The sequence below is a fragment of the Paenibacillus timonensis genome, from assembly GCF_022427145.1.
GTDB lineage: Bacteria > Bacillota > Bacilli > Paenibacillales > Paenibacillaceae > Fontibacillus > Fontibacillus timonensis.
In genome coordinates this window covers 1-57,671 of record NZ_JAKSXN010000008.1, presented here as the reverse complement: position 1 = coordinate 57,671, position 57,671 = coordinate 1, and the positions used below count along the sequence as shown (strand labels likewise).

General features: G+C 56.6%; 41 protein-coding genes, 1 pseudogene and 1 riboswitch (1 of these 43 running past the window's edge). Of the genes and pseudogenes, 6 read left to right on the top strand and 36 right to left on the bottom strand.

The window, feature by feature from the left end; translation table 11 throughout:
* From MJ257_RS04695 to MJ257_RS04655, 9 genes are all read right to left on the bottom strand, one after another.
* Nucleotides 1–2,690, bottom strand: partial view of a carbohydrate-binding protein gene (locus MJ257_RS04695; RefSeq protein ID WP_240268146.1) — the 5' portion only. It extends 1 nt beyond the left edge of the window; 2,690 of the gene's 2,691 nt are visible here — the first part of the coding sequence; it begins with the start codon at nt 2,688–2,690; its stop codon straddles the left edge of the window (only 2 of its three bases are visible, at nt 1–2).
* A 96-nt stretch (nt 2,691–2,786) separates the two neighbouring features.
* The gene (locus MJ257_RS04690) at nt 2,787–4,055 is read right to left on the bottom strand and encodes a glycoside hydrolase family 125 protein (protein ID WP_240268145.1); all 1,269 of its coding nucleotides are present in this window, start codon (nt 4,053–4,055) and stop codon (nt 2,787–2,789) included.
* Nucleotides 4,056–4,076: 21 nt separating this feature from the next.
* Complete coding sequence (locus MJ257_RS04685) at nt 4,077–5,174, bottom strand: glycoside hydrolase family 76 protein (protein WP_240268144.1); 1,098 nt, start codon at nt 5,172–5,174, stop codon at nt 4,077–4,079.
* On the bottom strand, nt 5,174–6,259 hold the full coding sequence (locus MJ257_RS04680) for a glycoside hydrolase family 76 protein (RefSeq protein WP_240268143.1): 1,086 nt from the start codon (nt 6,257–6,259) through the stop codon (nt 5,174–5,176). Before MJ257_RS04680 ends, MJ257_RS04685 begins: the two co-directional genes overlap by 1 nt.
* 19 nt (nt 6,260–6,278) lie before the next feature.
* The gene (locus MJ257_RS04675; protein ID WP_110945133.1) at nt 6,279–7,205 is read right to left on the bottom strand and encodes a carbohydrate ABC transporter permease; all 927 of its coding nucleotides are present in this window, start codon (nt 7,203–7,205) and stop codon (nt 6,279–6,281) included.
* Nucleotides 7,202–8,089, bottom strand: a complete 888-nt coding sequence (locus tag MJ257_RS04670; protein WP_240268142.1) for a carbohydrate ABC transporter permease — start codon at nt 8,087–8,089, stop codon at nt 7,202–7,204. Before MJ257_RS04670 ends, MJ257_RS04675 begins: the two co-directional genes overlap by 4 nt.
* 28 nt (nt 8,090–8,117) lie before the next feature.
* Nucleotides 8,118–9,425, bottom strand: a complete 1,308-nt coding sequence (locus tag MJ257_RS04665; RefSeq protein WP_240268141.1) for an ABC transporter substrate-binding protein — start codon at nt 9,423–9,425, stop codon at nt 8,118–8,120.
* Nucleotides 9,426–9,935: 510 nt separating this feature from the next.
* Nucleotides 9,936–11,120 (bottom strand): GntR family transcriptional regulator, encoded by a 1,185-nt coding sequence (locus tag MJ257_RS04660; protein WP_240268140.1) that lies wholly within the window; start codon nt 11,118–11,120, stop codon nt 9,936–9,938.
* A 116-nt stretch (nt 11,121–11,236) separates the two neighbouring features.
* Complete coding sequence (locus MJ257_RS04655; RefSeq protein ID WP_240268139.1) at nt 11,237–12,118, bottom strand: ROK family protein; 882 nt, start codon at nt 12,116–12,118, stop codon at nt 11,237–11,239.
* Between the two features lie 96 nt (nt 12,119–12,214).
* Between MJ257_RS04655 and MJ257_RS04650 the strand changes: the two genes are divergently transcribed.
* On the top strand, nt 12,215–13,069 hold the full coding sequence (locus MJ257_RS04650) for a M15 family metallopeptidase (RefSeq protein ID WP_240268138.1): 855 nt from the start codon (nt 12,215–12,217) through the stop codon (nt 13,067–13,069).
* Nucleotides 13,070–13,085: 16 nt separating this feature from the next.
* Here MJ257_RS04650 and MJ257_RS04645 read toward each other — a convergent pair whose 3' ends face one another.
* From MJ257_RS04645 to MJ257_RS04605, 9 genes are all read right to left on the bottom strand, one after another.
* Nucleotides 13,086–14,042: a 3'-5' exoribonuclease YhaM family protein gene (locus MJ257_RS04645; protein WP_240268137.1), complete on the bottom strand. Its 957-nt coding sequence runs from the start codon at nt 14,040–14,042 to the stop codon at nt 13,086–13,088.
* 150 nt (nt 14,043–14,192) lie between these two features.
* Nucleotides 14,193–15,248 (bottom strand): protein-glutamate methylesterase/protein-glutamine glutaminase, encoded by a 1,056-nt coding sequence (locus MJ257_RS04640; protein WP_240268136.1) that lies wholly within the window; start codon nt 15,246–15,248, stop codon nt 14,193–14,195.
* 25 nt (nt 15,249–15,273) lie between these two features.
* Nucleotides 15,274–16,089 carry a CheR family methyltransferase gene (locus MJ257_RS04635; RefSeq protein WP_240268135.1) on the bottom strand — a complete coding sequence of 272 codons (816 nt, stop codon included), beginning with the start codon at nt 16,087–16,089 and terminating at the stop codon, nt 15,274–15,276.
* Between the two features lie 3 nt (nt 16,090–16,092).
* Entirely contained in the window at nt 16,093–17,907 is a 1,815-nt protein-coding gene (locus tag MJ257_RS04630; protein WP_240268134.1) for a methyl-accepting chemotaxis protein, read from the bottom strand.
* A 19-nt stretch (nt 17,908–17,926) separates the two neighbouring features.
* Nucleotides 17,927–18,421 (bottom strand): chemotaxis protein CheW, encoded by a 495-nt coding sequence (locus tag MJ257_RS04625; RefSeq protein WP_240268133.1) that lies wholly within the window; start codon nt 18,419–18,421, stop codon nt 17,927–17,929.
* Nucleotides 18,422–18,445: 24 nt separating this feature from the next.
* Entirely contained in the window at nt 18,446–20,293 is a 1,848-nt protein-coding gene (locus MJ257_RS04620) for a chemotaxis protein CheA (RefSeq protein WP_240268132.1), read from the bottom strand.
* Between the two features lie 3 nt (nt 20,294–20,296).
* Nucleotides 20,297–20,563, bottom strand: a complete 267-nt coding sequence (locus tag MJ257_RS04615; RefSeq protein WP_240268131.1) for an Hpt domain-containing protein — start codon at nt 20,561–20,563, stop codon at nt 20,297–20,299.
* Nucleotides 20,564–20,705: 142 nt separating this feature from the next.
* Nucleotides 20,706–20,790: riboswitch (cyclic di-GMP riboswitch) on the bottom strand.
* Between the two features lie 158 nt (nt 20,791–20,948).
* Nucleotides 20,949–23,177, bottom strand: coding sequence for an FMN-binding protein (locus MJ257_RS04610; RefSeq protein WP_240268130.1), 2,229 nt, complete (start codon nt 23,175–23,177; stop codon nt 20,949–20,951).
* A gap of 356 nt (nt 23,178–23,533) precedes the next feature.
* Nucleotides 23,534–27,844, bottom strand: a complete 4,311-nt coding sequence (locus MJ257_RS04605) for a WIAG-tail domain (protein ID WP_240268129.1) — start codon at nt 27,842–27,844, stop codon at nt 23,534–23,536.
* 300 nt (nt 27,845–28,144) lie between these two features.
* On the opposite strand from MJ257_RS04605, the gene MJ257_RS04600 reads away from it, so the two are divergent.
* A complete protein-coding gene (locus MJ257_RS04600; RefSeq protein ID WP_240268128.1) occupies nt 28,145–29,374 on the top strand; it encodes an MFS transporter in 1,230 nt (409 codons plus the stop codon).
* Between the two features lie 42 nt (nt 29,375–29,416).
* On the opposite strand, the gene MJ257_RS04595 is transcribed toward MJ257_RS04600, so the two are convergent.
* Nucleotides 29,417–31,384 (bottom strand): glycoside hydrolase family 127 protein, encoded by a 1,968-nt coding sequence (locus tag MJ257_RS04595; protein ID WP_443689911.1) that lies wholly within the window; start codon nt 31,382–31,384, stop codon nt 29,417–29,419.
* A gap of 141 nt (nt 31,385–31,525) precedes the next feature.
* Between MJ257_RS04595 and MJ257_RS04590 the strand changes: the two genes are divergently transcribed.
* Nucleotides 31,526–32,407, top strand: coding sequence for an AraC family transcriptional regulator (locus tag MJ257_RS04590; RefSeq protein WP_240268126.1), 882 nt, complete (start codon nt 31,526–31,528; stop codon nt 32,405–32,407).
* A 317-nt stretch (nt 32,408–32,724) separates the two neighbouring features.
* Here MJ257_RS04590 and MJ257_RS04585 read toward each other — a convergent pair whose 3' ends face one another.
* From MJ257_RS04585 to MJ257_RS04570, 4 genes are all read right to left on the bottom strand, one after another.
* Nucleotides 32,725–33,648 carry a DUF8580 domain-containing lipoprotein gene (locus tag MJ257_RS04585; protein ID WP_240268125.1) on the bottom strand — a complete coding sequence of 308 codons (924 nt, stop codon included), beginning with the start codon at nt 33,646–33,648 and terminating at the stop codon, nt 32,725–32,727.
* Between the two features lie 159 nt (nt 33,649–33,807).
* Nucleotides 33,808–34,248 carry a disulfide oxidoreductase gene (locus tag MJ257_RS04580; RefSeq protein ID WP_240268124.1) on the bottom strand — a complete coding sequence of 147 codons (441 nt, stop codon included), beginning with the start codon at nt 34,246–34,248 and terminating at the stop codon, nt 33,808–33,810.
* 857 nt (nt 34,249–35,105) lie between these two features.
* The gene (locus MJ257_RS04575) at nt 35,106–35,819 is read right to left on the bottom strand and encodes a DsbA family protein (RefSeq protein WP_240268123.1); all 714 of its coding nucleotides are present in this window, start codon (nt 35,817–35,819) and stop codon (nt 35,106–35,108) included.
* Nucleotides 35,820–36,013: 194 nt separating this feature from the next.
* Nucleotides 36,014–36,652, bottom strand: coding sequence for a 50S ribosomal protein L25 (locus tag MJ257_RS04570; RefSeq protein WP_240268122.1), 639 nt, complete (start codon nt 36,650–36,652; stop codon nt 36,014–36,016).
* Nucleotides 36,653–36,886: 234 nt separating this feature from the next.
* Between MJ257_RS04570 and ppk1 the strand changes: the two genes are divergently transcribed.
* Nucleotides 36,887–38,998 (top strand): polyphosphate kinase 1, encoded by a 2,112-nt coding sequence (gene ppk1 / locus MJ257_RS04565; RefSeq protein ID WP_240268121.1) that lies wholly within the window; start codon nt 36,887–36,889, stop codon nt 38,996–38,998.
* Here the strand turns inward: ppk1 and MJ257_RS04560 are convergent.
* The 11 genes from MJ257_RS04560 to MJ257_RS04510 form a co-directional block, all read right to left on the bottom strand.
* On the bottom strand, nt 38,958–40,496 hold the full coding sequence (locus MJ257_RS04560) for a Ppx/GppA phosphatase family protein (RefSeq protein ID WP_240268120.1): 1,539 nt from the start codon (nt 40,494–40,496) through the stop codon (nt 38,958–38,960). The genes ppk1 and MJ257_RS04560 overlap by 41 nt on opposite strands.
* A 179-nt stretch (nt 40,497–40,675) precedes the next feature.
* Nucleotides 40,676–42,388, bottom strand: a complete 1,713-nt coding sequence (gene ptsP, locus MJ257_RS04555; RefSeq protein WP_240268119.1) for a phosphoenolpyruvate--protein phosphotransferase — start codon at nt 42,386–42,388, stop codon at nt 40,676–40,678.
* Nucleotides 42,381–42,656 carry an HPr family phosphocarrier protein gene (locus tag MJ257_RS04550; RefSeq protein WP_068784674.1) on the bottom strand — a complete coding sequence of 92 codons (276 nt, stop codon included), beginning with the start codon at nt 42,654–42,656 and terminating at the stop codon, nt 42,381–42,383. Before MJ257_RS04550 ends, ptsP begins: the two co-directional genes overlap by 8 nt.
* A 132-nt stretch (nt 42,657–42,788) precedes the next feature.
* The gene (gene ptsG / locus MJ257_RS04545) at nt 42,789–44,849 is read right to left on the bottom strand and encodes a glucose-specific PTS transporter subunit IIBC (RefSeq protein WP_240268118.1); all 2,061 of its coding nucleotides are present in this window, start codon (nt 44,847–44,849) and stop codon (nt 42,789–42,791) included.
* Nucleotides 44,850–45,082: 233 nt separating this feature from the next.
* Nucleotides 45,083–45,928, bottom strand: a complete 846-nt coding sequence (glcT, locus tag MJ257_RS04540) for a glucose PTS transporter transcription antiterminator GlcT (RefSeq protein WP_240268117.1) — start codon at nt 45,926–45,928, stop codon at nt 45,083–45,085.
* A 195-nt stretch (nt 45,929–46,123) separates the two neighbouring features.
* On the bottom strand, nt 46,124–47,704 hold the full coding sequence (gene floT, locus MJ257_RS04535; protein ID WP_275693686.1) for a flotillin lipid rafts scaffold protein FloT: 1,581 nt from the start codon (nt 47,702–47,704) through the stop codon (nt 46,124–46,126).
* 30 nt (nt 47,705–47,734) lie between these two features.
* Nucleotides 47,735–48,265, bottom strand: coding sequence for an NfeD family membrane protein (locus MJ257_RS04530; RefSeq protein ID WP_240268116.1), 531 nt, complete (start codon nt 48,263–48,265; stop codon nt 47,735–47,737).
* Between the two features lie 144 nt (nt 48,266–48,409).
* On the bottom strand, nt 48,410–49,573 hold the full coding sequence (locus MJ257_RS04525; protein WP_240268115.1) for an iron-containing alcohol dehydrogenase: 1,164 nt from the start codon (nt 49,571–49,573) through the stop codon (nt 48,410–48,412).
* 179 nt (nt 49,574–49,752) lie between these two features.
* On the bottom strand, nt 49,753–51,330 hold the full coding sequence (locus tag MJ257_RS04520) for a UDP-glucose--hexose-1-phosphate uridylyltransferase (protein WP_240268114.1): 1,578 nt from the start codon (nt 51,328–51,330) through the stop codon (nt 49,753–49,755).
* 14 nt (nt 51,331–51,344) lie between these two features.
* Nucleotides 51,345–52,331 carry a UDP-glucose 4-epimerase GalE gene (galE, locus tag MJ257_RS04515; protein ID WP_240268113.1) on the bottom strand — a complete coding sequence of 329 codons (987 nt, stop codon included), beginning with the start codon at nt 52,329–52,331 and terminating at the stop codon, nt 51,345–51,347.
* Nucleotides 52,332–52,333: 2 nt separating this feature from the next.
* Nucleotides 52,334–53,512: a galactokinase gene (locus MJ257_RS04510; protein ID WP_240268112.1), complete on the bottom strand. Its 1,179-nt coding sequence runs from the start codon at nt 53,510–53,512 to the stop codon at nt 52,334–52,336.
* A 176-nt stretch (nt 53,513–53,688) separates the two neighbouring features.
* On the opposite strand from MJ257_RS04510, the gene MJ257_RS04505 reads away from it, so the two are divergent.
* Nucleotides 53,689–54,561 carry an AraC family transcriptional regulator gene (locus MJ257_RS04505; protein WP_240268111.1) on the top strand — a complete coding sequence of 291 codons (873 nt, stop codon included), beginning with the start codon at nt 53,689–53,691 and terminating at the stop codon, nt 54,559–54,561.
* A 235-nt stretch (nt 54,562–54,796) separates the two neighbouring features.
* On the opposite strand, the gene MJ257_RS04500 is transcribed toward MJ257_RS04505, so the two are convergent.
* Both MJ257_RS04500 and MJ257_RS04495 read right to left on the bottom strand, forming a co-directional pair.
* Nucleotides 54,797–55,543, bottom strand: coding sequence for an NAD-dependent protein deacylase (locus MJ257_RS04500; RefSeq protein ID WP_240268110.1), 747 nt, complete (start codon nt 55,541–55,543; stop codon nt 54,797–54,799).
* A gap of 13 nt (nt 55,544–55,556) precedes the next feature.
* Nucleotides 55,557–56,335: pseudogene (locus MJ257_RS04495) on the bottom strand (HAD family hydrolase).
* Nucleotides 56,336–56,569: 234 nt separating this feature from the next.
* On the opposite strand from MJ257_RS04495, the gene MJ257_RS04490 reads away from it, so the two are divergent.
* Nucleotides 56,570–57,622, top strand: a complete 1,053-nt coding sequence (locus tag MJ257_RS04490; RefSeq protein WP_240268109.1) for an acyltransferase family protein — start codon at nt 56,570–56,572, stop codon at nt 57,620–57,622.
* Nucleotides 57,623–57,671 lie beyond the last annotated feature (49 nt).

The following is a 57,671-nucleotide window of genomic DNA, read 5'->3' as shown; positions in this document are numbered from 1 at the left end:
TACTTGAAAAGGAGGTCTCCCAGGGAAACGGAGTACCCCTTGGAGACGTTGCCGGAAGCGTCAACGGCTTTGAACTGCACCGTGTATCCTTTCGGATTATTCACGTCCGGCAGCACCGTGGTTTGAACGCCGCGCGCCACCTCCATCGTATGGCCGATCTGCTTTTTGTTCCTAAGCAGCATGATTTGCACCTTCGTCCCGTCCATATCGTACGGACCGTCCCAATATAACCGGATTTGTCCGCTTTCCCTGACCGCGCGCACATGCTCAACCTCCCCCGGAGGCGTATGATCGCGGGGCGGCTCAGGAATCACGGGCGGCGCCGTGAATACGGCCGGATCGCCAAACGTGAACTTATCCAGGTTAAACAGCCAATCCGAACCTTTGAAGAGCAGGAATACGATATGTTTGCCGCGGACCGGATGGGTGACTTCCGCCGAGAACACCTTGAACTCCTGCCAGCCGCCGGTCCCGGTGACCTTCGTCTCCGCAATCAAGGGGCCGCTCGGACTGTCCAACCGCACCTCGATCGTCCCGCCGGCGGTATCGCTGGCCGCATTGACGTGGAATTGCGCCGTTCCGCCGCCATCGCCAAAGTCAACGAAGTTATACATCGCAAAAGGCCGGTTAGGTCCGTACATCCCGGCGAGATACGTTTGCCCCCCGCCTTGCTCCGTGCCGAAACCCGAACCGCTCGTATAGCTTTCGGCCTCCAACTTGCCATAAGCATCCTGTGCCTTGCCTTTGACGGTCGTAAAGCTGAACCAGTCCAGATTACACGGGAAATCACTGCCGTCCGCGCCGTGGAACACCAGGTAGACGTCATGGATGCCGGCCGCCGCCGTGTCGTCGATCGTGGACATCACGTCGATCCACGTCGCCCAGTCGCCTATAGCGGGAATCTCAAGGGTGCCGACGGTTGGCCCGTTCAGGCTGTCCAGCTTCACCTCGATTGTTCCGCCGCGGTTCCCGCTCGCGACATGCGCCGTGATCCCGGCCGCGCCGCTGCCGAAGTCGATACCCTCATACCGAACGTACGCGCCATTCGCGATCCCCTCCAGGAAGCCGTGCTCGCCGTTTCGGCTTACCCCTGAGCTGGCGTCGAATTCGCCGGCCTTCCGTTTGGCATAGGCATCGGTTCTCGTCGGATCGGTCTCCGTAAACCGGAACCAGTTCAAGTTAAACAAGTAGTCGTCATTCGCTTTGACAAACGTGAAGTAGACATCGTGTTTGCCGGTGACAGTCACCGGGTTGCCTTGGTCATCTTTGAGCACAGCAACAGCATCGATGAACTGATTCCAGCCGCCCGTGCCTTCGACCCTGACCGTGCCGATCTTCGGTCCGTCTTCGGCGTCCAGTCGGATTTCGATCGTTCCGCCGGACGTTCCGCTGGCTGCCCGGGCGATGAAGCCGGTAGCTTCCGTCGTCCCGAAATCGACGTTTTTGTAAACGGCGGTGTGTCCATGCTTTATTCCGCCCAACTGCAAGGTGCCTTCCGCACTGCCCTCCAGAACGAAACCTTGGCCGATGTTGTATTTTTCCGCTTCAATTCGTTGATAGGCCGGCTTCACCGGATAAACCGGGACCGTGGGCTTCGGCTGCACGACCGTCAGTGCCTGAACGGCGCTGGAGGCGGCCCAAGATTCATAAGTGCCGGATAACAGCCGCCCGATCCAGTTGCCGTCGACGATCCCCTCTTCGTTCCGATGGCTCCAAGCCATGGCCGCGTTAAAAGCCAGCCAATCGTCGAACTTCCGCTCAAACTCCCGGTCAGCCCGGGATTTGCTGCCGTCCACCGCTTGCTGCAGATGAGCCAAATTGCGCAACAGAATCGTTTTGCCGCCTTTCAGGTCCCCGTTCGGGCCTTCATAACCCAGCAGCCCATTGGCTTCCGTTTGATGCGTCATCGTAAATTGGGCGGCCTTGATGGCATCCTCCAGATACACCTTGTCGCCGGTGACCCGATGCAGCATGGTGGCGGCACCGATAAACGTCCCCTGATTGTAATGCGTGGCATCCGGTACGGGTCCGCGATCCGGTTCGATCCGGTCGAACACCTTCCCGTTTCCGTCCGTCAGCATCGTTTTGCCCCAACGATAAATGCGGGTTGCCGCCTCCAGATAATGCGTGTCTTCCGTGATCTCGTACAGGAACACCGCCGCTTCGGCTGCCGGGAAGTTAATGCAGGCGTTCTTCGTGACATGCTCGCTGTTCAACCACCACAGACCGCCGTTCGCGAACGCGTCATCCCACTGGGTATCGTACACAAAATCAAAGTAATATTTCGCCTTGTCCAGGTAGCGGGCTTCCCCGGTGATTTGATAAGCTCTTGCGCTGGCCATCGCCCACCACATGATGTCATCGTTAAACGGATTGTTCGTCCAGTCTTCCCCATATTTGAGGACGGCGCCGTCGAATATTTCGTCGATCTGGGCGCGAAGCTGCGCCTTCAGTTCCGGGTCCGACGTGCGAAGATAGGCGTCCATGACCATTTCCCATAGTTCGGCTTCCACCCAGAAGCCCTGGTAGTTGGAGCCGCGATTGGAATCGGCCCAATAGTACTTGGCTTGCGGATCCCAGAACTTGGCGTTAAAGGCGCGGATCGCAGCGTCCGCATCGGCGGGACCGAAACTGGCCGCTTGGGCTTCCGGGGCCTTCGCTCCGGTTAACAGCGATATCGAGAGTGCCATCGTTAACGTTAAGGCAAGAAATTTCGACAACGTTCTTTTCCCCTGATTCCGGTTCACGGCAAAACCTCCATTTGCGGATTCATTCCGTATTGAAAGCTAGCGCATGGCAATTTCCAGACCGCATAAGCTGAGCACGAATTCGACGAACATGGCGTTGGACCAAGAGAACCATTCCCGCGAGTATTCCGAAGGATGATCCTTGTGGAAACCTTCATGCACCAAATTCGTTCCGGCATCGGTTCGTTCGAACATGCCCAGGATGTCCAGCTTTTCCGTTTCATCGAGCGCAGTGATCCCCTGGATAGACAAGGCGATGTGCCAGATGTAGTCCGGGGGAGTATGCGGGCTGCCGATCCCTTTGGCATAAGTTCCTTCATAGTAGTAAGGATTGCGGCGGCTAAGGATCATCCGGCGCGTGTTCAGATAAATCGGATCGTCCTTGCTGCAGTAATCGAGATACGGTAGCGACAACAGACTAGGCACATTGGCGTCATCCATCAGATTCACCCCGCCCAGCCCGTCAACCTCGTAGGCGTACACCTTTCCAAACTCCGCGTCCTCGATGACGGCGTACCGTTCAATCCCCTGCCGAATGTCCTCCCGCAGCGCGCACACCTCATCGGCGAAATCGTCGTCCCCGTAAAACCGCTCATTGATCTCCAGCAAGTAGCCCAGCACAACGATCGCAAACAGGTTCGACGGGACGAGATAGCCGTATTTGCAGGCGTCGTCGCTCGGGCGGAAGCCCGACCAGGTCATGCCCGTGTACGCCACCGGTCCGGGGAGTTGATCCGTTTCCCCGCTGTTTTCCCGCACGAACGTATATTTCGAGCGTTCCTCGTGCCGCTGCTCGGTCCGCCAGGTATGCAGGATCAATTCGGCCGCTTGCTTGAATTCCGGCGTGAAGTGGCGGGTTTCCCCGGTATTTTTCCAATAAAGGTAGGCCAGCTGCAAGGGATAACATAACGAGTCCACCTCGTATTTGCGCTCCCAGATCCAGCCGGACATTTCCGTCAAATCCGATTGATGGCCGCGAAAATTCTCGAATTCGTTAAACGCGTTGGCGTACGGATCCCGCAGGATCGATTGACATTGCGTCATCAGCACGCCTTCGATAATCTCGCGCAAGCCGGCATCCTTCGCCGCCGGAATGAGATACGGCCGGAGCTGGTTGACGGAATCGCGCAGCCACATGGCGGGGATGTCTCCGGTCAGCATGAACACCGTTCCGTCCTCATGGCGGTGAATGGTCGTTTCCAGCGTATTTTCGTAACACCGCTTGAACATCTCCACGATTTTCGGGCGATGCTTCATCTTCGTTTCGACCAAACGGATGATATCGGTTTGGGTCAGTTGCTTCGTCATGGTCATTCTCCTCCGTGTCGTCTAGTGGTCGTTGGGGTTGTTCGACGGCTCCGTTTCCTGGGCGGTTATTTCGCTTTGCGCCTCCAGCTTTGCCGCCGCTTCCAGCAGCATCAAGCCGCTCAGCTGAACGCTGAGCTGGACCGGCAGGACGGGCGGCTCCTTCCAGGAAGGGCCGCACAAAAGGGGGCTCTCGAGCAACCCGTCGGATCGGAGCGTCTGCGCATTGGCGAGTATGAGCTCCCGAACGCGCGGACACGCCGGGTCGATCTCCAGAAGACGGACGAGGTAACGAATGAGGATCCCTTTAAACAACCCGGTATCGTCGATGCCTTCCCCGGGAAGCAGCCCGGTGCCGGGCTCAGCCAGCTCCTCGAAACAGGCGGCGGCGGTCCGTCTGGCATCCTCCAAATACGCCGATTCGCCGGTGATGCGGTACAGTTCGACGCCCGCGCCGATAAAGACGCCTTGGCAATAAGTGAACTTCCAGTCCTTGTCGATCGTTCCGTCCCCGGTGCGGTTCATGCCGTCCCAGACAAAGCCGGTTTCGGGGTCGACGAGATGCGTTTGGTTCCAATCGTAAATTCGTTTGGCCCAAGCAAGATCGTCAGGCCGTCCGGACAAGCCGTAGAGCCGGGCAGCAAGAATCGCAGCGGGCGCGTTGGCCGGGGTATTTTTGTAATCGAGCTGATCCTTCTTCCACGCCATCCCGCCGCCGCAATGCTCATTCCAAGCCGTTTGGATGTCCGCCCACAGCTCCAGCACCTTCTCCTCGTACCAAGGCTCGCCGGTCGCCCGGTAAGCCCGCAGCAGCGCCAGCGCCGTCCACTCCATGTCGTCGTAATAGTTATGAGTAAACGTCCCGCCGTTGTAACGTTCCAGGCTGCGGCAAAACCGCCGCATCCGATCCGGCAGCGCCGGATCGCGGGTCCGCTCGTAGGCGTCCACCAGCACGTCGAGGACGTGGGCTTGCCACCAGTAGTAGAAATTTTCGCCCGTCCGGCCCGCCGCGCGCGGATACCACTGGTCCAGGATGCCGGTCTGCTCATTGCCATAGCAGTCGAAAAGACCGCGGTGCATGCGTTCCGCCAGAGGGGCCCAGCCCAGTTCGCGGGTGTCCATCACGTCGTCTCCCCTTCGGGCGCGGCATCCGGCGTTAACCCCGAGGCCGCCTCCATCAGCATGACGCCGCTCAGCTGCGAACTGAGCGACACGGTCGCCTCCGGTGCCGGGCCTCGGCTCCAATCCGTACCGAACCGCGGTTGTTGCGGAGCGGCCAGCCGGCTCCAGGCGCGTTCCGCCTGAAAGCCGACGTACTCGGCGACTTCGCGATGGTCCGGTACCGCTTGGGCCAGCTGCACCAAGTAGCGGATCAGGATGCCTTTGAACAGCCCGGCATCCCCGTCTCCCTCCTCCGGCAGCAGGCCGGTTTCGCTGGAGGTGAATTCCTGGACGACCACGCGGAACGTGCGAAGTGCCGCCTCCAAGAAGGCCTTTTCTCCGTTTACCCGATACATCTCCACCGAAGCTCCAATGAAGACGCCTTGGCAGTAGGTGAACCGCCAATCTTTGTCGATCGACCCGTCCCCGGTCCGATTCATACCGTCCCACACCAGGCCGGTAGCCGGATCGACCAAGTTCGCCGCCTGCCATTCGTAAATCCGCTGCGCCCAAGCCCAATCGTCCGGATGGCCAAACGCTTGGTACAACCTGGCCGCCAGGATGACGGCGGGGGCGTTGGCCGGGGTGTTTTTATAGTCCAGCTGCGATTTCTGCCAAGCGATCCCGCCGCCCACCTGCTCGTTCCATCCGGTTTGGATGTCCTGCCACAGCAGGAGGGTCGCCTCCTTGTAGCGCGGTTCGCCGGTAGCCTGATACGCGCGCAGCCAGGCGAGCGCCATCCATTCCATATCGTCGTACAGCTCATTGGGCCAGGCGCCGCCGTTGCGCCGAAGGAGGCCGTCGTACAGCTCCTCCAGCCGCCGGGCATAGAGCCGGTCCCCCGTGCGCCGCAGTCCGTCAACCAGCACGTCAACCGCATGCGCCATCCACCAGTAATGAAAAATCTCGTTGCACGCCCCGTTTTCGCAAGGCATTTGAATATTGTACATCTGGATCTCTTCGTTCCAGAACCCTTCATCCAGCGCGGTCTGGGCCAGATCGGCCCGCTGCCGCCGCACGTCGGTATCCCTCGTGGTGGTCTTCATGTGATCTCTCCCATCTGTCCTATCCCTTGATTCCGCTAAAAGCAATGCCCTGGATAAAATACCGCTGCAGGAGCAGGAACAGCACCAGAATCGGCAGGATCGCCACCAGCGCTCCCGCCATCATCGGCCCATAGTCCGTCTGATAGTTGTACGAAAAAGCCTGCAGCCCCATCTGGATCGTCGCCTTGGCCGGATCGTTCAGCACGATCATCGGCCACAGGAAGCCGTTCCAGCCCGCCTGGAACGTGAAGATCCCGAGCGTGGCCAGCGCCGGCTTGGTCAGCGGCAGATAAATGCGCCAGAAGATTTTGAACTCGCCGCAGCCTTCGATCCGTGCCATTTCCATCATGTCTTTCGGCAGCGTCAGGAAGAACTGGCGCATGAAGAACACCGCAAACGTGCCGGAAGCCCCCGGCAAAATGATGCCCCAAAACGAGTTCATCAGTCCGTTCCCGCCGCTGCCGAACAGGTCGTTTCCGCCGACCAGCGGAATATGGCGCAGCACGTACACGCTTGGGATCATGGTGACGATCCCCGGCACCATCATGGAAACGAGCAGGATCCGGAAGAACGGCTGATTCATCCGGAAGTTCAGCTTGGCGAACGCATAACCGCTCAGCGAGCCGAAGAACAGGTTGAACAACACCCCGACCGCCGCCAGCAAAAAGGAGTTCCAGAAATAAAGGCCGAAAGGCACGGTCGTAAACGCATTGTAGTAGTGCTCGAAAGTCAGGTTCGTCGTGAACCATTTAATCGGCATGGAGAACATCTCTTCATCCGGTTTAAAGGAAGTAAGCACGCTCCAGTAAAAAGGCAAAAACATGATTACGGCGATGATGGCGCCGACCGTATAAAACAGCGCATTGGCTAATCTCTTCTGCATCGGTACGCCGAGTTGCACATGACGGGTGCCGACGCTCGTTCTCGTCGTCTCTTGATTGGTCATACGATCGGCTCCTCCGCTTTGGTGATTTTCATGCTAACCAGCGAAAATACGAGAATCGCCATCGCCAGCACGAACGCCTGCGCCGAAGCATACCCCATCTGCAGCTGATTAAAGCCTTGCTGGTAGATCAGGTATACCGGGGTTTTGGTGACGTTGGCCGGCCCGCCCTGCGTTAGGACGAACGCCTGGTCAAACAGCTGCAAGGCACCGATGATCGACAGGACGCTGACGAGGAACGTCGTCGGGCGAAGCTGCGGCCAAGTGATATAGCGGAAGCAGGCGAACCGTGACGCCCCGTCCAGCCGGGCCGATTCGTACAGGTAATCCGGCACGCCCTGGAGGCCAGCCAAATAAATGATCATGTTGGAGCCGACCGATTGCCACAACGTCATGACGATGATCGACAACATAGCCGTTTCCGTCTGCGACACCCAAGCCGGGCCGGTAATGCCGATATACGAGAGCAGCCCGTTGATGAGACCGTATTCGGGATGCAGCATCCAGATCCACACGGTGGCCGCGGCGACGGCCGAGGTCAAGGTTGGCAAGTAGTAAAACGTGCGGAATAGCTTGACCCCGCCCTTCTTTTTGTTAAGCAGCATCGCCAGCAGCAAGGAAATCAACAAATTCAGCGGTACGAAAACAATCGCGTAATAGAACACGTTCAAAAAAGTCTGCCAGAGCAGCGTGTCGCCGATCAGGCGGCGGTAATTGTCCAGACCGACCCAATCGTTGCTGCTCAGCACGTCATAATTGGTGAAGCTGAGATATAGGGCCATCACGACGGGGATGACCATGAATACGGCAAACAACAGCATGGTTGGTGTAATGAACAGATAGGCCATTCGGGCCTGATGCCGTTCGAGCTTATTGACGGATGCCATTCTTCGCTCCCCTTTCAGAGGCCGGTTTTTACTTCACGACCGCATTTTCCGCAAGCAGCTTGTCGCCTTGTTCTTGGGCTTTTTTCAGCGTATCGTCGATCGATTGCTTGTTCTGCAGCAGCAGCTCCAGGTTTGGAATCAGCGCGTTCTCTTCCATGACCGAATAACCCGGATGCGTCGGACGCGTCTTAGCGAATTCCAACGTCTCCGTAAACGGCTTCCACAACGGATCCTCGGTGAAGAACGGATCCTCGAGCGCCGGTTTGAAGCCCGGCAGGTTCAAGCTCGTTTTCGCCCACAGCAAGGCGTTGTCCTTGTTCGCCGTCCACCACTTGATGAACTCCCATGCTTCGTCCGGATGCTTGGAGCCTTGCGGAATGACGAGCCCGAAGCCGCCCATGACGCTGCCCTTGTCACCGTTAGGGCCTGCAGGAGGCGGAACGATGCCGTATTCCAGATCCTTGCCGTATTTATTATAAGTGCTCATCATCCAAGGACCGGTGTACAGCATGGCCACCTTGCCCGTCACGAACGCGTCGGTGCCTTCGCCGAGACCTTTTTCGAAGCCGACCTTGTATACTTTGTCCTCATTCAGCAAGCGCTGCCAAAATTCCAGAACCTGCTTGCCCTGCGCATTGTTGAAGTTGGTTTTGCCGTCCTCGCCGAGCATTTGCCCGCCGGCTTGCTGCAGATACATGTTAAACAGACCCGGATCGGCCATCGAGAAACCTGCGGTTTCAAGTTTGCTGCCATTCCATTTCGTCAGCGTCTTGGCGGCCTGTTCCAATTCGTCCCACGTTGTCGGCGCCTCCAGGCCCGCATCCGCAAACATCTTCTTGTTGTAGAACAAGGCGCGGGCATCCACCGTCAACGGCAAACCGTACAATTTATCGTTATTGGTCAATTCCTTTAACGACTCGTCGTAAAAGTCGCCTTTGTTCACGCCGTCGCGCTCCATATATTCATCAATCGGGCGAAGCACGTTTTTCGGAGCGTACAGCGCCGTTCTCCAGCGGTCCCAGAACAAAATGTCCGGCGAACCGCCGCTCGTTGCAGCCGTCAGGAACTTCGTGACCATATCCTGCTGAAGCACGTATTTGACTTCGATTTTGTCCTGCGACTTGTTGAAGGCGTCGACCATCGTCTCGAACTGCTTCTGTCCTTCACCGCCCCAGTCGCCCCAGAACGTCAGCTTCACTTTCTTGGTACTGCCGCTATCTCCGCCGTCCCCGCTGCCGCCGCCGTTCCCGGCGCTGCCTCCGCTGCTTCCTCCGCAACCGGCCAGCATTGCGCCGAACAGCACGGTCACCAGCATCACAAGCATCCACTTTTTCATTTCGTAAACCTCCCCTTTTCGTTTCGAATAACATAGCAATTAAAGCGTTTTCAATAAACATAGTATATTAGCATCATATCATTATGTCAATAGGGAAAAATATCGATGTCCCTGGTATATAAATTACATATCAAACGTCCCCTTCTCCTTTCTTGTACGACAAAAAACGGCCCCTTTGTACGGAGGGCTTGTTCGGAAATTTCGATATGGGCTTCATGTTCCGAAGTTTCGATATGATTTCTCCCTCGTCCGTCCGCCCAACGTAAAAGTGCAGTTCAAATTTGCTCAAATCGCCCTTTTCAGCCAAATGGTCCTCAATCAGATGCACTTTTACATCCCAAGGGCCCACAAACGCAAAAATGCCGAAACTCAACTGCACTTTTGCAGTTGAGTTTCGGCATGAGGGTGGCAGTTGGCTCCACCGCCGGGCCATTGGTGCCTTTGCCCCGCAAGGCGGCAAGGGCATCCGCCCGTGGCGGCACTAAGCCGCCCCCGCAGGCGGGCGTCTCGCTACTTGCGCTCTCCCCTCGCGGTTCCGGTGGATTCCCCCGGAACGAGCAAAGCGGGCAGTTTGATTTTGTTCGCCACCGGCCGGTTCTCGAGCAGGGCCAAAACATTCTCCACGGCCAACTTGCCCATGTCTTCTTCGCTTTGGCGCATATGGGTGAAGGCGTACCCCTCGCCGATGCGAAACTGCGGACTGTCGAAACAAATAATGGACACGTCTTCGGGAATGCGAAGCCCGAGCCGCGTCACGGCGGCTTTAGCCAACAGCGCGATGTTGTACTCGATGGCGAAGAACGCCGTGATCGAGGGATTCGCCTGCAAATGACGCATGATTTTGTCAATGTCCCGTTCGATGTTCTCATCATAAAAAGAGTTCGGCAGCGTGGAGGTCAGATCGCTGATCCACAACTCCCGCTCCGCGGCGATGCCGCGGCCGGCATGCGCCTGCACGAAGCCTTCGATCCGTTCCTCCACTGCTGACGTATCCACCGGCGGCGGAGACAATAACGAGATGTGCGCGTGGCCAAGGTCGAACAAATACTCCGCCGCCTCCTGCGCCGCCTTCACATTGTCGGTGCTGATGGAAGCCGCCGCCACGCCTTTCAGCTCACGGTCGATCAGTACCAGCGGAAAACGTTCGATCACCATCTTGAGGATTTCCGCATTGAAGTATTCCCCTTGCGCCGGGAATACGATCAAGCCGTCCACCCCCAGCTGCAGCAGCTTGCGAATGGTCGCTTCTTCATTCTCCTGGATGCCGAACGTCCGTTTCAGGACGAGGTAACAATCCTGCTCCCGCGCCGCATCCTCCATCCCGTAAATCAACCGGGTTCCATAGCTGCCGGCGAAATCCGTCAGCACGACGCCGATCAGCTTTCCCGCGACTTCCCCGTCCGCTCCGTTCCCGCCGTAGGTCCCGTCCAGCCGGCCGTGTTCCGCCGCGCCTGCCCCATCGGCTTCCGGATCGGCGACAAACGAGCCGCGCCCCGGTTTTCGAACGATGATGTGCTCGGCGGCCAGCATCTCGAGCGCCCGCTTGCTCGTAATCCGGCTCACCTGATATTCCTCGGCCAGCTCCTTCTCCGATGGAATCCGGTCCCCGGGCTTATAGCTTTGGTCCAGGATTTGCCGTTTCACATCATCAAAAATTTTCTCGTACATCGGTTTTGACGAGGTACTTTCACTCATGACGTTCCTCCCGCGTTCCCCTACAAAAGGACATGATATATATTATAATATATCATGATATATCGCGATTGTCGAACCATGTTTGAAACGTTCCGCGAACCGCTCCTCCAGGAGCATCAGCCACGGCTTGCCAAGGCCTCCAGCCCCAAAGCAAGCGCACCGCACAGACCTGCACGGCTGCCCAAGCCCGGCGGGACAATATACTCGTCGATGCCGCTTAAGATCGCCGGGGCGTTCACATAACCGGCCAAATTCCGGCGAACCTCCGCGCGAATCAACGGGAACAGCTGCGGTTGCTGCATCACGCCGCCGCCCATGATCACTTTTTGAGGCGAGAGCATTAGGATGGCGCCTGTTACCGCCTGGGCCAAATAGTAAGCTTCGATGGCCCAGGCCGAATGATCCGAAGACAGCTCATGCCCCTTCACCTTCCAGCGCGCTTCCAGGCTCGGTCCCGCTGCCATGCCCTCCAGGCAATCCCCATGATACGGGCATAAACCGGGGAAATCGTCATCCGGATGCCGCCGCGGCAGGACGTGGCCGCCCTCCGGGTGTATCAGCCCGTGCACGAGCTTGCCTTCCGCCAGCACCCCGACGCCGATGCCGGTCCCTACCGTATAATACACGCAGCTGTCCAGCCCCTGGGCCGCACCCCACTTTGCCTCGCCCAAGGCAGCGGCGTTCACGTCCGTATCCCAGCCATAGGGAACGTCGAATCTCGTTTTTAATTTGCCAAGAACATCGTATCCGTTCCACCCTGGCTTTGGCGTCGTCGTCACGTAACCGTAAGTGGCGCTGTCCCGATTGATGTCGAGCGGGCCAAACGATCCCACGCCGATGGCCTCTACATCTTTATCGCTAAAATAGGCAATCACCCGTTCCAGGGTGGGTTCCGGCAGCTCCGTTGGGAAACTGACGCTGTCTTCAATGACGCCGTGCTCATTTCCGACGCCGCAGACGAACTTCGTACCGCCCGCTTCAATTGCTCCGATCCGCACCGAAATCGCCTCCTTCGAATGTCTGGGATATGCTATAATCATAGAATTCAATCGCTGTATTTTATTTATCATTCTATCCGCGTAAGGAGCATGATCATGCCTTTCCGAAAAAACAAGCGCATTCAACTCATGCTGACGGAGTCCGATCCCCATGCTTCTGCCAGTTCTCCCCCTAAGTCGATCCGGCCAGCACGCAAAGTAGGCTTAACCCTTGCCGCCTTGTCGCTGATGGTCTGCGTGAGCGCAGCCGATATAGGCGATACTGCTGCCGCATCTAAGCCAGCCGAGCGACCGGCCTCCTCCTCTAAAGCTGACGAAATCGCCAAGAAATATCAACTGCCTAAAGGGAAGGGCTTCGTTTACCTCGACGAGGTGATTCCGGATGCCGAATACGATCTCCGCTATTATACCGGCGACAACTTCATTGGAGAGCGGATCGACGGGTACAACGGCCCGTTCGCGATCCTGACCTTGCGCGCGGCCCGGGCGTTGAAGAAGGCCAACGACGATTTAGGAACCCGAGGCTACCGTCTGAAAATCATCGACGCCTATCGCCCGCAAAAAGCCGTCAACCATTTCGCCCGCTGGTCCAAGGACCCGCTGGATATAGAGATGAAGGAACGTTTCTATCCCGGCGTGGATAAGAAAAATCTGTTCAAGCAAGGCTACTTGTCCTCCAAATCCGGCCATTCCCGCGGCAGCACGGTGGACCTTACCCTGGTCTACAAGAAGACCGGCGAAGAGGTCGATATGGGCAGCCGGGTCGATTTCCTCGGCCCGATTTCGGCGCATGGGGCTAAGGGGCTGACCAAAGCGCAGCGCACGGCCCGCTATCTTCTCAAGACGGCGATGGTCAAGCAGGGCTTCCAGCCTTACAGTAAGGAATGGTGGCATTACACGCTGAAGAACGAACCTTACCCGTCCACCTATTTTGATTTTGACGTGGAATAACCGTTCAGGCCTTTACTTACCACTTCAACCGGTAAATCCCCTTGTTTTCCAGCCCCCGAATCAACGGCGTCCACGTTTCGGACTCCGGCGTCGTGGCCAGCGCGTCCTCCACCATTTGCAGCTTGGCGTCCAGCGCGTCGATATGGTGCAGGGCGACGGCCTCCGGCGTCTGCGGCTGTACCGGGCTGCCCCATTCCCCCAAGTTGTGGTGGGACAATACCAAATGCTGCAGCCCAAGCACCTTCGGCGAATCCAGCGCGATGCCGAGGCGAATCGCCGCTTCGGTCACCCATTGCGACGCCATCGAAATATGTCCCAGCAGCTTGCCCGGCGTACTGTACTCGGACACGATGCCGAGCTCGGCCACCATTTCTTCCGGCTTGGCGATATCGTGCAAAATGATGCCCGCCTTCAGCAAGTCCGGGTTCAAAAACGAACGCTGCCCGCACAAAAAGTCGCCGATCTCCAGCATCCGCACCATATGGTAAGCCAGTCCGCCGAAATAGGCGTGATGATGCGTTTTGGCCGCGGGATAATGGGCCAGCTTCTCCTCGACCTTGCCGACGCAGTACCGGACGATCGCCTGGATCTCCTCATCGGCGATGTCGGCGATTACGCCTTGGATCGTATGAATCAACGCTTCCGACGAAATCGGCGCGGAACGGATAAAATCGGTTAATCTCACGCCGTCTTCCGGCTTGGCCGGCCGGATCTGCATCACCTTAACCTGCAGTTTCTCCCGGTATGTCTGTACGATTCCTCGTACCTTCACGAGCCCCATCGGAAAGAAGGTTTCCTTGTCGGTTGGCGACGCATCCCAAAATTTGGCCGGCATCTCCCCGGTTGCGTCGCACAACACGATATCCAAATAATCCTTTGGCGGATTGGCGTTCGTCTGCTTCACCTCCAACTCCTTGAGCAAATAAAAGCCCACAAACTCGTCCTGGTTTCTCAATTGATTAATTTGCGTCACCCATAATTCCTCCAAACCCATGATAGACCTATTATACTATGGGACTGCCAAAACCTCAGCGCCTTTTCGCTTCCGCCTGCCCATCTCGGGAACAAAAAAGAACGCCTCCCCGTGATTCCCACGGAGCCGGCGTTCTTGCATCTGCGGGAATTACGATTCCCGTTTAGGTTCCTCAAACAGTAGGGAGCACAATGCCCGTGGCAGCAGCTCCAACGAGACCTGCTTCTCCACCGCGCCCAATTCGTAAGCGACTTTGGGCATTCCGTACACCACCGACGAAGACTCGTTTTGCCCCAGCGTTCGCGCCCCTTTGCGGCGCATCGCCAGCAACCCTTTGGCACCGTCATAGCCCATGCCGGTCAAGATGATGCCGATGGCGCGCGGGCCGCATTCCCGGGCGGCCGATTCGAACAGGACGTCGATCGACGGGCAATGGCCGTTGATCTTGTCGCCTTCATAGCAATCGACCCGATACCGGCCGTCCACCTTGCGCAGCCGCATATGCCGGTCTCCCGGAGCGATCAGCACTTTCCCCGGCTCCACGATGTCGCCGGAAGTCGCTTCCTTCACGGTAAAGGATGTGCTTTGATTCAAGCGGTCCGCAAACATCCGGGAGAAAACCGGCGGAATATGCTGGACGATCACGATCCCCGGAAACGATGTTGGCAGCCGGTTCAGCAAATAGGAGATCGCCTCGGTTCCTCCGGTGGATGCGCCGATGGCGACAATTTGGCCGGCGCCGAATGGACGCTCCGGCACCGGAAGCCCTCCGCTCTTCCGTTCGGCGTGCAATCGGCGGGGCACCACGTTCGTTTTCGCCGCCATTTTCACCTTATCGATCAAATCTAGGATAAACCCTTCAACGCTTCTAGGCGACCTGGGATCCGGCTTGCAGACGAAATCGACGGCCCCCGCCTCCATGGCGTCGAAGACGGCATCGCTGATCGTGCTGACGACGATGACCGGTAGCGTATACTGAGGAAGCAGGCGGCGGAGAAATTCGATCCCGTTCATTTTCGGCATCTCCACGTCGCAGATCATCACATCCGGGTGAAACCGCAAAATTTGATCCCGGGCATCAAACGGATCCACCGCTTTGCCGACGACTTCGATAGCCGGATCCGAGGATAACCCCAAAGCCAATACCTCGCGGTACATCATGGAATCATCGACGATCAGCACGCGCAATTTACGGTCGTCCCCCATAGCACTCCCCCCCTTCGTCTCCATGTTAATCCTTCCGGTAAATCGCCGGCTTGACGTACTTAAACGGCGTCGTTTCCCGCTGCAGCGATTCGGAATGGCCGATGAACAGATAACCCCCGGGTTCCAAATGCTTATAGAACTTGTCCACCAACGCTTCCTTCGTCGGATTGTCGAAGTAGATCATCACGTTCCGGCAGAAAATGACGTGGAATTTCCGTTTGAACGGAAACGTCGGCTCCATCAAATTGAATTTGCGGAAGATCACTTCCCGCTTGAGCTTGTCGTTGACGGTGAAATGCTCGCGGTCCTTGGCATTGAAATACTTCATTCGCCAAGAGGGAGGCAGTGCCGAGATGTCCTCGGCCCCGAATTCCCCCCGCTGCGCTTTGGTTAATATTTCCGCAGAGATGTCCGTTGCCAGCACTTTGGCATCCCAAAGGGATTTGCCTGCGCCGAAATATTCGTCCAGCAGCATCGCCAGCGTATAAGGCTCCTCGCCCGACGAGCAGCCCGCGCTCCAGATCCGCAAATCCCGGTCCTTCACCACCGCTTCCAAGTACGGCAAAACGCGGTCGCGCAAAAACTCGAAATGGTCAAACTCCCGCATGAAGAACGTATGATTCGTCGTGATTTTGTCCACCAGCGTCATCACGGCTTCCCCGGAACGGTCTGAAACGACGTATTGATAATATTCTTTAAAGCTGGAAAAGTGCTTGCTGACAAGAACCTGCTGCAGCCTGCCCATCACCAACGCGCGCTTCTCTTCCTTCAAATGGATTCCGTAATTGTGGCGAATATATTCGGACAACTGCCGAAACTCCTCGTTCGTAATAAGAATCATGGCTTAATATTTTCCGAACTCCGAGTCGCTGAGCAAAATTTTGGGAGCTCCGGTTCCGCTGCCAAACTCGGATTTCCGCGGTTCATTCATCTGTTCCAGAACGCGCAGCACCTCCGGATTCATTTCCTCCCTGCCGGCATAATCGGCATAATGGTTGCGCTTCAGTTTAAACCGTGACACCTGCTGCTTCAGCAGGCCGGCTTGGCTCGACAATTCCTCGCTGGCGGCGGCGCTTTCCTCCGAAGTGGCCGAATTGGTCTGAATCACTTGAGATACCTGCGATATCCCTTGATTAATCTGCGTAATGGCTGCCGCCTGCTCTGTGGAAGCCATGGCAATATCGCCGACCAAGCCGGCCACCCGTTCGATATCCCCGACGATCGATTTCAGCGCCTCGGCCGTTTGATCGGCGATGCGTGTGCCTTCCTGTACTTTGTTGATCGAGCCTTCGATCATGTCGGTCGTCTCCTTGGCAGCGTTCGCCGAGCGGGCTGCCAGATTGCGCACCTCCTCGGCGACGACGGCGAAGCCTTTGCCGTGTTGTCCGGCACGCGCGGCTTCTACCGCGGCATTCAGCGCCAGGATATTCGTTTGAAACGCGATCTCATCAATCACTTTAATGATCTTGGAGATGCTGCTGGATGCCTCGTTAATTTCGCGCATCGCCCCCAGCATATCCTTCATCTGCTCGTTGCCCTGCAGCGCGCTTTGCTTGGAATCGGCTGCCAGTTTATTCGCTTCGTTGGCGTTCTGCGCATTCAGCTTCGTCTGGGTGGAGATTTCCTCCAGCGAGGCGGTAAGCTGCTCGACGGAGCTGGCTTGTTCGGTGGCACCTTGAGACAATGCGATGCTGGAATCGGAAACCTGCTTCGATCCGGAAGCGACCTGATCCGCCGCCGTATTGATGCTGGCCAGGATCTCGTTGTTCCGTTCCACCATCTCCTGCAGCTTGATCCCCATCAGGTCTTGCTCGGATCTCACCTTCACCTGAACGGTCAAATCGCCGTTGGCTACCTGTTCCACGACCCGGGCTTGGTCGCGGATGCTGGCGATCATCCGGGAGAAGGCTTGCATCAGCTTGCCGATTTCATCTTGGCTGGTCGTATCCACGCTGACGTTAACGTCGCCGAGCGCCAGGGCTTCGGCCGCCATGGACAACTTCCCGATCGGTCTGGTGATGCTCAGGACAATCATTACGGCCAACCCTACGGCTATCAGCGCCATCACGATAATGATTGCGATCAGCATGCTGAAGCTGCTGCGGTACATCGCATCGCCTTCATCGCTTTCCTTCTCCGCATTGGTCTGATTGAACTTCACGAGATTCAGGAGGGAGTTCGAAGCGTCATCAAATTCCTTCTTAGAATCGCCGGATATCAGGTCGAGTGCATCATCCGTCCGATGCTGGGCAACCAATGCGTGAACCTGCTCGCTCGTTTTCAGGTAATCGCTCCATTCTTGCTTGAACTTCTCATATAATTGCTTATCCTCTTGCCCGCTCAGCTTCTGTTCGTAATTGTCGATATGCTGCTGAAGCCCCTTACCTTCCTCCTCCAGTTGTGCCTTCATCTGCTCTAACAACTCCGGTCTTTCGCCGGCCATGACATAACGAAGCTCGGAAATTCGATAATCGGACGTCATCGTATTTAAAGTATGCGCCGCGTCCATGGCCGGCAGCCACTCGTCGCTGATCACCGTAGACTGATTATTGACCTTATTGATGGAATTGATGGAGTAAAGTCCAAGCCCGACCAGCGCGATGACCAGGATGGAAAAGGATAAGATTAAGCGTGTTTTGATCGTCAGCTTCTTCAACATGTGTATTCCCCTGTTATTATCATAGATGACTTAAATGCTCGGCTTCCTCATGCTGAAGCAGCTTGTCGCCGTCCAGCAGCAGCTTGATTTCTCCCCCGACCTTACCGACCCCCTTGATGAACCCCTGGGAGTTCCCAGATTTGAGGTCCGGCGGCGGAACGATATCCTCCTCGGCGATCTGTACGACCTCGGACACGCTGTCGACGATCAAACCGATCGAAACCTCGCTTAGATCCACAACGACGATACAAGTCCGGTCGTTATATTCACGAAAAGGCTTTTTAAAGCGCAGTCTCACGTCCATGACCGGAATGATTTTTCCGCGCAAATTGATGATCCCGCGGATATGCTCCGGGAGCTCCGGCACCTCCGTAATGGCTTGAATTCCAATTATCTCCGTGACATACCGGATTTCAATGCCGTATACGTCGGTTCCGATCAGAAAGGTGAGGAACTTTCCCGTTTGCGTATCGTCCTCCTGCTCGGTTTGCAGCTGCGTGGTTGGATCTGTCATGACCTGGTTCTCTCCTTTGTCGTTCTATGATGTAAGAGCAAGTCCGCCGACGTCGAGGATGAGGCTGATGCTTCCGTCCCCTAGCATCGTGCAGCCTGCCAAACCCCGAATATTTCGGATTTTGCGGATGTAGGACGGCAGGCTCTTCACGACGACCTGCTGTTGGCCAAGCAACTGGTCGGCGAAGATACAGAACGTCTGATCGTCCTGCTCCACCATGATCAGGATGCCTTCCTCCATTGCCGTAACGTCGGTCGTCACTTTAAACCGTTCGTACAAGCGCAGCACGGCGTAACACTGTCCCCGCACCATCACCATTTCGTTGCCTTCGGGGTCTACCACGACGCTGCCGCGGTCGGCGCGGAACGACTCTTTAATCGCTGTGGTCGGGATCGTATACCGGGACCGCCCCACCTTGACGTTCATCCCGTCGATAATCGCCAGCGTCAACGGAATGCGGATGGTGATCGTCGTTCCCTCGCCTGCGGCGCTGTCAACGGAGACGCTTCCCCCAACACTTTCGATATTCCGCAGCACAACGTCCATGCCGACGCCGCGTCCGCTGAACTCGGTAATAACCTCCTTAGTCGAGAATCCCGGCAAGAAAATCAAATTGTAGATGTCGCGATCGCTCATCTCCGCTTCGTCCCGGTAGATCAGATTGCGCTCACGTGCTTTCTGCATGATCTTCTCCCGGTTTAAGCCGCGGCCGTCGTCGCGAACGAGGATCAGCACTTCGCCGCCGACGTTTTTGGCCTCGAGCGTCAGCGTTGCGGTCTCGCTCTTCCCGGAGGCAGCCCGCTCATCCGGCGCCTCGACCGCATGGTCGATTGCGTTGCGTACCAAGTGCATGATCGGATCCGAAATGTGCTCGATAATGTTCTTGTCCACTTCCGTATCCTCGCCGACCAATTGGAGCCGCACTTGCTTTTCCTGTTTCTTGCTCATGTCGCGAACGATCCGGCTCATCTTCTGGAACGTATTCACCAGCGGTACCATTCGAATGGACATGACCTTATCCTGAATTTCTCCGGTAATTTTCCGCAGCTGCCGCGCCGCCTTCCCGAATTGTTCCAGCTCAAGCCCCGCCAATTCGGGATTCTGCGTGACCATCGATTCGGCGATCACGAGTTCCCCGACCAGATCCATCAGCTCGTCCAGCTTGGCCAGATTCACGCTGATAAAGCTGGATTGCTGCGTACCCGATGCGGAAACGGATGGCTTGGATATGGATTTCGTTCCCTCAGGGATCGAAGAATGACCGGTTTTGGCGGCAGGCGGCTGCTCTGCGGCAGGCGACTGTTCGACGTTTAGGCTGACGTCAACAGAGGCCTCAGGCTTGATATCCGGCGGAGAAGCGGATTTCGATGTACCTGAAGTCGGCATCATTTCACTAATCTCGAGATGTTTGAGACAAGACGCTTGCGAAAGTAAAGCGGTAATGCTCTCGGGACTTTCCCTATTACGGAAAAACAGTTGAAATCCTTGGTTTTTGATCATTTCTGCGGTGTCCGGGTTGGTCTCAATGTCTTCCGGCCAGTAGCTGAAATGCTCCGTCAACTCCTTCAGGCTATGAACCACCTGGTAGGCACGTACATTCTCCATATTGTAATCGTCGTCGAAGAACAGGATCGCTTTCAAATGAGCATCCTGTGCGATGGAATAGGTGCTCTCGTCCAGGAGGCCGTCGGCACCCACTTCGGAAGCAGAAGCGTCCTGCTGGCCGGTATGTCTGCGCTTAAGCTCCTCCAAGTAGCGGTGGATGCCGGTTTTCAGCGGCGTACTATCGCCGTCGGGCGAATCGCCTTGCCTGATTTTATAAAGCTCAAGCTTGATAAAATCGCCGCCTTGGAGCACTAAATCGGATAACACGGATTAATCGGTTAATCGGGGTTGATGTTCGCGGATATAAGCAAATAAATCTTCGATGACATGTGACAATACCGCAATATTGTCAAAGTTCATCATCGTGGAAGAGCCTTTAATCGTATGCATGATGCGGAAAATAACGTCAATCGAGGCAGAGGAAAACGCATTCGCTTCCTCGCATTCCAAGATGCTCTGTTCTAACTGTTCCAACAGCTGTGAATTCTCGTGGAGATAGATCTCCAACAAGGGATCTGAAGTACCGAAATCTGCCATGATATGATCTCCCCGTCATTGCAATATTCGACAAATTTGTATAATTTTCGACAAATTTATCGCATAAAAAAACTCTTTCTCGATCATGATGCATTTCGAAGAAAGAGAACTTTATAAAAGATAGAATCGCAGCCATAAGTTACCATGAAACCCGGCTGCCCTAGTATGGTTACGTTAGGCCCGTGGCTTTGCGTCCTTGTCTTTCGGCAAGTTTGCCCTTTCAGTAAAATTGCTATTTTTTAGTTAATTTATACTAGCATGCCAGGACTGAAGTTGTAAACTGTGAATTTCATCGCAATTCCATCAGCATAGCAAAAGCCCCCTCAGATCCATTCCGAGGGGGCTTAATGCACCACACCTTTAGACCGGATGACTCCGGACTAAATTATCTGCCGGCGTTCTCAAGCGCGTTCTTCACAGCATCGACCACTTGGGCCGACACGGCTTTTACGCCATCCGTTTCGCCGAAGGCTGCCGGGCGATACCCGTATTTATGCAGGGAACCTTCCGTCGTTGGCGTTTCAATTTCCGTCTTGACGGTTTTCTCGTCGGCGGTTAATTGTTGTTCGGTCTTGATTTTGCCGTTAGCATCAAGATAGAACACTTCCATTTTGAACGGAATATTGTTTTGTACCGTTACCATGACGTAAACGGATTTATCCTTATTAATGCCGGCAAAAATGCCGTTAATGTAAGCCGTTTTGTAAGACTCGTTGATTTCCGCCTTCTTATAGGCATTCTCTACGGCCGTTTTCAAAGCGGTGCTGCTGCTGGTTGCCCCAGTCACCACATCCACTTTAGCGGCTTGCTCTCTCGTTCCGGCAAACAGCAGATCGCGAGTCAGGATCGGGATCGCTCTTACGACTTCAGCATAAGCCGAAGCGCCGCGGTCCACCATGTTTACGCCGACGCGATACAGTTTCAATCCAACGATGACACCGTTGCGCAGCGTAACATCGGCACGGTTCGTCCCTTTGTCGTAAGCGTCGCCGAAGGTCGTGTAAGTGCCGTCCTTATAGGCGCCTTGCGCTTTCGATGCATTGTTCAACAGATCGGCGAACGCCGCTCTGGCCGCGATGGACAGATCTTCTTGACCTACGATCGGCGTCATGTTCGCGCCTTTCTGGGTCAAGCCTTCGTTCAATTGGACGACAACGGTTTTTTGCTCATCTGTCAGCTTGTCGGCTGCGATCAGTTTGCCGTCAGCGCCAAACAGCATGACATTGACGTTCGAGACTTTGTCTGCCTTCATGTCGGCCAGAACCAGTAATTTGGACAGGTTGTCTACACCCGCAAAGGTACCTTCAAAATATTTCGCTTTGCCCGGAACCTTCAGCGCCTTCTCGAAAGCTCTTTCTACGGCAAGGTTCCAGCTGTGGCTGCTTTCGGTCGCGCCGGCAATCGCATCAACGTCATCGCTGTAATTCGCGATGTACGAGCCGTTAGCGAGCAGCTTAGCCGTCATCGGAGCGTTGGCTTTAACAACTTCGGCATAGGCCGATTCGCCGCGGTCGATCAAGTTGGAGCCCAGTCTATACAGCTTCACGTCAACCAGCTTGCCGTTGCGGATATAAACGTCGGCTCTTTCAACGCCTTTATCGCGGGCTGCGCCGTAAGCGGAGTAGAATCCGTCGACGTATTTCGCGCCGTTGTTGATTTTCGCGTTTTGCTCCGCATCCCAATAAGCGTTCACGGCCGCCTTGTATTCGGCTTCCTGACCTTTAGGGGCAACGGCGCCTGTACCTTTCGCCAGCAGCTCGGCAGCGATTGCTTTCGCCGATGCGGCTTGCTCTTCAGTCAGATTCGCTTCTTCGATCGCGTTGCCGCTAGCGTCTAGCGGATACACTTTAACCGCCGTACGTTTCGTAGCGTCGAACGTCACGAAAACCATGTATTTGCCTTCCGGGTCTACGCCCATATGCTCACCGGCAAAATAGGTTACACCCTTCGGCTTCTCTTTCAAGGCTCTTTGGAAAGCACGGTCGACGGACAACTTCCAGCCATTGCTGGAGCGAGTTGCGCCGGATACGATATCCACGTTGGCAGCCTGTTCCTTCGTTTTGCCGAGCAGGTTGGCTTTCATCGTTTCATAAGCATTCCAGAGGCCGCTATAATTATTGCGCGCATCTCTGTCGATCAGCTTAGGGCTCGTTCTGAGCAGTTCGATCGCGGCGACCTTACCGTCCTTGATCGTTACTTTAGCCCCTTCGGTTCCTTTGGAATATGCGTTGCCGTAAGTAACGTATACGCCGTCGGCGTACGGACTCTCAACTTGTTTCACGACCGGAGTTGTCGTTTTAGCCGGAGTTGCCGGTTTCGTTGTGGTCTTAGCCGGCGTCGTCGTTTTTGTTGTCGTCTTGGCCGGCGTCGTCGTCTTGCTAGGTGTTTTCGTCGTAGTCTTGCTAGGCGTCTTCGTTGTCGTCTTGCTTGGTGTTGTCGACTTGCTTGGCGTAGTGGTCTTGCTAGGCGTCGATTCTTTGGCTGGCGTTTCCGATTCCGATGCCGCGGACACCACGTCAATGCCGGTCAGTTTATAACCGGACGTACCGACGGTAAGCGACAAGGATGATAACACCAACGTCGCGCTTACTGTAAGGCTAATCAGCTTTTTCAAATGCGATCCTCTCCCTTGTGAATTTCACCAAGCTATGTAATTTACATAACCTGCTTCTTCAAATGGTGTTTCTCTGAGTTATTCGACTTTGCTCAGAAACGATGAAACGCTTTCCAAGCAATCGCGCCCCTCCCTCTTGCACGATGTCTATCCGGAAACGCCCTCACGAACGTGAATCAATTCACATGTCAGTGAAAAAAATAGATGCGCCCGGTTTCCATTAAATACTAGGTAATTTGTCGCAAAAAAGCTGTACGCAAAATCACACAGCCTGAAAGATATGTCACGTTACCTAAGGCGCAGCCACAGAAAACCAGCCGCCGGAATGATCCGGCGGCTGGTTCATTACAAACGTCCTACATCGTACTGCCGATCGCGATCCACGTCACAAATCCGTAATTAACATTGCTGTCCTTCAGCTTGGAGATCGTGATCACGGCCGATTCGGCCGACTGCTCTTTCAGCGAAGCGGAATACGCGGTATGGTTGGTCATTGCCACGACTACGTAGTTGGAAGACTTGAACGGCGATTCGAAGCCGATCGTTACCGTGGTCTCCACCTCTTGATGCTTCAGCAGAAACGCGGCCATCCCGAATTGCAGTTCGGCCGGCTGTCCCGACCCCGTTTGAACCGGAGCAAAGCTTAATTGCCCTACCCCGACGGAACCCGGTTGCAGATGGCGGGTACCGACGGCCTCGTCGGCCAATTGGCCGCTGCCTACCGCTTCCGGTGCCAGGTGAACGTTCCCGACGACCCCTTCCTGAAGATGATCGGCCCCAACCGCACCCTGGGCCAACGCTCCGGCGTCCACCGCGCCCGGCTGCAGATGCACCCGTCCGATGGCTGCCGGCTGAATGTCATCGCCGCCAAGGCCTTCCTCGGGAAGCAGACCGTTCTGCTGGATCTCAGCGGACATATGCCATACATTTACGGCTTCGAGGGAGATATGGTGGGCATTCACCGCCGCATCGCTAAGATGCCGGGACTCCACGCTTTCGGCCGCCAAATTTGCCCCCTGCACGATTTCCTCGCCCAAGTGACGGTTTTGGATGGCCGAGTCCGCCAGATGGTCGCTTTGCACGGAATCCGCCTGCAGTTGGCTGGAGCCTACGGCGGCTTCGCCGAGATGGCGGGCCGATACGCTGCCCGCGGCTAAATGTCTGCTTTGCACTGCGCCATTTGCCAAGTGGCGTCCTTGAACGGACGCATCCGCCAGATGGCTGCTTTGCACGGAACCGGCCTTCAGATGGCCGCTGCCAACCGCTTGCTCGCCCAGCGCGATGGCGTTAACCGCGCCGGCTTGCAGATGCCGGCTAGTAATGGTCGCGGTCTGCAGGTTCTCCCCGCCGATGCCGGCTGCCGGCAACAGGCCGTGTTGCTGCAGCTCGGTAGACAAATGCAAGGCATTCACGGCTCCGGGAGCAAGATGCGAGGTTTCCACCACGGACTCCCCGAGGTGCCGGGACTCGACGCTGCCTTCGGCCAAATGATCGCTTTGCACCGCGCCTTCGGTCAGGTTCCGGCTTTGGACGGACGCATCGGCGAGATGGCGATTATACACGGAACCGCTCTGCAAATGGCCGCTGCTGACCGCCTGCTCTCCCAGCGCGATGGCGTTAACCGCGCCGACTTGCAGGTGCCGGTTTGTAATGGATGCCGGTTGCAATGCTTCCCCGCTGATGCCGGCTGAGGGCAGCAGACCGCGTTGTTGCAGCTCAGCAGACAGGTGCCGGATATTTACGGCTTCGGGAACAAGATGGCGGCCGTCTACCACTGCATCTCCAAGATGCCGGGACTCGACGCTGCCCTCGGCCAAGTGCTCGCTCTGCACCGTACCTGCAGCCAAGTGCTGGCCTTGGACGGACGCCTCTGCCAGATGCCCGCTTTGCACCGCACCGGTCTGTAAATGAGCGCTGCCGACCACCCGCTCGCCCAGCGCATCGGCGCTAACCGCGCCGGTTTGCAGGTGCCGGCTCGTGATGGATGCCGGCTGCAGGGACTCCCCGTCGATCCCCCCGGCGGGCAGCAGTCCGCTTTGCCGCAGCGCTGGGGTCATATGTGCCGCGCTGATCGTTTCGGCCGCGATATGGTATGAGCCGATCACCGCTACTCCGAGGTGACGGTCCGTCACGCTGCCTTTAGCCAAATGCTCGCCCTGTACCGCATCTTCGGCCAGATGCCGGCTTTGGACCGCCTCGTTCGCCAGATGGCTGCTCTGCACTGCCTCTTCCTGGAGATGTGCGCTGCCGACCACCTGCTCGCCTAACGCATCCGCACCGACCGCACCGGAATGGAGATGCTGGCTTGTGATGGATCCCGGCTGCAGGTCCTCCCCGCGGATGCCGGCTTCGGGAAGCACCCCGCTCTGCCGCAATTCGGCAGACAAATGCCCGGCATCGATCGCCTTGGCGGCGATATGGCGGGAGTGGACCACGGCTTCGCCGAGGTGGTGTTCCGTCACGCCGCCTTTGGCCAAATGCACGCTCTGTACCGCATCCTTGACCAGATGCTGGCTTTGGATTGCCCCATTCGCCAGATGACCGCTTTGCACCGCACCGGCCTGAAGATGCGTGCTGCCGACCACCCGCTCGCCCAGTGCTTCGGAACCGACCGCGCCAGCCTGAAGATGCCGGCTTGTGACGGATGCGGGCTGCAGGTCCTCCCCGCCGATGCCTTCCTCGGGCAGCACTCCGTTTTGCCGCAGCGCGGCGGACAAATGCCCGGCATCAATCGCCTCGGCGGCGATATGACGAGCATCCACCTCAGCTTCGCCGAGATGTCGTCCCGTCACACTGCCTTCGGCCAAATGCGCACCTTGTACCGCCCCTTCGGCCAGATGGCTGGCTTGCACGGCGCCTTCCGCCAGCGCAGCAGGCCCAACGGCACCGGGGGCCAAGTGCCCGGCGTCCACGGCTTGCGCAGCCAGCTTTGGCCCGGTCACGCTGCTCACCGCCAGCTTCGCGGCCGTCACCGCCAGATCGCCGAGTTTATCCGTCGTTACGCTTTCCGGCGACAACTTTAAGCTGGTGACTGCGTAATCTTGGAGATGCGGCGAGAAGACGACGCCCACGCCTAAGTGCTCCTCCCGAACGGCACCGGCCCCGATTTGCCCGCGGTTGACCGAGCCGGTAGCCAAATGCCGGGTTTGCACGATGCCTAGCCCCAGATGCTCAGCCGTGATTTGCTGGGCTCCGATGGCCGCCTCCGTCACTGCGCCCGGAGCGATCGCCCGGCTCGTTACGCTGGCTTTAGCCAGTTTCTCGGCCGTGACGCTATCCGGCTGCAGATGATCCGCCGAAACGGACTCATCCGCCAGATGCTCCGCAGTCACCTCGGCGTACGCCAGCTTCTCCCGGGTTACCGCAGCATCGGCTAAATGCCATTCCTGCACCGCTTCCTGCACAAGATGTCCGCTTTGCACCGCTCCTTCGGTCAGGTGCAGGCTCGTAACCGCCCCCCGAGCGAGCTGCGGCGATTGGACGGCCCCTTTGGCCAGATGCCGGGTTAATACGGCTTCGTCGGCGATTTTCCCCGGCAACACGCTTTGATCGGCGATTTTGGATGAAGTCACCGCCTGCTCGATGATGTGCGAGGTGCCCACCGACTGGTCAGCCAGCTTCGTGGAGGGAATCGATTTATCGGCAAGATGGCGGGCCTTGACTTCCCTGTCGGCGATATGCTCCTGTCCGATGCTGCCCGGTTGGATATGCTCGCTGCCCACCGCCCCTGGCGAAAGATGACGGGGCTCAATCACGGCCCCGCTCAAGTGGGCCGACGTCACGCTGCCTTCCTGCAGTTGCTCCGCCCCAACGCTGGACCAGGCCAGCAGTTCTCTGCCGATCAAACCGGGAGCCAGATGGCGCGAAATGATGGACTGATCCGCTAAATGGCGGCTTTCCACCGTACCCTCCGCCAATTTATCCCCCGTCACGGAGCGATCGCGCAGCTTGGACGTTGTCACGGAGGCGTCCCCGAGCTTGGAAGTGTCCACCGCTCCGTTGGCCAGATGCTGTGCGTTCACGGCCCCGCTGCGGATCTTATCCCCCGTGACAGCTTGGTCCTGCAGCAGATCAGCCGTCACGATCCATTCCGACAGATGGCGGCTCTCCACCGCTCCCTCCGCCAGCTTCTCCCCGGTGATCACCCGATCGGCCAGCTTCTCCGGGGTAATGCTGCCGTCGACCAGCTTCTCCCCGCCAATGGAGTGATCCCGGATCGTCCGCCCCTCAATCGAGCCGTCCACCAGATGGCTGCCGTTCACCGAGGAAGGAGCGATCTTGGAGGAGGTCACCGCCCGGTCGGCCAGCTTGATGTTTTCCACGGCGTAATCGGCGATCCAAGCCGTGTCGATCGTCCCCCGCATGATCCGCGAAGCGTCGATCGTGAACGGGGCGATTTTCTCCCGGGTTACGGCCTCATCGATGATATCGTCGGTATAAATAATGCCTTGTTCCTGGTTTGGTGCTGCTTTTTCGCTTAGCAGTTCCTGCAACGCCCGAGTCCCGTCAAGATTCTCATGCTCCGGCCCGGCCTCAACTGCTGCCGTCAGCGGGATCTCTTTGCCTTGTTCCGGCAGAATGGGCGCTGCGGTTTCATGAAGCCGAAGCTCCTTCTCCTCGGATTGCGACGAAACCTTTCGTTCCTCCAACAGCGTTAATTCGTTCATTTCCGGGTTGTCTACGAAATAGAGCGATTTCCTCGGTCTACTGGGTCTCGCTGGTTTTTGTCTTTTCAAGAGCCGCCCTCTCCTTTGCCAAAAGTTAATCATCTTGGGTATCATATGCGGGCGTTTGGGCACTTGTCACAACGCTTTCGGGGCGAACTCCGCCCTGATCCGGCCCCTGAAAAAGATGAAATAGACCCGCTTGATCTCTACCGTTTTTAACGCACCCGCCTCGCGTTACAATGAGCTTGTGCGTAAACACGCCATTATCGATGATGCTGATGACCTGGAGGCAACCCAACCATGGAAACCGAACTAGCTATGTCCAACGCCGAATCCGCTCCGAACCTGCGCCATCGCCGCTCCTTCGCGATCATTTTAACCAGCGTGGTGCTGCTCACCTTCGGAGGGAAACTGTACGAAATCATTCTTCCGCTGATGATTTACGATATCACCCATTCCTCCGTGGCCATGTCCAGCATGAAAACCGCGGAGCTGCTGCCCAATTTCTTCTTCGCCATCTTCATCGGCGTCTTCGTGGACCGCGTGAACAAAAAACGCTGGGTCCTTTGGATGATCGGACTTCAGGCCATCCTGCTCCTGGCCTTCGCCTTTTTGTTCAGGAGCGGGGTCCATATGCTGCCGGTCTATTATGCGATCGGCTTCTTGCTGATGACGCTAAGTTACGGGTATTTCAACGCCGAAGTCAGCCTCATCAAGCTGAGCGTCCCGAACCAAGAGTTGACGGCCGCCAATGCCAAGCTGAGCTTCGCCGAAACCTTCGTCGGTATTATGGGCCCGGCCTTGTCCGGCCTGATCCTGATGTTGTCCGACGTCTCCGACGGACTGCTCATCACGTCGGCATGTTACCTGATCTGCATGGGATTGTTCACAAAGCTGAATTTGACCGGGGAAAAAGAAACCCCGCGGCAAACCAAGTTCGCCGCGGAGTTTCTGGAGGGGTGGCACGCTTTTTGCGCCAATAAGCCGCTCATGCTGATGACCGTGTTCGTCGTCTTTTTGAACTGTACCTATACCGTGATCAACACCACGGCGATCTACTTCGCCAAGGACGACCTGCGGTTGTCCTCGTCCCTGCTGGCCGTCGTACTCTCCGCTTCGGGAGCCGGCGGTCTGGCCGGAAGCCTGCTTTTGAGCCGGCTGAGACAGGCCTGGGGGCTCGGCAAAGTGTTTGGAGTCTCCATCCTGCTGAACGCCCTCGCTTATTTTCTGCTGTTTCTCACCGATGGAATTGGGATGTTTGCCGCCGCCCTGTTCTTATGCGGATTTGCCGCCACCCTGTACAGCGTGTCGGTGTACGCGTTCCGTCAGGAGCAGACGCCGGCCTCGCTCATGGGCCGGATCACCGGAATCACCGGGACCTGCTTCCGCATCGGCATGCCGATCGCCGTCTACGCCTCCGGCTGGGTGATCGCCTGGTGGGGCGCAAGCGTCATTTTTGCGGCCTGCGCGGCATGGAATCTGGTCGCGTTGGCCGTTTACGTGCGGACCCGCCTGTGGAAGGTTCAGTGACCTCCCTGTTGAACCGGATGCCAAAATCCGCAACCTATCATTCTACCGTTCGCGCACCCATACCGTCATTTCCCCTTCGCCGCGGTTGGCCCAGGCGTAATACGGGATGAACTTGACCGCCGCCGCTTGCTCCGACAGATGCGCCGACGAACTGTACAACCCGCCTTCCCAGTCCGATCCGGCGAGGCGGATTGCCTCAGCCTGTACGGTGACGACGCCGCCAAGCAGATCGGCCTCGCGTTCGGCCCGAAGCTCCGCCTCCCGAGGCAGGACCAACTCGTGCAGGTTCGCTCCATTGTCGGCCTGCTCCAGGCAGTATACGAGCGGGCCGCGTTGCAAGGCCACTTTCCCGGCGTTCGCCCGCACGAGCGGGTGGCTGTACATGCGCGTCACCGGCATCGCCAGCGTAAGTTCCACGATGTCCCCCGCACTCCATTGCCGCTGCAGCCGGATATAGCCGTCCTGGAGCAACGCCCCTTCAAGTGCCACGACTTCCCCATTCACCTGGAAGCCCGCTTCCGGGCACCAATCCGGCAGCCGCAGCGCCAGCGTTAAGTTGCCCTCACCTTCCGGCTCCACTTCCAAACGCACGGTACCGTCCCAAGGGTAGTTGGTCGTTTGGGTCAGCTTCACCTTGCCGCCGCGGGTCTGCAATTCGGCTTCCCCGCCGATATAGAGATGGGTGTACACCGTGTCCCCCTGGACCGTATAAATGTATTCGCCCAGCGAAGCCAGCAGCCGGGCGATATTCGGCGGGCAGCAGGCGCAGCCGAACCATTCTTGGCGGACCGGTTTGATATGGTCAAACTTATGATTTGCCCCTCCGCACGCCTTCGGGTCCACCTCCAGCGGATTTACGTAGAAGAAATGCTTGCCGTCCCGGGCCATCCCGCCGACGACGGTATTATACAAGGCCCGCTCCATGACGTCGGCATATCTCGATTCCGGCGAGATCCGCAGCATCCGCTGGGCGAAGAAGATCAACCCGATCGAAGCGCAGGTCTCCGCATATACCGTATCGTTCGGCAGATCGTAATCGAACGAGAACGCCTCGCCTTGCGGCATGGAGCCTACCCCGCCGGTGATGTACATCTGTTTGCCGGCGATGTTGTCCCAAAGCTTGCGGCAGGCGGCCAGCAAGGACTCGTCCCCGGTCAGCGCCGCCACGTCGGCCATCCCGGTCAACATGTACAGGAGACGGACGGCATGACCCACGGCGGTCTCCTGTTCCCGTACCGGCAGATGCGCCTGGTGGTATGCCAGGTCAACGTGCTCGCTGCTCCCCGGCCAGTGCGTTTTACCGCCACGCCGCTTCAGCTCCTCCTCGAAAAAGAACGGTTGCTGCCCCCGCTGATCGAGGAAATATCGGCTTAACCGCAAATACCGCTCCTGTCCGGTCGCCTCGTACAGCTTCACGAGCGCCAGCTCGATTTCCTGATGGCCGTCGTAGCCGGCCAGCTTACCGGGTTCGGTGCCAAACACGGTGTCGATGTAATCCGCGAATTTCGCGACCACGTCCAGCAGCTTTCTTTTTCCCGTGGCCCGGTAATAGGCGACTCCCGCTTCGATCAAATGTCCCGCGCAATACAGCTCATGGCATTCCGTCAGGTTCGTCCAGCGCTTGTCCGGCTCCTTCAGGATGAAATACGTGTTCAAATACCCGTCATCCCGCTGGGCCATGGCGATGGTATCGATCAACCCGTCGGCAATGGCCGCCAGCTCCGGGTTTGCATCCGCTTCCAAAAGATAAGCCGCCGCTTCCAGCCATTTGGCCAAATCGCTGTCCTGGAACACCAGCCCGTAATATTCGCCTTGGGTCAGACCCGCGGCAATCTGAAAGTTGCGTACCGCACCGCTGGGTTCCGCCCCTTTCACCCGGTCGTTTAACGCCTCCCATTGATAAGGGACGACCACATCCTTAACCAATTTGATATAGTAACTCCAAAACTCGTCGCGGATTTTCACCCGGTTCAGCGCAACCCGCTCGGATCGCGGCATTTGCCCGGCCATGTTCATCGCAAAGCAATCCTCCTTCTTTTTTCGAAAAATCATACTGACAAATCTCATTTTATCTCATATATTTAGATCAAAATACGAATTCCATCAACCTCAAAATTATAATATTTCACACTCGAAATGGAGGGAATTGCGTTGTCAAAGCCGACGGACCTGGTGCAGCTTACGGCCCCGCCCTTGCCCTATTTTCTCGAATGCGGGCATACCGTGTATCAGCCTGGAGATGAGCATCCCAATCGGCGGAATATCGGCATTTTCGACTGGATCGCGGTGGAATCCGGAACGTTATTCCTCGGTGAGGACGGACAAGCCTGGAGCCTCGGAGCAGGCCAATCGCTGCTGCTGCTGCCCGATCGGCATCATTACACGGTGAAGCCTTGCGAGGAACCCACGGCGTTTTACTGGCTGCATTTTCATACGGTTTGCGCGTGGCAGCAGGTCCCCGCGGAGGAAGCGGACCACCGCTATCCCGATGCGGACGAGCATTACGGCCGTTTCCTGGCTTCGCCGTATTCCCTGCAGTTCCCCAAAGCGGGGGACCTCCCCTCTCCCGACCAAACGTTCCGCTTGTTCCGGCAGTTGCTGGAGAGCTTGGGGGAACGCCAATCTCGGGCGTTTTGGAACCGGCAGCAGAGGTTTGAGGAGCTGCTCCGCGCCATGGACCTCCGGCAGCTGGAATCGCACGCTTCACCGGTAGTTACCGTTGCGGAGAAAGCCGAAGCCTACATCAAAAGCAATTACCGCTCGGAGCTGAACAGCGGGCAAATGGCCGATGCGCTGCATTACCACTACAACTACATTACCCGCTGCATGAAGCAGGTGTACGGCATGACGCCAAACGACTACTTGCTGCACTACCGGTTGGAGCAAGCTAAGCTCCTGCTGCTCAAGACGGAGTGGCCTATCGCGGACATCGCGGCTTACATCGGCTTCAACAGCACCCCGTATTTTTCCAACCGGTTTGCGCTCAAGAACGGCTGCTCGCCCCGCGCGTTCCGCAAGCAATATACGTCTTGAGGAGGCTGCTCGCCAGCCTGCTGCGGTGCCCATCTAAAAAATGTTGTATTTCGTACAACATTTCAGGGATTATATTGCCTAACGCCCGCAAATTGTTGTACTTAATGCAATATTTTCGGGCGATTTTCCCCTGAGGTAGGTGAAATTGTTGTACTTTATGCAACATTTTGGCCTCCCCCTCTTCATCCAGGGAGAATTGTTGCACGAAATACAACATTTCTTCCCCTCACTCCCTTCATCAAAAAAAAACCGCCCGCTGCAGGAACCCTGCACGGACGGTTTTGCTTGCTGTTTTAATACTAATTCGGGTGGTCGGGTTAATCCGTGGCCACCGTAGTGTTGATGGACGCGAACGCCATCGGACCAAAACCTTCCGAGGCTTCGCGTTGCGGCATGTTGATCAGGAAGGCAAATCCCTGCCCGCCCATGTTCTTGACGATATATTCCTGAGTCAGACCTCCGCCTTGAGCGATCAGGAACAGCTCGGCATCGCGCATTGTGACATAGAGTTGGTCGCCCGACCACTGCTCGACTTTGCCGATCTTGGACAAATCTTCTTTGGCTGCCTTCGCCAATTCCTCGACATCGTAGCCGGAAGGCAGCTTGGTGATCACGAGATGATATCCCGGGTCATAATCCATCGTTAATTTGTTGATTCCAGCGTCAAAAGAGAAGCCGTCGAACATGTAGAACGCATACCCCTCCCCCCTCGCAAGCGTGGCGGTTCGCATCTCCTTCATGCCTTCCAGCTCAACCTCCAGCGATTTCTCGGCCGGCAGCTCCGACGTCGTACCGGAGTCCGTCGTGCCTTTGGCAGGAGCCGCCTCGAGCTTTGTCAAAACCAGCTGTTTCAGCGTTGCATCGCCTTCCACTGCCCGTTCCACGTATTCGAAAGACACAGGCGTCCCTTGCTGCAGTTTCTGCGCCGCCGAGCTTAACGATTCATCCAATTGAAAAGCCGTCGGCGTCCCCTCCACCTCAATCTCCGCGGAGTGGTTGTCAATCAGTCCAACGAACGTCCCCGTCCCTTGCTTCGCATCGCCTGCGTCGTCAGCCGGCGCATTGTTGGATGGGTCCGTCGTGTTGCCGTTGTTGCTTGGCGCCGTCTGATTCCCGTTCGTTTCGCCTGCGTCGATCCCAGGCTCGGAACCGTTCCCGGCGCACGCAGTCAACGAGATCACCAACAGGAGCATCCCCAGCCAGCCGGTTGTTTTCTTCCATTTATTTTTCTTCAAACTCATGTTTGTCAATACGAACACCCCCATATACACAGACGGCCCGAACCTTAAAAAGGTTGCCGCTTCAAAGCAATTTTCGCCGCGATGCACCGAAGCGCAAAAAAAGAGGCATGGCCTCCTCCTGAAGGATGCCACAGCCTCTTCCTATCCCCTTACTCCACGTTATGACTCCTCGGCTACCTCTTTGGGCCCCCGAGCGGCCAACAAGAACAGGACGATCAGCACGAAGGCGACAAGCGCCATGAACGGGATCGTCATAAATCCGAGCCAGCCTTGACCCAGGTAATCCACGTTGCACGGCACGCCTATTTTGCAGGGAAGCAGCTTGGCTAACGCGGGGATTTTTTGCTCGCTGTAGTGGTAGATGGAGATCGAGCCGCCGATGATGCTGAGCGGAAGCACGTACGGAATGATCTGACGGTCGTTCTTATAGGCGGCGATCCCCAGCAAAATGACCTGCGGGTACATGAAGATCCGCTGGAACCAGCACAGCCGGCACGGCTCATAATGCAGCACTTCGCTAAGATATAAGCTGCCTGCCGTCGCGACCAGCGCGACTAGCCAGGCGAGGTAGATGCCGTAGTTTCTCAAGAACCCCCGCATCCCCATCCCTCCTCTATAAAGGTAGTTGAAAAAGTCATCTTTGGATCACGAAGCAGGTTCACAGAAGAACAATCAGCGGCGAATCTTGAATTCACCCGGGCCTTCCGTTGCTCACGTAGCTTACAGCTACGCTCCGCTACTCACTCCCTAGCTTCATTCAACCTTCTTGGTGCTCCAAACCTGCCTTTTTCAACCTTCATTGAAACGGTAGTTGAACAAGTCATCTTTGGATCACGAAGCGGGTTCACAGAAGAACAATCAGCGGCGAATCTTGAATTCACCCGGGCCTTCCGTTGCTCACGTAGCTTCCAGCTACGCTCCGCTACTCACTCCCTAGCTTCATTCAACCTTCTTGGTGCTCCAAACCTGCCTTTTTCAACCTCCATTGAAACGGTAGTTGAACAAGTCATCTTTGGATCACGAAGCGGGTTCACAGAAGAACAATCAGCGGCGAATCTTGAATTCACCCGGGACTTCCGTTGCTCACGTAGCTTCCAGCTACGCTCCGCTACTCACTCCCTAGCTTCATTCAACCTTCTTGGTGCTCCAAACCTGCCTTTTTCAACCTTCATTGAACGGTAGTTGAACAAGTCATCTTTCGATCACGAAGCGATACCCTCGAAGTTAATTCGACGGCGAATCTTGAATTCACCCGGGACTTCCGTTGCTCACGTAGCTTCCAGCTACGCTCCGCTACTCACTCCCTAGCTTCATTCAACCTTCTTGGTGCTCCAAACCTGCCTTTTTCAACCTTCACTGAAAAGGTAGTTGAAAAAGTCATCTTTGGATCACGAAGCGATACCTTCGAAGTTAATTCGACGGCGAATCTTGAATTCACCCGGGCCTTCCGTTCAACCTTATTCTCCGGACAATTCGTTGTCGATCGTCTTCTTCAGCGCTTCGTAATCGCCCAGGTTGCCGGCGTATTCCACTCCGTTGATGAATAACGTCGGCGTGCTGTTCACGCCCAGCTTGTCCCCTTTGGACAAATGCGCCTCGACCTCGTCTTGGTACGTCGCCTCCGCGATATCCTTCTGCAGCAGGTCGTAATCGATCGGCAGCTTCAATTCTTTGGCTAGATCCACCAGGAATTCAGGCGAAGCCCATCCGCTGTTCTCCGCACCCTGACGCTCGAAAATCGCATCGAAATAAGTCCAAAACGCTTCATTGCTTTGATGATACACCGATTGGGCGGCCAAGGCGGCCGTAAACGAATCGGAGCCGATAAACGGCAAATTCATGAAATAAAAGGCGACTTTGCCTTGATCTATATAATCCTTCGCCAAATCCGGCTTAATCAGTTCATTGACATGCTTACACGACGGACATTGATAGTCCCCGAACTCCAGCACCTTCACCGGTGCGTCGGCTTGTCCCAGCACGGGCAGGGCGGCGTAATCAAATTCGGCAGCCTTCGGCTTCGGCTGAATGGTCAACACGACGATGATCAGGACCAGAAGCAGCCCCACCGTCGTAAACCAGATCAGGCGTCTTCTTTTCATTTGCTGCTGCTGTTTTTGTTGTTCGGCTTTGCGCTTGGCCAAAGCGTTGCTTGCAGTTTTCGGCGGCATGCGACCCCTTCTTTCCCTATAGATGTTGGATTTCCAGATACGATTTATCCTGCAACCATTCTAGTTACAAAAGCCGGTTTCGTCAAGCCGGACGAAGGGCCTCGGAGCCCCTTCCCAACGAAAAAGGCTGCCCCAAACGCTAAAGCGCTGGGAACAGCCCTTCTTCAAAAATCTCAACCGGAGATGTACGCGACTTACTCCGCAGCTTCGCCCGAACCTACTGTTCCGGCCGGTTCTCCGTCGGCCGCAGCATCTTGGGCCAGATCCGCATCCGCTACCCGCGGCAGCACGATCGACGCTAGCAATTCCTCCGGTTGGGAGTGCATCGTTACCCCCGCCGGCAACTGCACGTCCCCGGCCAACAGCTTGTCCCCCGCATCCAGCGAAGTGATGTCTATATCCAAGGATGCCGGCAAAATATCCGGCAAGCCCTCCACTTCCAACTCCGTTGCCTGAATTTGCAAAACGCCGCCTACCTTGGTTCCTTCCGCCGTACCGGCATAGTGCAGCGGGATTTTCACGCGAATTGGTTTATTTTTGGACACCTGTTGAAAATCAACGTGCAGGATCTTCCCTTGCTGCTGCTGGACATCTTTAATCAGCGCCGGAACGGTTGGACCTCCTTCTACCTTCAGGTCGAAAAATTCCGATCTTCCCGTACGCACGACCTTCACAAGCTCCTTCACATCCACATGAACCGCGAGGTTCTCGGACTCCGCTCCATACAGGACCGCAGGAACGCGTCCATGTTGTCTCAGCTGGCGCAGCGACGAACGGTGGAATACCGTTCTAGGCGTGGCGATCAGTTGAAACGTGTGATGGTTCGTACTCATCTTGCAACAACCTCCTTGAAATTATGCCTGTTTTGGCAATTGGCTTAAAGTGCCATAAACGTATATTACCCATTTTTGCCGCCAACCTAACCGAAAGAAACGGATTTGGGCAAACGGCTTTACATAGAGTTATAATTTTTACATAGATTTTACAAAACCATGCATTTCAACGCCTCGCATCATAGTAAAATAGAAGGATCATAGGAAGAAAAAATAGGCGGAGGTCATTCGTACATGGCGGATATGGTGATGAAAAAACAAGGACCGCGTTATTTGAACCGCGACCTCAGTTGGGTGGAATTTAACCGCCGCGTGCTGCAAGAAGCCAAGGATTCCGGCACGCCTTTGCTGGAAAGGGCCAAATTCCTCTCCATCGTTTCCAGCAATTTGGACGAGTTCATGAGCGTACGCGTCGCCGGCATCCAGGATCAAATCCGCGCGGGTTATACCAAAAAGGATTTTACCGGTTACACCCCGGCCGGACTCTATAAAAGGTTGATTCTTCGAATCTCGGCGATGATCGCCGAGCAATACCGGACCTACCGGGAGCTGTCGAGACAGCTCGCCAAAGAAGGCATCCAGTTTCTTCGATATGACGAATTAAACGGAGCGCAGCGGAAATCGATGGAGACGTATTATCACGACATCGTGTTTCCGGTGTTGACGCCCATGGCGGTAGACCAGAGCCGCCCGTTTCCGCTCGTGCATACCGGGTTCGTCTATTTGGCCGTCGTATTGAAACGAAACGGAGCGGCACAATCGGGAGAAGAGGAGAAGGAACCCTATTTTGCCATCGTGCAGATCCCATCGAACCTGTCCCGGATTATCCCGCTGCCGCATCATTCCAACAGCAAGAAACAATCTTTCATCCTGATCGAGGAATTGATCCGCCATCATATCCAAACGCTGTTCAGCGGGTATACGCCGCTTGCCGTCGACGAATTCCGGCTGACGCGCAACGCCGATCTGGCTTTCGACGAAGAAGGGGCCGAGGATTTGCTGGAGGAGATTGAAAAAGAGCTGCGCAAACGGCGCTGGGGAGCCCCGGTCCGGCTGGAAATCCAGAAAGGCATCCACCCCTACGCGCTTGAGGTACTGAAGGAAGAATTTGAGATTACCGACGCGGTCTTCGAGATCGAAGGACCGCTGGATCTGGGTTTTCTCGGCCGGCTCCCGGGCGCGGTCAAGGGATTTTCCCGGCTGCGTTACCCGCAAGTGGATCCGGTGTATCCCCGGGAATTCGACGAGAACGATGACTTTTTCGAGGTATTGAAACAGAGGGATGTACTGGTGTACCATCCGTACGAAAGCTTCGACGCCGTGACCGATTTCATCGACCAGGCCGCGGAAGATCCGGCGGTGATGGCGATCAAGATGACGTTGTACCGCGTCAGCGGCAACTCGCCGTTAATTCAGGCGCTGGCAAGGGCCGCGGAATCCGGCAAGCAGGTCACCGTCGTCGTCGAGTTGAAAGCCCGCTTCGACGAAGAGCGGAACATCGCCTGGGCGCGAACGCTGGAGAAAGCCGGATGCCACGTCGTCTACGGCCTGATCGGGCTCAAGACCCATGCCAAAATCCTGCTTGTCGTGCGCCAGGAAGGACGCGACCTGAAGCGTTACGTCCATGTTGGCACCGGCAACTACAACGATATCACGGCCCGGCTCTACACCGATATCGGGTTGTTTACGACCGATTCGGCGATCGGCGAGGACGCCTCCCAGCTGTTTAATCTCATTACGGGTTACTCGGAAGCCGAGCAATGGCAGGCGTTAACGGTAGCGCCAACCGTCATGAAGGACAAACTGTTCGAGCTGATCCGGAGGGAAGCCGAGCATGCCGCCGCCGGACGCCCGGCGCGGATCATCGCCAAGATGAACTCCTTATCCAATCAGGAAATGATCGACGAACTATACGACGCCTCCGCCGTCGGCGTCCGCATCGACTTGATCGTACGCGGCGTATGCTGCCTGCGCCCCGGCGTCGAAGGCCTAAGCGAACGGATCACGGTACGCAGCATCGTCGACCGCTTCCTGGAGCATTCCCGCATTTATTATTTTGAGAACGGCGGGAACCCCGAAGTCTGGCTGTCCAGCGCCGACTGGATGACCCGCAACCTGACGCGCCGCCTTGAGCTGATGTGTCCCGTCATCAAGCCGCATACCCGGGAGACGCTGGTTCGGATCTTGATGCTATCGCTTGCCGATAACGCGAAAGCGAAACGGCTGGTGCCGAGCGGCAAATACGAGCCGATCCACGTCGGTTCCCAAGCGGCTCCTTGCCGGAGCCAATTCGCTGCGCGGGAGATCAGCGCATGGAAGATGGACGAATCTCCCACTCCAATCTAAGGTCCCATGCTTTTTTGAAGTTTTTGGCCGCAGCCTCGAGCTGCCTGGTTTCCAGGTAAGCTTGGCTGCGGCATTTCAGCTTGAGCAGCAGTGCTTCCCCTTCCCATACCGCTTCGACGGCTTCCACCGTCTGCGTCTCGCTGGCGTCGAGAGCGACGGCCACCTCCAACAGCGCTCCGAGTTTCTGAATCAACTCGTCATCCTTATCCTTCAGCAGAGCGCCGAACTCCTCCATTCCCGACTTTTTGCCGTGATTAGCCGGATAATCGGCGATAAAACTGCATAGTACCGCTTCCCGATGGGTCAATGCGCCAAGGGGCGCTTGCAACAGCCAGTACATGGTATGTTTATCGTATTGGTGATAACGGATCGTGCCGCCTATTTTGTACAGCATCGCCGCCGTTCGAATCAGCTTGGCCGGATCCCTGTCGTCAGGCTCTTTCGCCAACAACCGGTATAGCTGCTCTGCATACCTGCGAACTTGGCGGAAGTGGGCAATGGGAGCCAGCGCATGAAACGCCAGCAGCGTGTCGGCTTGCCGTTCCAGCACCTCATCCGCAGCCGGTACGCCGAGACCCAGCGTATCCTGCAGCAGTCCTTCGCGCAGGCCCGAGCCGCTGACCAGGCAACACGAGGCTCCAATGCGATCGAAGACCGTCTTCAAGATGACCGTCCCCGGCACAATGATATCGGCACGCGCCTTAGATAACCCGTCGATCCGTTTGCGTTTCTCCAGCGGCAGCTGAGGCAGAGTTTCCGCGTAGTGGCGAAGGCCGTCCGGCTCCAGCCGGTAGTGATGCGCCAAGCGGAGCGGGTATTTGCGCCGACGCTGATCCAGCTTGCCCAGCGTACGGATCGTCCCCCCCAGCCCGATCAGCGGGAATCCCGGATGGGCCCCGATCCAAGGCAGGACGTCCAACATCCGCCCGACTTCCGCCTGGAGCCGCGCGATCTGTTCCGGCGGCCAAGGCTCCTCCGGCAAACCGAATTTCACCTGGGCGTTCACCGCGCCGATCGGCAACGAAACGCTCTCCGCCAGCTGCCGCCCGCGAAATAAAGTAATTTCCGTGCTTCCGCCCCCAATATCGATCAGGAAGCCGTCCTCGATTGCCATCCCTCCGGCGACGGCGATAAATCCGAAATAAGCTTCCTGTTCGCCGGACAGGATTTCTACCGGCAGGCCGGTTTCTTCCTCCAGCAGCTTGCCAATTTCCTGCGCATTCGCCGCGTTCCGAATGGCCGCCGTCGCCGCCACGCGAATGGCTCGGCAGCCGTAAGCTCCGCACACCTCGCGGAATTGGCGCAGGATCGGAACGATCGAATGGATTTCTTTCGCTTCCATAGCCCCTTCGGCATTCATTTTTTCGCTTAATCGCGCCGATTCCTTCAGCTCGTTAATCAGACGGTAATGCCCTTGCGGGGTCGCTTCATAAATGGCCAAACGGATGGAGTTTGACCCGATGTCAATGATTCCGATGGATTCATGGTTATTCTGCATACGAACTCTAGCTCCCGTAACGTAGTTGTTTGTTCAGGCTGGCCTTACAGTTTTACCTCACTTTATCCCAAAATCGACCAAAAATAAACCTTGCGCATGAAAAAAACCGGTACCTTGACGGCACCGGTTAAAGAAGAAACCCGTAATTCGGTTGGAAAAGATCTCGATATATTACGCTTCTACGCTTCGATCGCGCGAACGAGCTCGACGACCTGCGCGGCGGTCTGCATTTGCAGCGCCTTGGCCGCCAGCTGCTCCATTTCCGCTTTCGATAGCTTGGAAATCTGCGAACGAGCCGGCAGAATCGAAGTCGCGCTCATGCTGAATTCGTCCAGCCCTAATCCCAGCAGCAACGGAATCGCCGTCGCATCGCCGGCCATTTCGCCGCACATCCCGGCCCATTTGCCTTCTTTGTGTGCGGCATCGATGACCATTTTGACCAGTCGCAAAATCGCCGGGTTATAAGGTTGGTACAAATAAGATACGCGTTCGTTCATGCGGTCGGCTGCCATCGTATATTGAATGAGGTCGTTGGTTCCAATACTGAAGAAGTCCACTTCTTTGGCGAACTGATCGGCCAATACGGCCGTCGAAGGAATCTCTACCATAATGCCGAGCTGGATTTCGTCGGATACCTGAATGCCTTCGGCTTTCAGCTTCTCCTTCTCTTCCAGGAGCATTGCCTTCGCAGCGCGGAATTCATCCAACGTCGCGATCATCGGGAACATGATGCGCAGCGAGCCGTATACGCTGGCCCGAAGCAGGGCGCGCAGCTGCGTGCGGAACAGGTCCTTCTGCTCCAGGCACAGGCGGATCGCGCGGAAGCCCAGGAACGGGTTCATTTCCTTTGGCAGATTGAGATACGGCAGTTCCTTGTCGCCGCCGATATCCAGCGTCCGGACCACGACCGGCTTGCCTTCCATTTTTTCCAGCACCGTCTTGTAGGCGTTAAATTGAACATCCTCCGAAGGCAGCTCGGTGCGTCCCATATACAGGAACTCCGTCCGATACAGCCCTACCCCTTCTCCGCCGTTCTCCAGTACGCCTACCACGTCGTTTGGCGTGCCGATGTTGGCTGCCAACTCTACGTGAACGCCGTCTTTTGACGTCGTCTGCACCTCGCGCATCTTCTTCCACTCTTCGATCTGCATCAGGTGCTTATCGCGTTTCGCCTTGTATTCGTTTAAGACATCTTCGGTCGGATTAATGATGACGCTGCCGTCCAGTCCGTCCACGATGACAAGATCGCCGCCGTTCACCTTGTCCAGCACCTCTTTGGTGCCGACAACCGCGGGGATTTCCAGCGAGCGGGCCATGATCGCCGAGTGCGACGTGCGGCCGCCGATATTCGTCGTAAAGCCCTTGACGTAATTGCGGTTCAGCTGCGCCGTATCCGACGGCGTCAAATCCTCCGCGATCACGATGACTTCCTCGCTGATATCCGCCGGGTTGACGTAAGTCAAACCGAGCAGATGCGTGAGCACGCGCTTGGTTACGTCCCGCATATCCGCCGCGCGTTCCTTGAGGTAGGCGCTTTTCATATTTTCAAACATAGAGATAAACTCGTTTGCCGTTTCGTTCAAAGCAAATTCCGCGCTGACGTTGTCGGACGCGATTTTGTCGCGAACCGGCGTCAACAGCTCGGGATCGTTCAGTATCAACAAATGGGATTCGAAAATCTCCGCTTTCTTCTCGCCAAGCTCTTGAAGCGTGCGCTCTTTGATCGCCTCAAGCTCCTGTTGGGATTTAGCCAATGCTTCATCCAGCTTCGCCAGCTCTGCTGCCGAATCGGAAGCATCCCGGCGATGAATCGTATAATCGGGATGCTCCAGCTTGAAGGCTTTGGCGATGGCCACGCCGGCCGAAGCGGCAATGCCATCGATTTTAAGCATTCACTTCTCCCAGCCCTTCGTTAACCATGACTTCGGTGAGCGCTTGAAGTGCTTCAGCGGCCTCTTCCCCTTCAACGATCAGCTTCAGCGAATCGCCTTGCTCGAGACCCAGCGACAGTACGCCAAGAATCGATTTCAACGTCACTTTCTTGCCGCCCGCTTCCGCGAAAGATTCGGCTCCTTTGAATTTATTGGCTGTATTGACCAGGGCCGTTGCCGGGCGTGCGTGAATTCCGTCTTCATCCGTAATTTTGAACATTCTTTCCATGATTGATCCTCTCGCTTTCTCATTTATGATTTGAAATTATTTATATAAGAAACGCTCCCTACCATATTGTAAGGGATCGCGGTAACTAAAGCCAAATGCGCCGCCGCCGATTCGACGGCGGCGCACCAGGATTTACTTGATCGAAACGATATCGGCTTCGCCTTTCGGCAGCTTGCCGGTCTTATGCAGCGTCACGGACGCGCCTTCCGGCAGGTTCGAGAAGACGATCGGCGAAATGATCGAAGGGGCATGTTCCTTCACATAATCGAGATCTACCTCCAGGATCGGTTGTCCGGCAGCGACCAAATCGCCTTCGTTGACCAAAACATTAAAGCCTTGGCCTTTCAGCTTCACGGTGTTGACGCCGATATGCACGAGAACTTCCTTGCCTCCATCCGACATAATGCCGATGGCATGCTTGCTCGGGAAGACGTTAAATACTTTTCCGTAAACCGGAGAGCAAATGACGCCGTCGTGCGGCAGAACCGCGAACCCGTCGCCGGTCATTCTTTCCGAGAACACCGGATCAGGAACGTTGGAAATGTCCATCAATTCGCCGTTCACCGGCATCACGATATCTTCCTTGATGATCGCATCGCCGTCTTGGGCGGCCTGCTGCTCGACCTCGGCAGGTTTCACGTCCTCCGTCTTCACAGCGGCCCGCGGTGCTTTACCGCTCATAATGTCGGCAATTTGCGACTTGATCGTGTCGGAGCGCGTTCCGAAAATCGCCTGGATGTTGTTACCGACCTCCAGGACGCCGGATGCGCCCAGCTTCTTGAGCGTGTCCTTGCTGACGTTGCCTTTGTCCTTGACTTCAACCCGCAAACGAGTGATGCAGGCATCCAGGTGAGCGATGTTCTCTTGTCCGCCGAGCGCCGACAAAATGTTGTGCGGCAGATCGTCCTGACTTACGGCACCGCCCGTTCCAGCACCTTCAGCTTCGCCTTCCGGATCTTCACGTCCCGGCGTCTTCAGGTTGAACTTGCGGATAACGAAACGGAATCCGAAGTAGTAGATCACCGCGAGGATCAAACCGACGATGATGACGTTCCACCATGGGGTACGGTTTGGAATCACCCCGAAAATCAGATAGTCGATCAAACCGCCGGAGAAGGTCATCCCGATCTTCGTGCCCAGGATATGCATCGTCATGAAAGACAAACCGGCAAAGATCGTATGCACCGCGAACAATACCGGCGCGACGAACAGGAACGAGAACTCGAGCGGTTCCGTAATCCCCGTCAAGAAGGTGGTCAATGCGGCCGAACCCATGATCCCAGCCACGTATTTCTTATGCTCCGGTCTGGCTTCGTGATAGATGGCCAGCGCCGCGGCCGGAAGCCCGAACATCATGAACGGGAATTTACCGGTCATAAAGGTACCCGCCGTGAACGGCACGCCGTCCCGCAGCTGGGCCATGAAGATCGATTGGTCGCCGCGAACGAGCTGACCGGCTTTATTGACGTATTCACCGAATTCGAACCAGAACGGCGAGTAGAAAATATGGTGCAAACCGAACGGAATGAGCGCCCGTTCCACAACCCCGAAAATAAACGCGGACAACGTCCGGTTCTGTTCCAACATGAAGTGGGACGCGGAGTTGAGGCCCCCCTGGATCGGCGGCCAGATGATAACCATCAGCAAGCCGAGAAGAAGCGATGTGGCGGCCGTCATAATCGGCACGAACCGCTTCCCGGCGAAGAAGCCGAGGTACGACGGAAGCTCGATCCGGAAGAACCGGTTATACATGGCGGCGGCCAGAATCCCGACGATAATCCCGCCGAATACCCCGGTGGCCAGCGTCGGAATACCGAGCACATTGGCGTAGGCCGGGTCGGTCCCGATCATCGCCGGCGTCACTCCGATCACCGTTCCCATCGTCACGTTCATGACGAGGTAACCGATGATCGCGGCTAGGCCAGCGACACCTTCCCCGCCGGCCAAACCGACTGCAACGCCTACGGCAAACAGCAAGGCCAGGTTCGAGAAGACGATTTGGCCTGCGTTCATCATGACAGTGGCTACGGCGTGAACGCCGTGATTATCCAGGGCAGGCACCAGGTCCAGGAACTCTGGGCTGATCAGCATATTGCCGATCCCGAGCAGTAAGCCTGCCGCCGGGAGAAGAGCCACCGGCAACATCAACGCTTTACCTACCCGCTGCAAAATACCAAACAAACGCTTAAACATAAACACCCTCCTGTTATGACATAGTGCAACAAACTAAAAAAGCATGAGCCAATATAGGTTCATTGCGCTGTATCGTTATCGCTTACGGATATAATACCCCGTAACCGCCCAATACAATCCAAAGAAACCTTTATCAACTCATGCCTGATCGAATCAGTCACACATTGTGATTATGAAGTTGTTGCCAATGCACTTAGGAATTATAGCAGACCTTTATTTTTCGCGCAAGCAAGCTATTGAATATTTGCCGGGGCTACCCGGTGCAAGTGCATCGTCAAATAACTGACCTCAGCCTGATAAACCGGCATCTTGAGCCGCTGCTCCATCACTTTCGTCAATTTGTAAGCAAGCGAATACAAGTCGGGGTATTCCTGTTTCAGCAGCATCTCCAGTTTGTCGACTTCGCTGACCTGCTCGCCCCGCCGAATCCGCTCGATCGCAAACCGCAAATGGGTCAGCAAACGCGAATAATCCAGGGAATGGCGGAGGATCGAGAAATGAAGCTCCGCTTCTATGATGCCGACCAAATCGGCGATTAACTGGGCATGCCCGCGGACCTCGCTGATGTGGCGATTCGTCATGGCGCTGTTAATGTGGAGCGCAACGAAGCCGATTTCATCCTCGCCCAGATCGACGCCCAGCCGCTCCTTGATCAAACCGATGGCGTATTCCGCCAGTTCGAATTCCATCGGATAAATTTCCTTCGTCTCGAACAAAAACGGGTTATGAAACGCGATGTCCTGCTCCGCCCGTTTAATCGCGAACGCCAAGTGGTCGGTCAAGGCGATGTGGATATGCTCGTTCAGATCGGTTTGCGTCTTCCGGGTAATGTACATGATGATTTCGCCGATGATTTCAATCAACTGTTCATCTACCTGGGGCACGAGCTGTTTGTACTGCTCCTGCTCCTGCTGATTCGTGAGAATGAACATTTTCTCGACGGCCTCTAGCGGGATGGAATCCCCCGTTTTCCGGTTAAATCCGATGCCTTTGCCGATCACGACGACCTCGCCACGCTCCGGGTGATTCGCGATGATGACATTGTTATTCAACACTTTGGATACGCGCAGGCTGTTCACAACATAAGCACCTCTTTTTCCTATTCTCCGAAAACGGTTAAGCCCATTATAATGGATTTTTCGAGCCGCGTCAGCCGATTCCCAGGCATTTCAAAGGCGTCCGCGCCCAAACATGGGCGGGACGCCGGATTGCCTTTTTTATCCTATGACAAGGTACACGGATTTGAGGGCAGTTGTCAAGCCGGACAAAAGGCCCTACTGCCCGTCTTGGACCATTTCCTTCGAAGCGGCGGTCTCCAGCGCGACAGGCTCCGGAGCCTTCACGGCTGCCCCGGATTTCGCGGAAGCAACCTCGACTGCCGGCGGAGCGGCGACGATTTTGCCTTTGGTCAAGCCTTGGATTAACCGATCCAGCTCGATCCCCGACACGCTCTTCAGCATGTCAGGCGCCGTGGCCATGAGCTCGGTGACGTAATTGCTGACGCGCGCAGCTCCCTCTCCTTTGCCGGTATCGACCACGGTCAGCTTGTCGATCGAGGACAACGGAGCCGCGATTTTGCCAGCCAATTCCGGCAGCATCTTCGTTACGATATCGAGAATCGCGGCCTCTCCGAATTTCTGGAACGCTTCGGCCAGCTTCTCCTTGGCTTCGGCCTCGGCCAAGCCGCGCAGCCGGATGATTTCGGCATCCGCCGTCCCTTTGGCCCGTTCCGCCTCCGCGATCGCCAGGCCCTCCAGGCGCTTTTGTTCGGCGGAAGCCTTGGCCTGCGTCTCGATCGAGTATTGCAGCGCATCGGCCTCCCGCATTTTCCGCGCCTTTTCGGCTTCAGCGGCCTGTTCGACCGCATAACGATCCGCGTCGGCTTTCTTCTTCACTTCGGCGTCATATTGCTTCTGACGGACGGTAATTTCTTTGTCCTGTAGATCGATTTCCCGTTCCTTGCGTACCAGCTCGACCTTCATCTGCTCTTCGACCATCGTTTGCTTCGCCCGGGCCTCCTGAATGTGGTAAGCTTGGTCGGCTTCGGCCTTGGCCGTGTCCTGCTCCTTCTTAAAGGACGCTACCTTCAGCTCCTTCTCCTTCTCCGCCTCGGCGATGTTCGTATCGCGCACCAGTTCGGCCTTCTGCCCGGCCTCCTCGGCAAGGGCCTTTTGAATCCGCGCATCCCGCTGGGCTTCCGCCTCGGCGATGTCGGCGTCCCGCTTGACCGCCGCGATCCGCGGCTTGCCGAGCGCCTCCAGGTAGCCGTGTTTATCTCTTACATCCTTGATCGTGAACGATACGATCTGAAGTCCCATTTTCTTCAGGTCGCGAGCCGCCACGCCTTGCACTTCCTGGGCGAATTTATCGCGGTTCCGGTACACTTCCTCGACGGTCATCGAACCCAGAATCGAACGAAGATGACCCTCCAGCACTTCCTGTGCCTCGCCTTTCAACGATTCGATCGGCTTGCCCATAAACTGCTCCGCCGCCGTCGCGACGTCCTCGATCGAGCTGCCCACCTTTATGATCGCCACGCCGTCAGCAGATACCGGAACCCCTTGCTCGGTGTAGACCTCCGGCGTCATGACGTCAAGCTTGTGGGAGAGCAGCGACATGAACTCGGCTTTTTGAAAAATCGGCCAGATAAACGCCCCGCCGCCGCGAACGATCTTGATTTTACGGCCGGATTGGTCGTCGGAAATGTTCTTGCCCCCTAGAAAAGAACCCGTAACGATCATCGCTTCGTCGGGGCTCACCGTTTTATACCGCGCCCAGAACGCCAGTCCGAGCACGATAATGACCGCGATCACGATAATGGGGATCAACAGGAAATCCGGAATACTTTCGAACAATGACAACAGCTCCCTCTTCTGGTTTTGGTGTTACATCGGGTGGGGATAAAGCTCGGAAACCTGGACGGTCCCGTCCTTCGCCGTCTCGATCACGACAACGACCGTTCCGGCGGGAATCTCCTTCCGGTCCCAGCTTGAGGCGATATGAAGCGTATTGCCGCCCACCAGCTTCACCATCACTTCGCCATATCCATGCGCCGGAATGGGTACCGTGACTTCGCCAACCTTGCCGGGCAGCTCCGATTCGGAGAATCCCGTGGAATTCTCGCTGTTCTCCATCGGCCTCACATAAGCGAAATACACGGCAGCGGATAACAAGACGGCGGCCACGATCGCCAGAAGGACAACGCCGGCCGCTCCCAGTCCCGTATACCGGTCCAGCAAAATGCCGGCTCCGCCGAAGGACGTAATCGCCGAGGCCGTGATGATCGGCTTGAGAAAATCCACGGACAGGAAATCGAATACGCCGTCCAGCCAGCTTCCGAGCAAGTCGCCAAGCAACGCGCTGATGACGGCAAACAAGGCACCGCCGACGAAACAACCCCAAAACAGCGCTTCCATCCTGTTCCTCCCTCTACCCAAAATATTGATAAACTCTACAAATACATACGTAAATTGGAGAAATATGTTTCGAAAAAAGAAAAACCGGCCCGCGGCGCTACGCCGCGAAACCGGTAGTTTCGACGCATTATAAAAGGGGTGATATTACAGCGATAAACGGTAAATTTCGAGCACGTCCTGCTTCTCCAGCACGGCAAAGTTACCGAACGAACCAAAGCGGACCGCCTTATCGGCCATGGCTTCCAGCTGGCTGTCGTCAATGCCGTAATCGGCCAAACGGCTCGGAGCGCCGATCGAATTCCAGAAGGAACGCAGCGCATCGATCCCCTCAAGCGCAACCGCTTCGTCGCTCTTGCCCGAAGGATCCACGCGGAAGACGTTCACCGCCAGACGCTTGAAGCGGGCGACATCCTGCTTCAGGTTGTATTTCATCCAGTTCGGGAACAGAATCGCCAGTCCGCCGCCATGCGGAATATCGTAAACCGCCGACACGGCATGCTCGATGTTGTGGGTTGCCCAGTCCCCGGACAAGCCCATGTTCAACACGCCGTTCAGCGCCATCGTGCCGCACAGCAGAATCGTTTCCCGGAGGTCGAAGTTCTCCAAATCTTGAACCAGCTTCGGCGCGGTTTCGATGACCGTCCGCAACAGCGCTTCGCAGAACTCGTCCTGCAGCGGGGTGTTCGGCGTCGGATGGAAATAATGCTCGAATACATGGGACATGATGTCGACCATGCCGTATACCGTTTGTTCCTTCGGCAGCGAAGCGGTGAACTGTGGATCCAGGATGGAAAACGCCGGATACGCCAGCTTGCTGCCCCAGCCGAGCTTCTCCTTCGTCGCTTCGTTGGAGATCACGGAGTTGCCGTTCATTTCCGAGCCGGTTGCAGCCATCGTGAGCACCGTTCCGAGCGGCAGGGCCGCTTTCGGTACGGCTTTCCGCTCCGCGAAATCCCACATATCCCCGTCGTATTTGGCGCCGACGGCAATCGCCTTCGAGCAGTCCAGCACGCTTCCGCCGCCGACCGCGAGGACCAGCTCGATGCCGTTCGTCTTGCACAGCTCGACTCCGCGATGCACCGTCGACAGGCGCGGATTCGGCTCAACGCCCGCAAGCTCCGTCACTTCGGCGCCGATTTCCCGCAGAATCGCCGTCACTTGATCGTACAGACCGCTGCGTTTGATGCTGCCGCCGCCGTAAACCAGCAGCACTTTTTTGCCGTAAGCCGGCACCTCGGTACGAAGCGACTCGAGCTGGCCTTTGCCGAAGATCAGCTTCGTCGGATTATGAAATACGAATTTGTCCATGCCAAACTCCTCCTAGAATTAGTTATGTAAAAAGGGGGCCGTGCTACCTTGCTTCCTTAGCCTCTTCGAACTCCCACACTATTATACTTCTAACTGTAACGAAATAACAAACAGAAACAGGGCCGCTCCAAGCCTTTTCCGGCTTGGGGCGACCCCGTTCTATCCCCTTCGTTGATGCTTTACCGTCTGCGGTAACCGATCGAAACGACGAAGCGTTCGAAAGCTTCGCGGCCATCCGGCGTCGCTTTGAAGACGCCGGCATGTCCAAGGATCTCCGCAAACTTGCTGCCGACCTCGTCACGCAGCAGCGCTTCGGCCTCCTCGTGCGCAAGCGACATGCCTACCCGGGCGACCAGTTCCTTTACCCAATCCGCGTGCACAGCCAAGCGGGCATTCGGATCGGATACGGTCTGCTCGTACAGCGCCTTATCGCCGCTGAGAATGGCCGCAACCTCCGCCAGCTCTTCCTTCAGCCGGCCCGGCAGGATAGCCACGCCCATGACTTCGATCAGGCCGATGTTCTCCTTCTTGATGTGGTGCATCTCGCGATGCGGATGGAAGATCCCCTCGGGATGCTGTTCATCCGTCCGGTTGTTACGCAGGACGATGTCGGCCTCATACCCGCCGTCTGCACTGCGGCGGACGATCGGCGTTACCGTGTTATGCGGCACGGATTCCCCGTTCTCCTCGGAGAAGGCCAGGACGCCGGCGGACGGATCACTGTACTGCTTCCATTTCTCGTACAGATCGTCGGCCGCTTCCAACACGGCCTCGCGGTCTTGACCGTTCACCCGGAGCACGGACATCGGCCATTTCACCATGCCAACGGTGATGTCGGCAAAATTCGGATGCGCGAATACGGCTTCCACCGGGGCTTTCTCCAATGGGAACGTATGGCGTCCCCCTTGAAAATGGTCATGCGTCAGAATCGAACCGCCGACAATCGGCAGATCCGCGTTGGAGCCAATGAAGTAATGCGGGAACAACGTCGTGAAATCAAGCAGCCGCTTGAACGTATCGCGGGTCAGCTTCATCGGCACGTGATCGTGGTGGAACACGATGCAATGCTCGTTGTAATAGACGTAAGGCGAGTACTGGAAAAACCACGGCTCCCCGTTCAGCGTAAGCGGAATGACGCGCAGGTTCTGGCGGGCCGGATGATTCAGCCGGCCGGCATAACCGACGTTCTCGCGGCACAGCTGGCATTTGGGATACACCGGAGGCGGCAACAGCTTGGCCATGGCGATTTCCTTTGGATTTTTCTCCGGTTTGGACAGGTTGATCGTGATTTCCATGTCCCCGAACGGGGTAGGCTGCTCCCAATAGATGTTTTGGCGGACCCGGTCCATCCGAATATAATTGCTGTCCACGGACAGCTTATAGAAGGCGTCCGTTGCCGCGGCGATTCCCTGCTCGCTTTCCGTTTTGCGGAAGGCGGCGATCGTTTCCGACGGGCGCGGCATGAGCAGGCCCATGATTTTGGCATCCAGCAAATCGCGGTAGGTGGCGGTATCTTCGGGAATCAACCCGATCGCGAACCCGTAATTGATCAAGGCTTCGAGCGGCTCCTGCGGTCCGGTCAGCGCCTCTTCCGCCACTTCGCCGGCGTACGGCTCATCGAACGAAAACAACTCCAGAAGACGGTTGCGCGAGTAGTCTACGTCCCACCAATCGATCAGGCCCTGCTCCAGCGCATAATTCACCAGCCGCTCGATGGCGTGAAGCGCGTCTTGACGATTTCTCTCTTCTACTCCCATCCCATAACACTCCCTTAGTCGTTATAGCCGTTCGGATGGCTGTTATGCCACTGCCACGCGCTTTCGATGATGTTCGCCAATTGGTTGCGGGTCGGATTCCAGCCCAGCACGCGGCGGGCTTTGTCCGAGGAAGCGATAAGCACCGCCGGATCGCCGGCCCGGCGCGGGCTGATGACGACCGGGAAGTCGCGGCCGGTGACGTCCTTCACGGTTTCGATCACTTCCTTGACCGAGAAGCCTTGCCCGTTGCCCAGGTTAAACACGTCGCTCTCCCCGCCGCCGAGCAAATGATCGACCGCGCGCAGATGAGCATCGGCCAAATCGCTCACATGGATATAGTCGCGGACGCAGGTACCGTCGCCCGTGTTGTAATCGTCGCCGAACACCTGAATGGACGGACGTTGTCCCAACGCCGCTTGGATGATCAACGGGATCAGATGGCTTTCCGGGCGATGGTCTTCGCCGATTTTGCCGCTCTCATGGGCGCCGGCCGCGTTGAAATAACGCAGAGACACGTATTTGATTCCCAGCACCTGATCGAACCAGGCCATCATCCGTTCCATGGTCAGCTTGGTTTCGCCATACACGTTCGTAGGCCGGGTCGGATCGGTCTCTTCAATCGGCACTTTTTCCGGTTCGCCGTAGGTTGCCGCCGTGGAGGAGAACACGATCTTGCGCACATTCGCCTGATCCATCGCGTCAAGCAGGCACAACGTACCGTACACGTTATTATCGAAGTATTTTACCGGGTCCTTCATGCTCTCCCCGACCAGCGAATTCGCGGCAAAATGGATCACCGCTTCGATCTCGTTCTCGGCAAACAGCTTGGCCAGCAGCGCTTTATCGCGCAGGTCTCCTTCATACAGCTTGCCGCCGAGCAGCGCTCCGCGATGTCCGGTCTGCAGGTTGTCGATCACGACGACCTCTCTTCCTTGCTCCAACAGCGCGGCTACCGTATGCGAGCCGATATAGCCGGCTCCCCCCGTTACTAAAATCGCCATGGTTATTCCTCCCCTTTCATCTCATGCACGCCGTCGCCTACGCCGCATACGTAGTATTCGCCTTCCAGCCCCGTCCGTTCCTGATAAGCCCGGCCGACCTCGGCCACGAACCGCTCAACGGAATCCTCGTGCACCAACGATACCGTACAGCCGCCGAACCCGGCCCCGGTCATCCGGGCACCCAACGTTCCCTCGATCTTCCGCGCTTCTTCGACCATCACGTCCAGTTCCAGGCAGCTCACCTCGTACAAATCGCGCAGCGAATCATGCGAAGCGTTCATCAGTTCGCCAAAAGCCTTCAGGTCGTTTGCGCTCAGCGCATCCACCGACTTCAGCACGCGCGCGTTCTCTTCCACGACGTGTTTGGCCCGTTTGTACAAGACCTCGTTCGTAAAATCTCCCTTCCACTGCTCCAGCTGCTCCGGTTTCAGATAGGCCAAGAACTCCAAGCCCGGCTCGCGTTTTTGCAAAATCGCCAAAGCTTCATCACATTCCGAACGACGTTCGTTATATTTGGAGTCGACCAGCCCGCGGCGCTTCTTCGTGTTGCCGATGACCAGCTTATACGCGCCCGTCCGGAAGGGCACCAGCTTGTATTCCAAGGTGTCGCACATCAGCAGGATCGCGTGATCCTTCGCGCCGTTCGCAACGGCGAACTGGTCCATGATGCCGCTATTCACGCCGACGTATTGATTCTCGGCCCGCTGGGACAACCGGGCGATTTCTACCTTATCGGTTTCTTTCCCTTCCATGCTCAGGAGGGCGAAGGCCGTCACCACTTCGATCGAAGCCGAGGAGGACAAGCCCGAACCGTTCGGAATTTCGCCGTGGAACAGCAGGTCATACCCGCTAGTCAGCGAGATGCCGAGCTTCTTCAGTTCTACGTAAACGCCGATCGGATAATCGATCCATTCGCCGGTTTTGCGGGTGCCGAGTTCTTCCAGCGGCAGTTCCGCCGTATAAGGCAAATTGCTGGAGGCGAAGGAGACTTTGCCGTCGGTACGTTTGCGGATTCCCAGCGTCGTCCCGAATTCCAACGCGGCCGGGAACACATACCCCCCGTTATAGTCGATATGCTCGCCGATCAAATTGACGCGGCCCGGCGCGTTAAATACGCGCAGCGGCTCGGAGCTTTCTCCGTACTTGGATATAAACAATTGTTCCATTTCCTGCTTTTTCATCAACGTACACCCCATCGTCATGGAATCTTTGATTCTTGTACCCAGTATAATGAAAACGCTCTGTTTTGATAATGCAACTTTGCGAGAACAATATAGATAAATGTGACTTTTCGGAGTAAAATGTGAACAGATACCTTCGGGGCGCCCTTCGTCCCGGCCAAAAGGAGACAAGATCCATGATGCAAGAGACCTACAGTGCGGCGGCCAACCCGGATTTGTTCGAAGCGGAAGATCTGCACGTCCTGTTCGCCGGCGAAAGTCAGACCCTTCCCGATCACCGGCTGGGCCCGAAAGTTTATGATTATTTCCTCCTGCATTTCGTGGAGCAGGGCAAAGGCTCTTTCCGGACCGAATCGGCCTCCTATGAGCTTAGCGAAGGGGACGGCTTCCTGATTCTCCCCGATCAGCTCGTCAGTTATGCTTCCGATGTGGCCGATCCTTGGCGTTACCGCTGGATCGCTTTCACCGGCGCAAAGGCGCCGGAGCTCGTGAAGCGGGCCGGCTTCACCCCGGAGCAGCCGGTATTCCGGCACGGCGGGAGCAGCCCGATCCATGCCATGCTCCGCAGCGTGCTACAGACCTTCCAGGCGAAAAAAAACAGCTCCCACCTGCTATCGTTGGGGCTGCTGCATCAAATCATGGCCGAGGCCCAGGAGACGCTCGGCATGGCATCGGCGCTGCCGTCGGGCGAATCGGGCGTCCAGCGCATCGTCAAGCAAATGATTCATTATATGGCCAGCCAATATGCGCATCCGGTCTCGATCGAGCAGATGTGCGCTTCCTTGGGATATAACCGGGCTTATCTTTCGCGGATTTTCAAAAAGGAAACCGGCTTCACCCCCGTCACCTACTTGTTGAAGCTGAGAATCGATAAATCCCGCCAGCTGCTGCGCGAACGTCCGGAGCTGTCGATCGAGCAGATCGCCGCTTCCGTCGGGCTCACCGATCCGCTCTACTTCTCGCGGCAATTCCGCCGGTTCCATCACGAATCGCCAAGCGAATACCGCCGGGCGGTCACCGGGGCGGACCCAAAGCCGCGGCAAGGCTAGGCGAGCGAAGCCGAAGCTGTCCTTGACGTAACCGACACGAAAAACTGCAAAAGTGCAGGAATTTCAAACCAAATGGAGGATAACTTCGATTTTCACGATAAAAATCTGCACGATTGCAGGTTTTTGCGATCGTCTGGCCGATTTCGGAGAAAAAAACTGTATTTTTGCATCAATTCCGCAAAATCGCTTGGGAAGTTTCGGGACTCCATAGGTTTCCTGAAAGTTTTCAACCAAATTAGTGAAAACCTAGCCGCTCTCCGACGGCCCCCAGCACCACGCCGATCGGCTCGGTGATCAACAAGTCGGCCCGATGGTCATAAGCGGTGGACGAGGCGTTAATCAATACCGTCCGCTCGCCGCGGAAATAGGTAATCAAATGAGCCGCGGGCTGCACCGTCAGCGAGGTGCCGCCGATCAGCAGCAGGTCGGCCCCGGCAATCGCGGTTACCGTGTCTTGGATCACCTGCTCATCCAGGTTTTCGCCGTACAGCACCACGTCCGGCTTGACGATTCCGCCGCAGGCGCAGCGCGGCACGACGTCTTCGCTGCCCATGACGTCTGCCAGCGTATAGGTGCGGCCGCAATCCATGCAGGTGTTGCGGTGCACCGACCCGTGCAGCTCCAGGACGCGGCGGCTTCCCGCCTGTTGATGGAGCCCGTCGATATTTTGCGTAACCACGGCGCTAAGCTTCCCTTCCCGTTCCAACGCAGCCAAGCAGCGGTGCGCGGCGTTCGGCTGCGCTTCCGTATGAATCATTTTCGTCTTATAGAAATCGAAAAATACCTCCGGGTGGCGTTCAAAAAACCGCCGGCTCAAAATCTCCTCCGGCGCGTAGGGCGACGCCTTCTCCATCTGATAGATGCCCGCCGCCGAACGGAAGTCGGGGATCCCGCTTTCCGTCGATACCCCGGCCCCGCCGAAAAATACGATATGATGGCTCTCCTCGATCCATGCCGCCAAAGTGTCGATCTCTCTGGTCATCCAATTCTACCTCCTATTGATGTATCGTCAACTCGCCATATCCGGCGATGATGACGTCCGCGTCCCGCAAGTAACTCGCTTCCTGCGCGTCTTCACCGTACTCCTCCGCCACGCCGATAGTCATCACGGCTCCCGCGCGTCTTCCCATTTGCATATCGGCATTGCTGTCGCCGATCACCACGGCTTCGCTTGGCGGGAGGCCCAGCTCGCGGCAGGCCAGCAGCGCCATATCCGGCCCCGGCTTGCCTCGGGCGACGCGATCCCGCCCGACCACGCTGGCGAACGCATCCCGAATGCCCATCCACTCCAAATGCTCCAGCGCCCCCGCGGTCGAGTCAGAGGTGACGACCGCCAGCTTCAGCCCCGCTTCCCGGCAGCTCTGCAGGAATTCGCGCAGCCCGGGCAAGGGACGGCTTCCCGCCGGCGTTTGAGATCCGACATCGCCTCCGCATTCAATTCGCGAACGGCCGTTACCGCTTCGTTCCAAGGGACCCCTGCGGCATACAACGTCGAGGCCAGCAGCGCGATCACCTCTTCTTCCGTTCCCATCGCGACCGGGCCGGTTTTGTCGTAACCGATCACCCGGTTCTGCTCGTCCGTATGAAGGCCAAGCAGCTTGGATTTGTTCCATCCTCCAGACGAGCCCAGATCGGCCAATTTCCGCTCCATCAGATGGGTCAGGGCCGCCGCCCAGCTTCCCCACAAGCCCATGAAATTCAATAGCGTCCCGTCTTTATCGAACAAAATGGCGCGGCAAGCCGCCTTATGCCCATGCGCTTCGATCGTGGCCATGGCCGTTCCCCTCTCTTTTCCACAATTGTCCTTATTATACCATTTTCGTGAATTCTCGCAGCGACTCAAGCTGTCAACGGTTCGACACATCCAAGGAATTGATAACGCTTAATACGTGATTTATATCACAAGATCAACTTTGCAAAAAGAGTACGTTATTCATGAAATCATTTATTTAAATTTTAAATGATATCCACTACGGATGTTCGGGGGAAAGAGGGGAACTGAACCGTCATGACGCCATCCAAAATCAACCCGCAAGGCGAGGTGTTTTTTCTGAACCTGCGCTTCTTGCTGATCGTCTGCGTATTCGTCGGCAACGCCATTGAACCGCTCACCGCGCGGATCGACGGGTTGCAGGCCCTCTACCAATGGATCTTTACGTTTCATATGCCCCTGTTCGTGTTCGTGACGGGGTATTTTGCCAAATCCAATTTGTCCGGCGGCAGCGGACGGAAGTTGATGCTGCAGATCGGGCTGCAATACATTATTTTTCAAAGCTTATATTCGGTGTTGGATGTCACCGTATTTCGGGTGGACCACATTCACCATTCCTTCTTCGCACCGTACCTGCTGCTGTGGTTCCTGGTCAGTCATCTCGGCTGGCGGCTCATGCTGCTCCTGATGCGAAAATGGTCTCCCTTTCAGCAGCTTGCCGTTTCCGTCCTGCTTGCGGTTCTGGTCGGCTATCTGCAAATCGACGGCGTGTGGTTCAGCATCTCGCGGACGTTCGTGTTTTTGCCGTTTTTCGTGCTTGGCTATCATTTTGCCGACCGCCTGTTGGAGCGCTTGCAGAGCCCTTCGGTCAAAACCGTTTTGGTTCTTGGTTCCCTTGGTTGGCTGGTCGCTTTGGGTCTCGGCGCAGCAGAACTTGATCCAGGTTGGTTGTACGGCAGCCAGACCTATCTCCAGCTTGGCCACCCCGAATGGTATGCCAGCGTTTATCGGTTGCTGCTCTTTCCCGTGCAACTGCTGGCCGGGGTTGCCTTTCTTGGCCTCGTTCCGTCCCGGTCCGGCCAGCTCACCGTACTCGGTCGCCGCACGTTATACGTCTTCTTACTGCACGGCTTTATCGTGCGCCTGGCGGCCGTATCCCCGCTATATGGGTACGTGCATGGCGAGGCGGGCGGACTGCTAGTCCTTGCCGGAGCCATAGCGCTCACCCTGCTTCTCGCACAAGCTTGGGTAGGCAAATGGAGCGCCCCGCTGGTCGAACCCCCGGTGGAATGGCTGTTGAAGCTGGAGCACCGGGCTTTGCGGCAGCTCGGGGTGGCCGGCAAACCGTGAGCAGGGCGTAAACGGCGATTGTAAAAATTCGAAAGATGCCTTCCGAAAG

Excerpts from the sequence above, each read along its gene's own strand:
- MJ257_RS04500 (WP_240268110.1), bottom strand. The coding sequence starts at position 55,543 with ATGACCAGAGAGATCGACACTTTGGCGGCATGGATCGAGGAGAGCCAT.
- MJ257_RS04680 (WP_240268143.1), bottom strand. The coding sequence starts at position 6,259 with ATGAAGACCACCACGAGGGATACCGACGTGCGGCGGCAGCGGGCCGAT.
- MJ257_RS04550 (WP_068784674.1), bottom strand. The coding sequence starts at position 42,656 with ATGGAAAGAATGTTCAAAATTACGGATGAAGACGGAATTCACGCACGC.
- MJ257_RS04640 (WP_240268136.1), bottom strand. The coding sequence starts at position 15,248 with ATGGGGGACGACCGTAAATTGCGCGTGCTGATCGTCGATGATTCCATG.
- MJ257_RS04520 (WP_240268114.1), bottom strand. The coding sequence starts at position 51,330 with ATGGGAGTAGAAGAGAGAAATCGTCAAGACGCGCTTCACGCCATCGAG.
- MJ257_RS04525 (WP_240268115.1), bottom strand. The coding sequence starts at position 49,573 with ATGGACAAATTCGTATTTCATAATCCGACGAAGCTGATCTTCGGCAAA.
- MJ257_RS04585 (WP_240268125.1), bottom strand. The coding sequence starts at position 33,648 with ATGAGTTTGAAGAAAAATAAATGGAAGAAAACAACCGGCTGGCTGGGG.
- MJ257_RS04625 (WP_240268133.1), bottom strand. The coding sequence starts at position 18,421 with ATGACAGATCCAACCACGCAGCTGCAAACCGAGCAGGAGGACGATACG.
- MJ257_RS04615 (WP_240268131.1), bottom strand. The coding sequence starts at position 20,563 with ATGGCAGATTTCGGTACTTCAGATCCCTTGTTGGAGATCTATCTCCAC.
- MJ257_RS04580 (WP_240268124.1), bottom strand. The coding sequence starts at position 34,248 with ATGCGGGGGTTCTTGAGAAACTACGGCATCTACCTCGCCTGGCTAGTC.
- MJ257_RS04605 (WP_240268129.1), bottom strand. The coding sequence starts at position 27,844 with ATGAACGAATTAACGCTGTTGGAGGAACGAAAGGTTTCGTCGCAATCC.
- MJ257_RS04505 (WP_240268111.1), top strand. The coding sequence starts at position 53,689 with ATGATGCAAGAGACCTACAGTGCGGCGGCCAACCCGGATTTGTTCGAA.
- MJ257_RS04510 (WP_240268112.1), bottom strand. The coding sequence starts at position 53,512 with ATGAAAAAGCAGGAAATGGAACAATTGTTTATATCCAAGTACGGAGAA.
- galE (WP_240268113.1), bottom strand. The coding sequence starts at position 52,331 with ATGGCGATTTTAGTAACGGGGGGAGCCGGCTATATCGGCTCGCATACG.
- MJ257_RS04490 (WP_240268109.1), top strand. The coding sequence starts at position 56,570 with ATGACGCCATCCAAAATCAACCCGCAAGGCGAGGTGTTTTTTCTGAAC.
- MJ257_RS04660 (WP_240268140.1), bottom strand. The coding sequence starts at position 11,120 with ATGAGTGAAAGTACCTCGTCAAAACCGATGTACGAGAAAATTTTTGAT.
- MJ257_RS04560 (WP_240268120.1), bottom strand. The coding sequence starts at position 40,496 with ATGCAGAATAACCATGAATCCATCGGAATCATTGACATCGGGTCAAAC.
- MJ257_RS04630 (WP_240268134.1), bottom strand. The coding sequence starts at position 17,907 with ATGTTGAAGAAGCTGACGATCAAAACACGCTTAATCTTATCCTTTTCC.
- MJ257_RS04685 (WP_240268144.1), bottom strand. The coding sequence starts at position 5,174 with ATGGACACCCGCGAACTGGGCTGGGCCCCTCTGGCGGAACGCATGCAC.
- ptsG (WP_240268118.1), bottom strand. The coding sequence starts at position 44,849 with ATGTTTAAGCGTTTGTTTGGTATTTTGCAGCGGGTAGGTAAAGCGTTG.
- MJ257_RS04675 (WP_110945133.1), bottom strand. The coding sequence starts at position 7,205 with ATGACCAATCAAGAGACGACGAGAACGAGCGTCGGCACCCGTCATGTG.
- ptsP (WP_240268119.1), bottom strand. The coding sequence starts at position 42,388 with ATGCTTAAAATCGATGGCATTGCCGCTTCGGCCGGCGTGGCCATCGCC.
- MJ257_RS04635 (WP_240268135.1), bottom strand. The coding sequence starts at position 16,089 with ATGATTCTTATTACGAACGAGGAGTTTCGGCAGTTGTCCGAATATATT.
- MJ257_RS04670 (WP_240268142.1), bottom strand. The coding sequence starts at position 8,089 with ATGGCATCCGTCAATAAGCTCGAACGGCATCAGGCCCGAATGGCCTAT.
- MJ257_RS04575 (WP_240268123.1), bottom strand. The coding sequence starts at position 35,819 with ATGCCGCCGAAAACTGCAAGCAACGCTTTGGCCAAGCGCAAAGCCGAA.
- MJ257_RS04665 (WP_240268141.1), bottom strand. The coding sequence starts at position 9,425 with ATGAAAAAGTGGATGCTTGTGATGCTGGTGACCGTGCTGTTCGGCGCA.
- MJ257_RS04530 (WP_240268116.1), bottom strand. The coding sequence starts at position 48,265 with ATGGAAGCGCTGTTTTGGGGTTGTTTCGTCGGCGGTGCCTTGTTTGCC.
- MJ257_RS04570 (WP_240268122.1), bottom strand. The coding sequence starts at position 36,652 with ATGAGTACGAACCATCACACGTTTCAACTGATCGCCACGCCTAGAACG.
- MJ257_RS04650 (WP_240268138.1), top strand. The coding sequence starts at position 12,215 with ATGCCTTTCCGAAAAAACAAGCGCATTCAACTCATGCTGACGGAGTCC.
- MJ257_RS04595 (WP_443689911.1), bottom strand. The coding sequence starts at position 31,384 with ATGGCCGGGCAAATGCCGCGATCCGAGCGGGTTGCGCTGAACCGGGTG.
- ppk1 (WP_240268121.1), top strand. The coding sequence starts at position 36,887 with ATGGCGGATATGGTGATGAAAAAACAAGGACCGCGTTATTTGAACCGC.
- MJ257_RS04600 (WP_240268128.1), top strand. The coding sequence starts at position 28,145 with ATGGAAACCGAACTAGCTATGTCCAACGCCGAATCCGCTCCGAACCTG.
- MJ257_RS04690 (WP_240268145.1), bottom strand. The coding sequence starts at position 4,055 with ATGACGAAGCAACTGACCCAAACCGATATCATCCGTTTGGTCGAAACG.